This is a genomic window from Brevibacterium sp. HMSC22B09, from assembly GCF_001806795.1.
GTDB classification, from domain to species: Bacteria; Actinomycetota; Actinomycetes; order Actinomycetales; family Brevibacteriaceae; genus Brevibacterium; species Brevibacterium ravenspurgense.
The window spans coordinates 101245-158163 of record NZ_KV786021.1; the positions used below are offsets into that span (position 1 = coordinate 101245).

General features: G+C 62.7%; 52 protein-coding genes and 1 tRNA gene (2 of these 53 cut by a window edge). 24 read left to right on the forward strand and 29 right to left on the reverse strand.

The annotated features are described in order from the left end of the window. Both HMPREF3087_RS06645 and HMPREF3087_RS10820 read left to right on the forward strand, forming a co-directional pair. Positions 1 to 131, forward strand: the end of a protein-coding gene (locus HMPREF3087_RS06645) for a GDSL-type esterase/lipase family protein (RefSeq protein ID WP_070428533.1). Its footprint begins 478 nt before the window's first position; the window shows 131 of its 609 coding nt (coding positions 479–609); the start codon falls outside the window, past its left edge; it ends in the stop codon at positions 129 to 131. Positions 132 to 209: 78 nt separating this feature from the next. After that, entirely contained in the window at positions 210 to 290 is an 81-nt protein-coding gene (locus tag HMPREF3087_RS10820; protein ID WP_370919328.1) for a 50S ribosomal protein bL37, read from the forward strand. A 147-nt stretch (positions 291 to 437) separates the two neighbouring features. Here the strand turns inward: HMPREF3087_RS10820 and rsrA are convergent, their stop codons facing one another. Together rsrA and HMPREF3087_RS06655 are read right to left on the reverse strand one after the other, a co-directional pair. Further along, the gene (rsrA, locus tag HMPREF3087_RS06650; protein ID WP_062021772.1) at positions 438 to 710 is read right to left on the reverse strand and encodes a mycothiol system anti-sigma-R factor; all 273 of its coding nucleotides are present in this window, start codon (positions 708 to 710) and stop codon (positions 438 to 440) included. Further along, a complete protein-coding gene (locus HMPREF3087_RS06655) occupies positions 707 to 1435 on the reverse strand; it encodes a sigma-70 family RNA polymerase sigma factor (protein ID WP_141738893.1) in 729 nt (242 codons plus the stop codon). Before HMPREF3087_RS06655 ends, rsrA begins: the two co-directional genes overlap by 4 nt. Positions 1436 to 1577: 142 nt before the next feature. Here HMPREF3087_RS06655 and HMPREF3087_RS06660 point away from each other — a divergent pair, with 142 nt between their 5' ends. Genes HMPREF3087_RS06660 through HMPREF3087_RS06680 form a run of 5 tightly spaced genes read left to right on the forward strand, consistent with a single transcriptional unit; the run spans position 1578 to position 6367 of the window. After that, positions 1578 to 2048, forward strand: coding sequence for a DoxX family protein (locus HMPREF3087_RS06660; RefSeq protein ID WP_082784735.1), 471 nt, complete (start codon positions 1578 to 1580; stop codon positions 2046 to 2048). Further along, positions 2048 to 3343, forward strand: coding sequence for a 3-phosphoshikimate 1-carboxyvinyltransferase (aroA, locus tag HMPREF3087_RS06665; protein ID WP_070428534.1), 1296 nt, complete (start codon positions 2048 to 2050; stop codon positions 3341 to 3343). Before HMPREF3087_RS06660 ends, aroA begins: the two co-directional genes overlap by 1 nt. Continuing rightward, positions 3343 to 4353 (forward strand): ribosome small subunit-dependent GTPase A, encoded by a 1011-nt coding sequence (gene rsgA, locus HMPREF3087_RS06670; protein WP_070428535.1) that lies wholly within the window; start codon positions 3343 to 3345, stop codon positions 4351 to 4353. Before aroA ends, rsgA begins: the two co-directional genes overlap by 1 nt. A gap of 23 nt (positions 4354 to 4376) precedes the next feature. Then, positions 4377 to 5141 carry a histidinol-phosphatase gene (gene hisN, locus HMPREF3087_RS06675; protein WP_070428611.1) on the forward strand — a complete coding sequence of 255 codons (765 nt, stop codon included), beginning with the start codon at positions 4377 to 4379 and terminating at the stop codon, positions 5139 to 5141. Further along, complete coding sequence (locus HMPREF3087_RS06680; protein WP_070428536.1) at positions 5138 to 6367, forward strand: aminotransferase class I/II-fold pyridoxal phosphate-dependent enzyme; 1230 nt, start codon at positions 5138 to 5140, stop codon at positions 6365 to 6367. The genes hisN and HMPREF3087_RS06680 overlap by 4 nt, the downstream gene beginning before the upstream one ends. 488 nt (positions 6368 to 6855) lie before the next feature. Here the strand turns inward: HMPREF3087_RS06680 and HMPREF3087_RS06685 are convergent. The 3 genes from HMPREF3087_RS06685 to HMPREF3087_RS06695 form a co-directional block, all read right to left on the reverse strand. After that, positions 6856 to 6932: transfer RNA gene (locus HMPREF3087_RS06685), tRNA-Met, on the reverse strand. A 231-nt stretch (positions 6933 to 7163) separates the two neighbouring features. After that, complete coding sequence (locus HMPREF3087_RS06690; protein ID WP_070428612.1) at positions 7164 to 10151, reverse strand: UPF0182 family membrane protein; 2988 nt, start codon at positions 10149 to 10151, stop codon at positions 7164 to 7166. A 20-nt stretch (positions 10152 to 10171) separates the two neighbouring features. Beyond that, positions 10172 to 11251: a YlbL family protein gene (locus HMPREF3087_RS06695; protein ID WP_070428537.1), complete on the reverse strand. Its 1080-nt coding sequence runs from the start codon at positions 11249 to 11251 to the stop codon at positions 10172 to 10174. Positions 11252 to 11418: 167 nt separating this feature from the next. Here HMPREF3087_RS06695 and HMPREF3087_RS06700 point away from each other — a divergent pair, with 167 nt between their 5' ends. Further along, positions 11419 to 12711: a zinc-dependent metalloprotease gene (locus HMPREF3087_RS06700; protein WP_070428538.1), complete on the forward strand. Its 1293-nt coding sequence runs from the start codon at positions 11419 to 11421 to the stop codon at positions 12709 to 12711. Positions 12712 to 12827: 116 nt separating this feature from the next. Here HMPREF3087_RS06700 and HMPREF3087_RS06705 read toward each other — a convergent pair whose 3' ends face one another. Next, positions 12828 to 13355, reverse strand: a complete 528-nt coding sequence (locus HMPREF3087_RS06705; RefSeq protein ID WP_070428613.1) for a M48 metallopeptidase family protein — start codon at positions 13353 to 13355, stop codon at positions 12828 to 12830. A gap of 511 nt (positions 13356 to 13866) precedes the next feature. On the opposite strand from HMPREF3087_RS06705, the gene HMPREF3087_RS06710 reads away from it, so the two are divergent. After that, positions 13867 to 14799 carry a hypothetical protein gene (locus HMPREF3087_RS06710; protein WP_141738894.1) on the forward strand — a complete coding sequence of 311 codons (933 nt, stop codon included), beginning with the start codon at positions 13867 to 13869 and terminating at the stop codon, positions 14797 to 14799. Here the strand turns inward: HMPREF3087_RS06710 and HMPREF3087_RS06715 are convergent. Next, the gene (locus tag HMPREF3087_RS06715) at positions 14736 to 16799 is read right to left on the reverse strand and encodes an ATP-dependent DNA helicase UvrD2 (RefSeq protein WP_070428540.1); all 2064 of its coding nucleotides are present in this window, start codon (positions 16797 to 16799) and stop codon (positions 14736 to 14738) included. The genes HMPREF3087_RS06710 and HMPREF3087_RS06715 overlap by 64 nt on opposite strands. Continuing rightward, positions 16796 to 17794 (reverse strand): NAD(+) diphosphatase, encoded by a 999-nt coding sequence (nudC, locus tag HMPREF3087_RS06720; RefSeq protein ID WP_070428614.1) that lies wholly within the window; start codon positions 17792 to 17794, stop codon positions 16796 to 16798. Before nudC ends, HMPREF3087_RS06715 begins: the two co-directional genes overlap by 4 nt. Positions 17795 to 17884: 90 nt before the next feature. On the opposite strand from nudC, the gene HMPREF3087_RS06725 reads away from it, so the two are divergent. Then, positions 17885 to 18931 carry a phosphotransferase gene (locus tag HMPREF3087_RS06725; RefSeq protein WP_070423730.1) on the forward strand — a complete coding sequence of 349 codons (1047 nt, stop codon included), beginning with the start codon at positions 17885 to 17887 and terminating at the stop codon, positions 18929 to 18931. Here the strand turns inward: HMPREF3087_RS06725 and HMPREF3087_RS06730 are convergent. Both HMPREF3087_RS06730 and HMPREF3087_RS06735 read right to left on the reverse strand, forming a co-directional pair. After that, positions 18921 to 22292 carry an ATP-dependent DNA helicase gene (locus tag HMPREF3087_RS06730; RefSeq protein ID WP_070428541.1) on the reverse strand — a complete coding sequence of 1124 codons (3372 nt, stop codon included), beginning with the start codon at positions 22290 to 22292 and terminating at the stop codon, positions 18921 to 18923. The genes HMPREF3087_RS06725 and HMPREF3087_RS06730 overlap by 11 nt on opposite strands. Further along, positions 22289 to 25585 (reverse strand): PD-(D/E)XK nuclease family protein, encoded by a 3297-nt coding sequence (locus HMPREF3087_RS06735; RefSeq protein ID WP_083272081.1) that lies wholly within the window; start codon positions 25583 to 25585, stop codon positions 22289 to 22291. The genes HMPREF3087_RS06730 and HMPREF3087_RS06735 overlap by 4 nt, the downstream gene beginning before the upstream one ends. Positions 25586 to 25710: 125 nt before the next feature. Between HMPREF3087_RS06735 and HMPREF3087_RS06740 the strand changes: the two genes are divergently transcribed. Further along, complete coding sequence (locus HMPREF3087_RS06740; protein WP_081499754.1) at positions 25711 to 26325, forward strand: TetR/AcrR family transcriptional regulator; 615 nt, start codon at positions 25711 to 25713, stop codon at positions 26323 to 26325. Between the two features lie 55 nt (positions 26326 to 26380). Then, positions 26381 to 26602 carry a DUF3107 domain-containing protein gene (locus HMPREF3087_RS06745; RefSeq protein ID WP_019175483.1) on the forward strand — a complete coding sequence of 74 codons (222 nt, stop codon included), beginning with the start codon at positions 26381 to 26383 and terminating at the stop codon, positions 26600 to 26602. 134 nt (positions 26603 to 26736) lie between these two features. On the opposite strand, the gene HMPREF3087_RS06750 is transcribed toward HMPREF3087_RS06745, so the two are convergent. Then, positions 26737 to 27366 carry a ferritin-like fold-containing protein gene (locus HMPREF3087_RS06750; protein ID WP_019175484.1) on the reverse strand — a complete coding sequence of 210 codons (630 nt, stop codon included), beginning with the start codon at positions 27364 to 27366 and terminating at the stop codon, positions 26737 to 26739. Between the two features lie 58 nt (positions 27367 to 27424). Between HMPREF3087_RS06750 and HMPREF3087_RS06755 the strand changes: the two genes are divergently transcribed. Beyond that, positions 27425 to 28921: a DEAD/DEAH box helicase gene (locus HMPREF3087_RS06755; protein ID WP_070428543.1), complete on the forward strand. Its 1497-nt coding sequence runs from the start codon at positions 27425 to 27427 to the stop codon at positions 28919 to 28921. Positions 28922 to 28946: 25 nt separating this feature from the next. On the opposite strand, the gene HMPREF3087_RS06760 is transcribed toward HMPREF3087_RS06755, so the two are convergent. Next, the gene (locus tag HMPREF3087_RS06760; RefSeq protein ID WP_070428544.1) at positions 28947 to 29792 is read right to left on the reverse strand and encodes a PHP domain-containing protein; all 846 of its coding nucleotides are present in this window, start codon (positions 29790 to 29792) and stop codon (positions 28947 to 28949) included. 56 nt (positions 29793 to 29848) lie between these two features. On the opposite strand from HMPREF3087_RS06760, the gene HMPREF3087_RS06765 reads away from it, so the two are divergent. From HMPREF3087_RS06765 to HMPREF3087_RS06775, 3 genes are read left to right on the forward strand one after another with little or no spacing between them, the layout of a single operon-like run. Next, entirely contained in the window at positions 29849 to 31342 is a 1494-nt protein-coding gene (locus HMPREF3087_RS06765; RefSeq protein WP_070428545.1) for an aminopeptidase P family protein, read from the forward strand. Continuing rightward, a complete protein-coding gene (locus HMPREF3087_RS06770) occupies positions 31343 to 32506 on the forward strand; it encodes a P1 family peptidase (RefSeq protein ID WP_070428546.1) in 1164 nt (387 codons plus the stop codon). Positions 32507 to 32546: 40 nt separating this feature from the next. After that, complete coding sequence (locus tag HMPREF3087_RS06775; RefSeq protein ID WP_070428547.1) at positions 32547 to 33674, forward strand: Mrp/NBP35 family ATP-binding protein; 1128 nt, start codon at positions 32547 to 32549, stop codon at positions 33672 to 33674. 85 nt (positions 33675 to 33759) lie between these two features. Here HMPREF3087_RS06775 and HMPREF3087_RS06780 read toward each other — a convergent pair whose 3' ends face one another. After that, entirely contained in the window at positions 33760 to 34140 is a 381-nt protein-coding gene (locus tag HMPREF3087_RS06780) for a twin-arginine translocase TatA/TatE family subunit (protein ID WP_019175490.1), read from the reverse strand. A gap of 128 nt (positions 34141 to 34268) precedes the next feature. Between HMPREF3087_RS06780 and HMPREF3087_RS06785 the strand changes: the two genes are divergently transcribed. Further along, a complete protein-coding gene (locus HMPREF3087_RS06785; RefSeq protein ID WP_061942449.1) occupies positions 34269 to 34892 on the forward strand; it encodes an O-methyltransferase in 624 nt (207 codons plus the stop codon). A gap of 57 nt (positions 34893 to 34949) precedes the next feature. On the opposite strand, the gene HMPREF3087_RS06790 is transcribed toward HMPREF3087_RS06785, so the two are convergent. From HMPREF3087_RS06790 to fdxA, 8 genes are all read right to left on the reverse strand, one after another. Continuing rightward, entirely contained in the window at positions 34950 to 35120 is a 171-nt protein-coding gene (locus HMPREF3087_RS06790) for a DUF3117 domain-containing protein (RefSeq protein WP_019175492.1), read from the reverse strand. Between the two features lie 85 nt (positions 35121 to 35205). Next, positions 35206 to 36399 (reverse strand): hypothetical protein, encoded by a 1194-nt coding sequence (locus tag HMPREF3087_RS06795; protein WP_256173061.1) that lies wholly within the window; start codon positions 36397 to 36399, stop codon positions 35206 to 35208. Between the two features lie 4 nt (positions 36400 to 36403). Beyond that, positions 36404 to 36670: a DivIVA domain-containing protein gene (locus HMPREF3087_RS06800; protein ID WP_061942445.1), complete on the reverse strand. Its 267-nt coding sequence runs from the start codon at positions 36668 to 36670 to the stop codon at positions 36404 to 36406. 22 nt (positions 36671 to 36692) lie between these two features. Beyond that, a complete protein-coding gene (gene folP, locus HMPREF3087_RS06805) occupies positions 36693 to 37565 on the reverse strand; it encodes a dihydropteroate synthase (RefSeq protein ID WP_070428549.1) in 873 nt (290 codons plus the stop codon). Next, positions 37562 to 38338 (reverse strand): LOG family protein, encoded by a 777-nt coding sequence (locus HMPREF3087_RS06810; RefSeq protein ID WP_061942441.1) that lies wholly within the window; start codon positions 38336 to 38338, stop codon positions 37562 to 37564. The genes folP and HMPREF3087_RS06810 overlap by 4 nt, the downstream gene beginning before the upstream one ends. A gap of 61 nt (positions 38339 to 38399) precedes the next feature. Beyond that, complete coding sequence (locus HMPREF3087_RS06815; RefSeq protein ID WP_070428550.1) at positions 38400 to 39680, reverse strand: citrate synthase; 1281 nt, start codon at positions 39678 to 39680, stop codon at positions 38400 to 38402. 105 nt (positions 39681 to 39785) lie between these two features. Further along, positions 39786 to 40925 (reverse strand): succinyldiaminopimelate transaminase, encoded by a 1140-nt coding sequence (dapC, locus tag HMPREF3087_RS06820; RefSeq protein ID WP_070428551.1) that lies wholly within the window; start codon positions 40923 to 40925, stop codon positions 39786 to 39788. Further along, positions 40922 to 41248, reverse strand: coding sequence for a ferredoxin (fdxA, locus tag HMPREF3087_RS06825; protein ID WP_061942434.1), 327 nt, complete (start codon positions 41246 to 41248; stop codon positions 40922 to 40924). Before fdxA ends, dapC begins: the two co-directional genes overlap by 4 nt. A gap of 120 nt (positions 41249 to 41368) precedes the next feature. On the opposite strand from fdxA, the gene HMPREF3087_RS06830 reads away from it, so the two are divergent. Continuing rightward, positions 41369 to 42442: a GNAT family N-acetyltransferase gene (locus tag HMPREF3087_RS06830; RefSeq protein ID WP_070428552.1), complete on the forward strand. Its 1074-nt coding sequence runs from the start codon at positions 41369 to 41371 to the stop codon at positions 42440 to 42442. Here the strand turns inward: HMPREF3087_RS06830 and HMPREF3087_RS06835 are convergent. The 4 genes from HMPREF3087_RS06835 to HMPREF3087_RS06850 all read right to left on the reverse strand — a co-directional run bounded on the left by HMPREF3087_RS06835 (position 42439) and on the right by HMPREF3087_RS06850 (position 48010). Next, positions 42439 to 44109 carry a VanW family protein gene (locus HMPREF3087_RS06835; protein WP_070428553.1) on the reverse strand — a complete coding sequence of 557 codons (1671 nt, stop codon included), beginning with the start codon at positions 44107 to 44109 and terminating at the stop codon, positions 42439 to 42441. The genes HMPREF3087_RS06830 and HMPREF3087_RS06835 overlap by 4 nt on opposite strands. 1 nt (position 44110) lies before the next feature. Continuing rightward, positions 44111 to 45376: a PIG-L family deacetylase gene (locus tag HMPREF3087_RS06840; protein ID WP_070428554.1), complete on the reverse strand. Its 1266-nt coding sequence runs from the start codon at positions 45374 to 45376 to the stop codon at positions 44111 to 44113. Then, complete coding sequence (typA, locus tag HMPREF3087_RS06845; RefSeq protein WP_062021848.1) at positions 45376 to 47289, reverse strand: translational GTPase TypA; 1914 nt, start codon at positions 47287 to 47289, stop codon at positions 45376 to 45378. Before typA ends, HMPREF3087_RS06840 begins: the two co-directional genes overlap by 1 nt. Positions 47290 to 47377: 88 nt before the next feature. Beyond that, a complete protein-coding gene (locus HMPREF3087_RS06850; RefSeq protein ID WP_070428555.1) occupies positions 47378 to 48010 on the reverse strand; it encodes an MBL fold metallo-hydrolase in 633 nt (210 codons plus the stop codon). Between the two features lie 76 nt (positions 48011 to 48086). On the opposite strand from HMPREF3087_RS06850, the gene HMPREF3087_RS06855 reads away from it, so the two are divergent. Together HMPREF3087_RS06855 and HMPREF3087_RS06860 are read left to right on the forward strand one after the other, a co-directional pair. Next, positions 48087 to 48416, forward strand: a complete 330-nt coding sequence (locus HMPREF3087_RS06855) for a DMT family transporter (protein WP_019175505.1) — start codon at positions 48087 to 48089, stop codon at positions 48414 to 48416. Next, positions 48413 to 48790, forward strand: a complete 378-nt coding sequence (locus HMPREF3087_RS06860) for a DMT family transporter (protein ID WP_070428556.1) — start codon at positions 48413 to 48415, stop codon at positions 48788 to 48790. The genes HMPREF3087_RS06855 and HMPREF3087_RS06860 overlap by 4 nt, the downstream gene beginning before the upstream one ends. On the opposite strand, the gene HMPREF3087_RS06865 is transcribed toward HMPREF3087_RS06860, so the two are convergent. Genes HMPREF3087_RS06865 through HMPREF3087_RS06875 form a run of 3 tightly spaced genes read right to left on the reverse strand, consistent with a single transcriptional unit; the run spans position 48738 to position 51285 of the window. Continuing rightward, positions 48738 to 49811 (reverse strand): NADH:flavin oxidoreductase/NADH oxidase, encoded by a 1074-nt coding sequence (locus HMPREF3087_RS06865; protein ID WP_070428557.1) that lies wholly within the window; start codon positions 49809 to 49811, stop codon positions 48738 to 48740. The genes HMPREF3087_RS06860 and HMPREF3087_RS06865 overlap by 53 nt on opposite strands. 7 nt (positions 49812 to 49818) lie before the next feature. Next, positions 49819 to 50604 (reverse strand): alpha/beta fold hydrolase, encoded by a 786-nt coding sequence (locus HMPREF3087_RS06870; protein ID WP_070423750.1) that lies wholly within the window; start codon positions 50602 to 50604, stop codon positions 49819 to 49821. 51 nt (positions 50605 to 50655) lie between these two features. Next, positions 50656 to 51285, reverse strand: a complete 630-nt coding sequence (locus HMPREF3087_RS06875) for a thymidine kinase (RefSeq protein WP_019175509.1) — start codon at positions 51283 to 51285, stop codon at positions 50656 to 50658. A gap of 146 nt (positions 51286 to 51431) precedes the next feature. On the opposite strand from HMPREF3087_RS06875, the gene HMPREF3087_RS06880 reads away from it, so the two are divergent. The 3 genes from HMPREF3087_RS06880 to HMPREF3087_RS06890 all read left to right on the forward strand — a co-directional run bounded on the left by HMPREF3087_RS06880 (position 51432) and on the right by HMPREF3087_RS06890 (position 54580). Beyond that, positions 51432 to 53651, forward strand: a complete 2220-nt coding sequence (locus tag HMPREF3087_RS06880) for an NADP-dependent isocitrate dehydrogenase (RefSeq protein ID WP_070428558.1) — start codon at positions 51432 to 51434, stop codon at positions 53649 to 53651. 149 nt (positions 53652 to 53800) lie between these two features. Further along, the gene (locus HMPREF3087_RS06885) at positions 53801 to 54211 is read left to right on the forward strand and encodes a LapA family protein (protein ID WP_070428559.1); all 411 of its coding nucleotides are present in this window, start codon (positions 53801 to 53803) and stop codon (positions 54209 to 54211) included. 45 nt (positions 54212 to 54256) lie between these two features. Then, entirely contained in the window at positions 54257 to 54580 is a 324-nt protein-coding gene (locus tag HMPREF3087_RS06890) for a putative quinol monooxygenase (protein WP_070428560.1), read from the forward strand. 78 nt (positions 54581 to 54658) lie between these two features. On the opposite strand, the gene HMPREF3087_RS06895 is transcribed toward HMPREF3087_RS06890, so the two are convergent. Then, on the reverse strand, positions 54659 to 55102 hold the full coding sequence (locus HMPREF3087_RS06895; RefSeq protein WP_070428561.1) for an OsmC family protein: 444 nt from the start codon (positions 55100 to 55102) through the stop codon (positions 54659 to 54661). Positions 55103 to 55301: 199 nt separating this feature from the next. Here HMPREF3087_RS06895 and HMPREF3087_RS06900 point away from each other — a divergent pair, with 199 nt between their 5' ends. Further along, positions 55302 to 56919 carry the 5' portion of an N-acetylmuramoyl-L-alanine amidase gene (locus HMPREF3087_RS06900; RefSeq protein ID WP_070428562.1) on the forward strand. Its footprint extends 149 nt past the window's final position, so the window shows 1618 of its 1767 coding nt (coding positions 1–1618); its start codon is at positions 55302 to 55304; the stop codon falls past the right edge of the window.

Here is a 56919-nt window from a genome sequence, read left to right on the forward strand (position 1 = left end):
CTGTCTGGCAGCGAGAACTTGCCACATCGAGCGAAGGTCTGCCCGGTCAGGAAGGCTACGGGCTGTTGTCATGGCTGGTGCTCAACCGCGGCTGGTTTGAGTGGCTGGGCGTAGACGACGTCACCGCCTGACACGAGGTGCAGCTCACATTATTTGGCGTGAGCGCAACAGTGTGAAAGAATACCGTAGTTGACCAGGAGGAGATCATTATGAGCAAGCGCGGACGTAAGCGCAAGGACCGCAGGAACAAGCCCGCTAACCACGGCAAGCGCCCCAACGCAGGTCGCTGATCCTCGGTCTCATATAGACGCAAAGGGCGTGATGGTGTTAATCACCATCACGCCCTTCTTGTTTGTCTGCTGACTTCAGCCAGCCGTGCAGTCTGTCATTCGGTACTGCCTGTCATTCGACGGTGACGACGGCTCAGCCCTGACAGCTCAGCCCTGCCAGTGGATCTGGGTGCGCTCGACCGTGATCCTGGCGCGGATGCGATCAGCGAGCCCTTCCGGTGCGACGTCGCAGTTGCACGAGCGGCGCACGAGCTCCTTGAGCATCGACTCGATCTGGTATTCGTCAGAGCATTCTTCGCAGTCGCGCAGATGCGCTTCGATCGCCTGACAGGCTTCGGGTCCGAGCTCACCGTCGAGGTAGCCGTAGATGCGCTCCAGGCTTTCCATGCGACACGAACTCCAGCGATTTGTCTCTGTCATTTCTTCGCCTCCGTCTTCGCTGTGCCGATGCCCCGCTCCGCCGCGTAGTCAGCGAGCTTGTCTCGCAGCTGACGGCGTCCACGGTGCAGACGGGACATCACCGTGCCGATTGGTGTGTCCATGATTTCGGCGATTTCCTTGTACGGGAGACCTTCGACGTCCGCGTAGTACACCACCATCCGGAAGTCATCCTTCAGGCTGGCCAGTGCCTCTTTGACGTCGGAGTCGGGCATTTGGTCGAGAGCTTCGAGCTCGGCTGAACGCCCCTGGTCCGAGGTGTGGCTGGCTGCCCGGTGCAGCTGCCAGTCCTGAATGTCGTCATCACTGGATTCCAGCGGCTGGCGCTGTTTCTTCCGATAGTTGTTGATGAACGTGTTCGTCAGAATCCGGTAGAGCCACGCTTTGAGGTTGGTTCCGGGCTTGTACTGGTGGAAGGCCGCGTATGCCTTCAAATACGCCTCTTGGACGAGGTCTTCAGCGTCTGCGGGGTTGCGGGTCATGCGCATGGCGGCCGCGTACAGCTGGTTGACGTACTGCAGGGCGTCGGCTTCGAAGCGCGCTGAGCGCTCTTCGTCCGTTTCGCGTTCAAGATCAATCGGTTCACTCATCACGGTCAATGCTACGTCGCCGTGATGTGGGGCCTCTGGGAAGTCAGCTGTCCGGGTGCCTGACGCACCGGTCGCCGCGGCCTCGGCCGATGTCTGTCGCTCTTTGCACAGAACCATGCGGTCTCCTCTCGATCTGTTCACTGAACACAACGGCTTGTCATGGGCAACTATTCCGAGGTGGCGCCGCGGAGCGACCGACTCTGCCGATTGCGCTCGTGGGCGATATGCTGGGAGTGCTCTCGAAAGAAAGGACGCAGCTTTGTCTCTTGTACGGCTTATTGCCCGCCCCATGCTTGCCTCGTCGTTCATCGCCAACGGCGTCAGCCGGGCACGCCGCCCCCAGTCCGCTTCTATCGCCCCTCTGACCCGCCTCCTGGATGAAAAGTTTGATGTCCAGGTCAGCCCCGACCTCGTTGCCCGCGGTGCCGGTGTTGCGCAGATCGCCGCCGGCAGCCTGCTTGCAATCGGCAAGATGCCGCGCCTGTCGGCCGGCCTGCTGGTGAGCACCTACCTCATCGATGTTGTTGCAGAACAGCTGGACGGTGAGGCAGAGAAGAAGAACTCGCTGGTCACCAAGACTTCGCTGCTGGGCGGTGCTCTGCTGGCAGCTGTCGACACGGCCGGCCGTCCCAGCCTGGCATGGCGTGCCCGCCACGCTGCCGAGAGCGCGTGGGACAGCATCGAAAAGCAGTCCGCTAAGGCAATGGACGCCATTACGCCGAACTCCTGATGACTGACGTTTTCACCACGTGGCCCGCACCCGCTGTTTCTCAGCCGGTGCGGGCTCGTGTTTCTGTTCCCGGTTCGAAATCGCTGACCAACCGTCTGCTTGTGCTGGCGGCGCTGGCCGAGGCGCCATCAACTCTTCGGGCACCGCTCATCTCTCGTGATACTCAGCTGATGCTCGATGCAGTTATTGCTCTTGGCGGTGCTGTTGAGCACGACGGTGACGCTGTGCGCATCACGCCTATTGAAGGCGTTCCAGATGCCCCCGCCGAGGTCGAGTGCGGTCTGGCCGGCACTGTTATGCGCTTTGTGCCATTCGCAAGTGCCGCAGCCGGGGTTTCAGCACGCTTTGACGGCGATGCGCAGGCCCGCGTTCGCCCTATGGGCACTGTTCTGTCTGCACTCCGAGAGCTCGGGGTGGATGTCAGCTCTGAAAGCGAATCCCTGCCGTTCACCATGACGGTTGACGCAGTCCCCCGCGGTGGGTCCATCGACATCGATGCCAGTCAGTCCAGCCAGTTCGTGTCTGGACTTCTGCTGGCGGCACCGCGCTTTGCCGAGGGCCTCACGGTGCGCCACACGGGCGCTTCCCTGCCCTCTGTCCCGCACATCGACATGACGGTCGAAACGCTGCGCGCTGCCGGTGTCACGGTCGATACCCCTGAACCGAATGTCTGGCGTGTGCACCCAGGCCCGATCGCACCGCTGGACATCACGGTTGAACCTGATCTGTCGAACGCTGCCACCTTCCTCGCGGCCGCACTCGTCACCGGGGGCGAAGTCGCCGTCCCGAACTGGCCTGACCACACAACGCAGGCAGGTGATGAATTCCGGTTCATCGCAGAAGCCTTCGGCGGTGAATGCGAACTCATCGACGGCGAACTCACGGTCCGCGGACCCAAGCAGCTGCAGCCGGTAGACCTCGACCTGTCATCCGTCGGCGAACTGACCCCCGTGACCGCCGCAGTGGCAGCGGCAGCCGGTGGCACCTCGCGAATCACCGGGATCGGCCACCTGCGCGGGCACGAAACCGACAGGCTCAGCGCATTGGCAGAAGAACTGTCAGCCTTCGGCGTCACGGTCGATGAAGGCGAGGACTCCCTCACCATCACCGGCCCACCGGCTCCCGATGCCGATTCCATCGCCGACCGCGGCTGGAACACATACGCGGACCACCGCATGGTCATGGCCGGAGCGATACTGGGCCTGGTCACACCGGGGCTTGTCATCAACGACCCCGACACCGTCAGCAAAACACTGCCCGCATTCACCCGAATGTGGGACGAGGCTTTCGGCTGATGGCAGGCCGCTACGCGAACTTCACAGAAGAGGATTACCGCCCCCGCCCCAACAGAAAAGGCAAGAGGCGGAGGACAAAAGAGCTGCCCAGCTATGACGACGCGATCGGCGGGATGATCACATCGGTCGACCGGGGCCGCTACCGCACCCGACTCGACACGGGTGTCAGCGTCACGGGTGTCCGCGCCTCACACCTGAGGCGCATTCCCCTGGTCCCCGGTGACCGAGTGAGGTTGGTGGGCGACACCTCGGGAACCGAGGGAACCTTGGCCCGCATAGTCGTGCTGGATGACCGCAAGACGATTCTGCGGCGCAGCGCCGACGACAGCGACAACACCGAACGTGTGATCGTCGCCAACGCCGATCAGATGGTCATCGTCACCGCCGCTGCCGACCCCGCACCCTCAGAGGGGCTGATCGACAGGGCGATTGCCGCTGCATTCAATGCCGAGATCGAACCGATCCTCGCTGTCACCAAGCTTGACCTCGCACCGATCGACGCTCTGCGTCAGCGCTTCGCAGACACTGGAGTGCCGATCGTCGCGTGCGGATTTGATGACTCCGGGCAGCCGAAGACCGAGGAGCTCGCGGAACGTCTGCACGACAGGATCAGTGTGCTGCTTGGACATTCCGGGGTGGGCAAATCAACGCTCATGAACGCGCTTGTCCCCGAAGCTGACCGGGCCACCGGCCACGTCAACCAGGTCACCGGGCGCGGCCGGCACACCAGCTCATCTGCACTGGCGCTGCCGCTGCCTGATGGCGGATGGATCATCGACACCCCGGGTGTGCGCTCCTTCGGCCTCGCGCACATTGACGTGGACACCGTCATCGCGGCGTTTGCCGACCTCGCACCCGCCACCGCACACTGCCCGCGCGGCTGCGAACACCAGGCAGACTCCCCCGGGTGTGCTCTCGACACGTGGGTCGCCGACGGCCGCGCAGGCCAGGGCGGGGCCGCTCGGCTGGACTCGCTGCGCCGCCTTCTGGACAGCCTCAGCACTGACTGAGCTGTTCGACTAGCCTGGTGGGCATGGACGACCTCGAACTTGCCCACTATTTGGCTGACAAAGCCGACGCTCTGTCGCTTCCTGCATTCCGCGCGCAGGACTTCAGCGTTTCGCAGAAGCCGGACATGACCCCCGTAACGGACATTGACCGCGCAGTTGAACACGCCCTGCGCGAAATCATCGTCGACAACCGTCCCGATGATTCGCTGTACGGGGAAGAATTCGGTGCTTCCGGTGAAAGCGCCCGCCGCTGGATCATCGATCCCATCGACGGGACGAAGAACTTTGTCCGCGGTGTTCCGGTCTACGCCACCCTCATCGGACTGTACGAGGGTGCCACTCCCCTTTTGGGCATGGTGAGCGCACCGGCACTCGGCCGCCGCTGGTGGGGAACCCCGGACGGCGGCGCCTTCTTGAGGTTTGACGGTGACGATCGACAGATCTCCGTTTCTGAAGTCAGCGAACTGGCCGATGCATCACTGGCTTTCTCATCTCTGTCCGGTTGGCGTGATCTTGGCCGCCGCGACGCTTTTATTTCATTGACAGACCAGGTGTGGCGCCTGCGCGGCTATGGTGACTTCTGGTCATACATGCTCGTAGCGGAAGGTGCTGTCGACATCGCGGCAGAACCTGAGCTCGAACTGTATGACATGGCCGCCCTTGTACCCATCGTGCAGGCAGCCGGCGGCGTCTTCACCGACGTTGACGGCCGCCCGGGACCGTTTGGACCCAATGCGGTCGCATCGAACGGACACCTGCACCAAGCCGCCCTGGAGAAACTCGCATGACATTAGAGCTCAGCCCTCTGCCAGAAGAGGTCAACCGGGCCGCCGGACTGCTGGACGCTGACGGCAAGCCCACCGAAACGATCTTCGGGGTTATGACGAAGTTCGCCGCTGAGCAGGGAGCGGTCAACCTCGGCCAGGGTGCCCCCGGCATTCCTGCTCCCACACCGCTGCTCGACGCTGTCGATCGCGCTATGAAGGACGGCGAGAACCAGTACCCGCCGGGACAGGGTCGTCCCGATCTCATCGAGGCCGTGTGCACTCAGCGGGAACGCGAATACGGGCACAAGGTTGAGCCCGAGCAGGTGCTCATCACAGTGGGCGCGACCCAGGGGCTGACGAGCGCCATCATGGCGCTGCTGCCGCGCGGCGGGAAGCTTGTGACCTTTGAGCCGTTCTTCGATTCCTACCCTGCGGCTGTCGCAATGGCCGGGGGCGAGTTCGCCACAGTACCGCTCCTGCCCGCTGAGGACAGCTGGCAGCCGGATTGGGCGGCCTTCGAACGTGAAGTCGAGGGCGCATCAATGATTCTGGTCAATTCGCCCCACAACCCCACCGGGACCGTGTTCTCCGTCGAGGCTCTCGACCGGATCTATGAAGCAGCCGAGCGCGTGAACGCATGGATCCTCACTGACGAGGTCTACGAACACCTGGTATTCGACAACACCGACTACCAGCCGATTGCCGCCCGCTACCCGGATTCTGAGCGCATCGTCTCGGTTTCTTCCGCCGGCAAGGCGTTCAACATCACCGGGTGGAAAATCGGCTGGCTCATTGCTTCTCCCCGTGTGCGCGCCGCATGTCAGGCAATCCAGCAGTACATGACGTTCTCCGTGGGCAATCCGCTCCAAGCGGCACTCGCACAGGCGATCGGCGAAGGATGGTCGTTCCCCAAGGAGAACCGCGATGTCCTGCAGCACAACCGCGAAATCATCGTGGGCGCGCTGGAAGACGTGCAGGGCATGCAGATCCATGTACCCCAGGCCGGGTACTTCCTGCTGGCCGATTTCTCGCAGCTGACAGACAAGGACGCGACGGCGGTCAATGACGTGCTCACCCGAAAAGTCGGCGTGACGGGAATTCCGGCTACAGCACTGTGCCGCGAGGGTTCAGAAACCGCGAAGCGCTTCCGCAGCTTCATTCGCTTCAGCTTCTGCAAATCGACTGAGGAAGTCGAAGACGCTGCCCAGCGCATTCGCAACAACCTCGATGTTTTCCAGAGCCTCTGAGGGTTAAGGCGGAGCCTGTGCCTGGGGGTGGATGACCCGCCTCACCCCAGATGTACGCCTGAGCTGCGTACGCCCCGCCTCACCCCAGATTCACACGTAAATGCAGATTTGCGCTTTAATGCAGCGCATTAACGCGTGAATCTGCATTAAAGCGTGAGAACGGCCCGCAGCGGCGCTGAGCAACCACGACGAGGGCCCCGGCATGAAAGTGCCGGGGCCTGCCCGTTCACCCCTGCCGAGGTGCCGCTCTCCCCTGCCTTCCACCTCGGGAGTTTTCGGGTGGCGGGGACCAGTGCAAGCCAGCGTGAGTCTGCGTTGACTCCCCTTCACCCCAGGCTCACGCGCAAATGCAGATTTGCGCTTTAATGCGGCACATTAACGCGTGAATCTGCATTAAAGCGTGAGAACAGCCCAGCGCCGCAGTCGGCGCGCAACGGCACAGCATAAAAAATCCCGGGACATCTTTGCGATGTCCCGGGATTTCTACGTGGTGGCGGGGGAGGGATTCGAACCCTCGACCTCCGGGTTATGAGCCCGGCGAGCTACCGAACTGCTCCACCCCGCGGTGCGTGTACCACTATACGGAACCTTGCGGTGAACACCAAATTAAGTGGGTGTGATGTGTATCGCACCGCGATTCAGCAGGTGTCCCGGCAACGATTCCACTCAGCAACCACAGTGCTCAACAAACGGTCACCGCTCCCGCCAAACCCGCTGGGCAAAACAGCTGGCCAAGCCTGCTTGACGCAGCGTTCGCCCCGGCCGTGTCAAGCGGCCGGGGCGAACGCTGCGGGCATCAGTCCTGGTCGCCATCCTGGTCTGCACCGGTGTCGCCACCCTGGCCTGCACCGGCGTCAGCACCGTCGGCCTTCATGGCCTTCTCCAGTGCCTTGCGCAGACGATCCTGAGCCTTGCCGTACTCGTCCCAGTTGCCTTCCTTCATGGCCTTGTCAGAGTCCTTCATTGCCTGATCGGCTTCCTTCAAAGCCTCATCAAGTCCTGCTCCCCCGGCGGCCTTGCCCTTGTCGCCGTCCTTTGAGCCGTCAGCTGTGACCGAGCCCTTTTCGTCGTCAGAGGCCTGGCCGGACTGTCCGTGGTCACCCGCGGACACACCGGAGTCACCGCCGAACACCTGGTCAAGTGCTTCGTCAAGGGTCGGAGCGAAGCCGATCTGCTCACCGAATGCCACAAGCACTCGCTGCAGAACCGGGTACGAAGTCTCACCCTGCGAACGGACGTAGACCGGCTGAACGTACAGCAGTCCCCCGCCGATCGGCAGCGTAAGAAGGTTGCCGTTCTCCACCTTCGATTCACCCTGACGCAGCAGGTTGAGGTTCTGCTGGATGGCGGGTTCGGTGTTGAAGTTGTTCTGGGCCTGGCCGGGGCCGGGAACCGTCGTGTTGCGCGGCAGCTGGAGCAGACGCAGGCGACCGTATTCGTCGGCAACCTTGCCCTTTTCATTGCCCGCGTCGCCGCTGGCTGCGAAATAGCCGGTGAGGTTGTTGCGGGTCTGTCCCTCAATGGGGCGCGGAATGAAGCTCGAGGTCAGCGAGAACGTGGGCTTTTCCTGACCTGGCATCTGCAGCGTCATGTAGTAGGGAGGCTGCATGAGCTGCTTGTCACGTGCGACCGTCGGGTCAAGCGGCGTCGTCCAGAAGTCCTGTTTCGTGTAGAACGAGTTCGCATCCGGAACGTGGTACTGCGTCAGCAGCTGGCGCTGCACCTTGAAAAGGTCCTCCGGGTAGCGCACGTGGCTCATCAGATCGCCGCTGATTTCCGAGATCGGCTTGAGCGCGTTCGGGAAGATCTTCGACCATGACTGCAGGACCGGGTCTTCTTCATCCCACGCGTACATGTCAATCGAACCGTCATAGGCATCGACGGCGACCTTCACCGAGTTGCGGATGTAGTTGACCTTCTGCGGCGGAAGCGCAGCCACAGCACCCTGGCGCTGGGTGTTGGAGTCTTCCGTGACGGCCTGCAGGACCTGCGGCGTCGAATACGGGTAGTTCGAGCTTGTGGTGTAGGCGTCGACAATCCACTTAATGCGGCCGTCCACAACCGTGGGGTACGGATCGCCGTCCACTTCGAGGAAGGGAGCGACCTTCTTGACCCTCTCCCGCGGCTTGCGGTTGAACAGAATCTGCGATTCCGGGTTGACCGCATCCGACAGGACGATCTGCTCGTCCTGGAACTTCACGGCGAAGGCCAAGCGATTGAACAGCTTGCCGACATTCGGTCCGCCATCCCCCTGGAATGTGGTGTAGACCTGAGCACCGCCGTCTTTGTCGTCGTCCGTCGGGTAGTCGATCTCGCGCTTCTCGCCGTCCTCCGGGCCGCCGACAATCGAGTAGGTGGGCGACTGTTCGCCGAAGTAGACACGCGGTTCGTATTCGCCGAGTTCACCCGTCGGCGGGATGTTGTGTTCGAGGAACGCCGGGCGGCCATCCGCACCCTGCTTGTTGCCGTAGGCTGCGACAACACCGAAACCGTGCGTGTAGACAACCGACTGGTTAAGCCACGAAGCCGTCGCCTGCGATTCCGGGTTGAGTTCACGAACCGAGATCACGGTGTCCTGTTGTTTGCCGTCGATCTCGTAGCGGTCAACGTCGAGCTGTTCGGGGAACGAATAGAAGGAACGCTGCTGCTGCAGCTGACGGAACGTGTCCGACACCAGGTTCGGGTCCAGAAGTCGAATAGAAGCCGCGGTGTCAGCGTCAGCCCTCAGGGCACCTCGTTCGCCTTCAGTGGAAGGCTTGTACTGTTGCACTTCGACATCGGCAATGCCGTAGGCATCGCGAGTCGCGTCGATGTTCCGCTGCAGGTAGTCCTTTTCCAGACTCTGTTCACTCGGCTGGACCATGAACTGCTGCACGGCTGCCGGCAGACCGATGATGGAAACCGCACCGAGAACCAGCAGCATGACAACCGAGACCACTGAGAGCTTCCACATGTCGCGAAAAGCGTTCGCGGCCAACAGAACTGCCACGACCACGGCGGCAATCGCGATGATGAGCAGAGCCGGGATCGTGATGTTCACGGCCGTGTAGCTGGCACCGGCCATAAGACCGGATTCGTCCATCAGCCTCGTGTAGCGCTGCAGGAAAATACGCCCTGCCTGCAGCAGAACCAGAATTGCTGCCGTCACGGCCAGCTGCACGCGTGCGGCTTTTGTCAGCTGAATGCCCTTTTCTTCGCCCGGACGGATACCGCCGAACAGGTAGTGGGCCACGGCTGCTGCCACGAGGGACAACAGTGCTGCCATTGCGAGGAAGTCACCGATGACCCTGAGCATCGGCAGAGAGAAGACGTAGAAAGAAATGTCGAGCCCGAATTCCGGGTCGGCTTTGCCGAACGAGGTGGGGTTGAGGAACAGAAGCACCTCTTTCCACGCGCCACTGAGCGACACACCGCCGATGCCGCCGATCACCAGCGGCATGACAATCGTCATGAGTCGACGCAGCGGTTCAATCGCCTCGCGGTAGCGGTCGAGGTTTTCCTGCTGCGGGGTCTGCGGCACATAGACCGGTCGTTTCCGGTAGGCCAGTGACAGCGGCAGGAAGACCGCGAACCCCATAACAATCAGGCCGGCGGCGAACAGTGCAATCCGAGTGATCCACTCCGTGGTGAACACCGCGAGGTAGTCAACCTGGGAGAACCACAGGACGTCCGTGTAGATCTGCGCAAACACCACGTAGAGCGCCAGCAGTGCGATGACCGCGGCAATCGTCAAAACGAGGGGCGATGGCCCCTTGCGCTTCGCTGTTTCCTGACTGTTGGACACGGGGTTCCTTTCGAAGGCTCTCACCTGTCGGCGCTGCACGAAGGCAGGTCGGATGTTCGGTCTTCTGCAATGTCCTCCAGCGCGGTTTTCGCTGCGTGGAGATTGTCGATTCTCACAACTGTGATGTCGCGCCCCTTGGCGGCGTCGAGCGCTTCAGCGCAGTTGTCACGCGGGGACAGGAAGTATTCGCTGCCGGCATCGTCTGCGGCGACGACCTTCTGTCGCGCTCCCCCAATGGGCTGCACGGTGCCGTCGGCTGTGATCGCTCCGGTTCCGGCGACGTTCTTGTCACCTGCCAGAGGCCCTTCGGTCAGCTTGTCGATGATCGTCAGCGCAAACACCGTGCCGGCTGATGGGCCGCCGATGTTGTCGAGGTTGAACTTCACGTCGACGGGGAAGTCGAAGTCCTGGTTCAGCAGAACTCCCATCCGGTGTTTGCCGTCGATCATGGTCGGCTGGACCGTTTCGGTCCGCTCCTTTCCCCCGCTTTCGAGGCGGAGCTCCACCGGGCTGTCTTTCTCGACTTCCGCGTGGATTGTCTGCAGGGCGTCCGGGCCTTCGACTTCTTTGCCGTTGATGGCCAGCACGGTGTCGCCCTGGGCGACTTTGCCGCGTGCCGGTCCGTCGGCGGGGTCTTCTGCCACTCGCATGCGAACCGTGTAGTCCAAGCCGAGTTCGCTGAGCGCCGCGGCCGTGGCGATGTCCTGGGAGCTTGTCATCTGCGCCGTGTTGGTCTGGCTGACCTGTTCGCCGGTTGTGTCCAGCGGGTACATGGATTCGGTCGGCACGACGGTTTCCGCCCCCTTGAGAACCCCCATGAATGCGCGCAGTGCGCTCATGTGGCGGTCGGGACCTCCCACCACGCCGACGGTGAGCATGTTGAGCTGCCCGTCAGTGGGATAGGTTTTCGCTCCCGTGATTTCAACGACGTCTTTGTCGGTGTCTTTGACTTTCCCCAGCGTGTTGAACACCGGGCCGGGGGTTTCGACCATGTACGGGACGGGCAGAACAACTGTGACCAGCACGAGAACGAACGCGAGAAAGCTCGAAACGGCGAATGCGGAGATCCGCCTGCGAGGCTGGTCAGAGTGCCTGGCCACAGTGTCCTTTCGGTTGGTCGGCTTGAAGCATTCTAGTCGGTGCCGTGACGACACCACCATTCGGCGTTACGTCGAGAGCGAAATGTGCAGTCGACGGCGCTGAGTGGAAATCTTTTGGCCCTTCGCTTCGTTACCCTGAAAAGAACGATCAACCCGTGGGGGCCAACATGAGTGATGACAAAGACCGTCCAGATGACGACCCGAGGAACAACATGTTCGGCATGTTCTTCGGCGGCGGGCAGGGGCCGTTCAACATGGATCCAAGCCAGCTGGGATCGATGATGAGCAGCTTCCAGTCGATGATGTCCCCTCCCGACCCAGAAGAAGCCGCCCTGCGGACAGCCGAAAGCGCTGTCCCCCAGCCGGACCCGACCGTGACCAACGAGACCAGCCAAGCCACGGCAGATGCGTTCCGCCTTGCCGAACTGTGGCTCTCAAAGGTGACAGACGCCTCGTCAGGGGCTGCCGGCGTTCAGGCACTCAGCCGCCGAGGCTGGGTCAAGGAGACGATCGGCGGTTGGCTGTCGCTTGCCTCCCCCATCCAGGAACGGACCGCTTCCGGACTCACCGAGAGCATCACGGAGCAGATTCCCGAGGAGATGCGCGGCTTCCTCAGCAGCGCACAGCCGATGCTTGCCTCCATGACAACGTCGATGTTCGCCTCCCAGCTGGGACAGGCCGCCGCTGCACTGTCCGGCTCTGTGCTCACCGGCACGGAGTACGGTCTGCCGCTGGCATCAAGCCAGCGTCCCTCCATGGTGAGCGCAAACATCACGGGCTTCGCCGCTGAAATCGATGTCGACGTGACCGAGCTGCGCATCTACCTGGCCGCTCTGGAACTGGCACACTACGCGCTGTTTGCTCGCGCTCCGTGGCTGCGCAAGCACATTGAAGAGGCCGTGCGCGCATACGCTGCGACGGTCGAAGTCAACGGGGGCGCCCTCGGTGGCATCACACCGGACATGGATCCGCAGAAAATGCAGGAAGCGGCCGAACAGATGCAGAAAGACCTGTTCAAACCCGCCGATACGGCAGAACGCCGCGCCGCAGAACAGAACCTCCAGCGGCTGCTGTCAACGGTTGCAGGCTGGACCGATGTTGTTGCCTACGCCGCTGTCGAACCGCTTGAAAAGCGCGACCAGATTCGCGAAGCGCTGCGCGAACGCTACAGCACCCAGTCGGAAGCCGAAGCTGAATTCGCTTCGCTCATCGGGCTGAACATCCACCCGACCCGCATGAACGATGCGGTGCAGCTGTTCACGTTCCTCGAACAGACAGAAGGCGCTGAAGCCCGCGATGCCGTGTTCAGCCAGGTGGAGTCCCTGCCGTCGGCCGTCGACCTCGACGACCCTCTGGGCTACCTGGAGCGCCGCAGCCCCGAAGCGGCCGACGCCGATATCGAAAACATGGACGAAGCTCTCCAGCGACTGCTGGATGAGGAATCCGGCAAGGACGACTGACGCCGGCTGAAGCAGGCAGCTTCACCGAAGCTCAAAAGCGCCGCGGGGAGATCACCCGCGGCGCTTTTGTGTGCTGACGCAGCGCAGCGTTCGGCAGCGCCGCGGCTTATGCCTGTTCAGCTTTGTCTTCCTGCGGCTTCGGCGGCATCTTCGCCGTGCGCAAAGCCTTCGAGGAAGACTTCCGCTGCCTCTGCTTTCGGATGCCGGTTCGCCAAAGCGCGAAAAGCAGGTGAATGGTCGAGGTGCCGCAAATGGGCCAGCTCGTGAACCAGGACTGCCTCGAGGACCCACCGGGGAACGTTCCGCAGACGGTCGGACACTCTGATATCCCCCGTCAGACCGCTTGCAGAGGCGAACCTGCGTCGCTGGTTCGCAACCCAGCGCACAGAGCCCGGCTCAATGCCGTCGTCGAAATAGCGGCTGTTGAGCTCCTCGGCGAGGGCTCGGAGTTCGTCGTCGCTGCGGGGAGCCAGCGCCCGGCGGCGCTGGGCACGTTCCAAAAGCCGAGCGATGCCGTCGAGGTTTGCTGCAACATTGAAACGCTGCGGAACAGCGAGCTTCCAGCCGTCGGCGGTCGGCTGCAGCGAGTATGTTTTCTTTCTGCGCGCAGAGCGCACCACAGTCATTTCTCCGCTGCGAAGCATTCGCTCAACATCTGCCGCCGTCATGGTGCCAATCCAAGCAGAGCGCCCCACCGAGAACAAAGTGAAGCGAACATGTCCAAGATGTGACGAACACCACCTACTTAAATCCAACAGATTTCAAAAATTTATGCATTAACAGCCGAATTTCGCGGATTCTCGGGCCTGAACAGCCATCGGCCACATCATCATCCACAGCTGTTTCCACAGGCACGGGAGAAGTCTCCACAGAGAATCCACACGCGTCCACACTGCCAACCGGACTCCGCTTTGACGACGTCCCGTCCGTCCTTTAACTTTGAGGGACGGACCTGCGGAAAACGCAGTGATCACGGGCAAGGGGAAGGCTCGTGAACACTGACGGCCCTGCGGGTCCGACTACTGAGCAGGGCCTGCACAGTGGCGTCGGTTCTCACCAGCCGACACCCGCGCAGCAGGCCCTGCTCGTGTTCTATCCACAGGTTTTCCACAGATGTAGAAATCGTCTTCCATCCGGCCAGCCCAGCAACGTAGATTGACTGCACTACCGGAGGTGAAGATGCTCATAATTGATCCGGCCGCTGCCGTCATCAGCCGAACGCACGCCTGTGTGCAGTTCGGAATAGACGACCCGGTCATCCTTTCCGGACTCAGCGACAGCGAAGCCGCCCTCATTGACGCTCTGCGGCTGGGCATTGAAGAAGACGACTTCGAACCCGAAGCACAGACACTCGGAGTCACAGCAAGCAGGGCGCACGAACTCCGCACACTCCTGACGGAAGCCGGAATACTCGTGACCACCCGGGTTCCCGGCACCTCGGCCCCGTGGCGTCTGCGCACCTGGGCGACCCAAAACTCGGCTGATCCCCTCGAGCTCGCGGCAAAAGTGCGCCGCTCCCCCGTGTATGCCATCGGGCCCTTCAATGATGAATTCGCAACGGCAGCTGCTGCCGCAGGACTGCGAGCCGCGCCGGCGGACAGCAGCATTGACCCCCGCATCCACCCGGGCAGCCTCGTGATCATCACGGCAGTGTGGATGCCTGATCTGCTGAGCTCGGATGCACTGTTTGCCCACGATATCGACCACGTCCACGCTGTCATCGGAGACCACTTCGGAACTGTCGGCGGAGTCATTGTGCCCGGTGCTTCGCCGTGTTCCCGCTGCAGCGTGCTCTGGGCCAAACAGCATGACCCCGGATGGTTGGAAGCGTGGAAAGCCGTCCACCTGAGCGGACCTCGGGCTTCACTGGCCGACCCCGCACTCGTGGCCATTACGGCTGCCCACACAGCCTCCCGGCTGCGCGCCAATCGGGCGGGAATGCCCGGCGCGCACAGCAAGCTGACCGTGTCAGATTGGGGGTTCGAAGAAGATGCGGTGTCTTTCCACCCCGACTGCCAGTGTCGTCAGGGCTCCGATGCCGCTGCCGAATCTGCTGCAGTGATGTCGAGCAGTTCAGCCCCGAACTGAGCGAGTTTGACCGAGCCGAGACCAGGAATGAGAGCCAGCTGGTCCCGGCTGCGCGGAGAAGCTTCGGCAAGCGCGCTCAGCGTGGCCTGTGTCAGCACCATGTATTCGGGCACGCGCAGCTCTTCGGCTTTTGCCGCCCGCCACTGGCTGAGCTGCTGCAGCAGTCCGCTGTCAGCCGGAGCCGCACATGCGGCGCACCTGCCCATGCGCCGTTCAGCGGGCTGAGTGAGTGCCCTGCCGCACTGCCTGCAGGACTTCCCAGCCGAAGTGGCACGCGGTTCTTCTTCACGGTGAACAGGCTGCGAACCGCGCATCTCACCAATAAACCGCGACACTTTGCGCTGGGTGCGGGCACCTGACTGGCGCATGCGCGCCCACGACATATCGAGTGAATCCCGGGCGCGGGTGACGGCAACATAGAACAGCCGGCGCTCTTCGGCGATATCGCGCGGAGTCTGCGCATAGGAAATGGGCATGAGCCCCTCGGTGAGGCCGATAAGGTGCACGCGGCTCCACTCCAAGCCCTTCGCTGCGTGCACACTGGCCAGCGTCACTCCGTCAACCGTGGGTGCGAACTGGTGTTCTCGCCGATCTTCGAGTTCCGCGCTGAACTGCGGCAGGGTGATGGGCAGCTCTGAGCTGCGCTGCATATCTGCGGCCAGCTGCACGAGGGAATTGAGCGATTCCCATTTTTCCCGCAGCGCTCCGGTAGCCGACGGCGGCTGAGCCTGCCAGCCGATGCTGGACAGCACCTCGGCAACAGCGGTGTCGAGTCTTTCCGTGCGCCGTGCCGCGGCAGAAGAGCGCAGTAGAACCATGGCCTCTTTGACTTCGCGGCGAGCAAAGAAGCGCTCTCCCCCGCGCAGCACATAGCTGATGCCGCGGGCTTCGAGGGCCTCTTCTATCGCCCGGCTCTGCCCGTTGGTGCGAAAGAGCACCGCAATGTCAGATGCGCGCGTGCCCTGTGCAATCTGCGCGGCTATCCGCTGGGCGACAGCGGCGGCTTCTGAAGCATCGTCTGCGTACTCCGAGGCGGACGGTGCCTGACCTCCTTCGCGCACCGCCTGCAGCTGCAGAGCTCCACTGCCGGTGTGGGCGAGGATCCGGTTGGCGGCTTCGACAATGGGCTGCCGCGAACGGTAGTTGCGCACAAGTTCGATGGTTGTCGTGTCCGCAAAGCGCTGCGCTGTGTTCAGCAGATAGTTCGATGTGGCGCCCGCGAAGGTGTAGATGGTCTGCGCGGGATCACCGACAACGCACAGGGAGTCCCTGTCGCCCAGCCAGCGCATCAGGAGGTCGTACTGCAGTGGCGAAACGTCCTGGAATTCGTCAACCACGAAGTGGCGATACTGACTGTGCACGGTGGCTGCGAGGTCGGCACGCGAACCCAGCACTCCCGACAGCGTCAGCAGGACGTCTTCAAAGTCCAGCAGCCGGCGTTCTGTTTTGAGGTCGCTGTAGCCGCGCATGATGTCGACAACCGCGGAAACGGTGAGCCCGCCCGGCAGTTCACGATTACGCGCCTGCTGCGCGTAGTCCTCAATGCCCAGGAGGCTCACGGCCGCGTATTCGATTTCTGATGCGACGTCGCGGACGAGTTCGCGTTCGACCGTCATGCCGAGATTTCCCATGACGCGGGCAACAGCCCCGGCTTTGTTGGGCATGAGCTCTGGGAACGGACCTTCGGCGAACATGGACCAGAAATAGCGCATCTGGCGCAGGGCCGCAGCGTGGAATGTGCGGGCCTGCGCGCCGTCGACACCGAGTGAGCGCAGCCTGGAGCGCATTTCTCCCGCAGCCTTTGCGGTGAATGTCAGGGCCAGGGTCTGTTTGGGATCGCGCTTGCCGGTGAGCGCCCCATAGGCGATGCGGTGCGTCATGGCCCTGGTCTTGCCGGTGCCCGCACCGGCAAGGACGACGAGCGGGCCGCCGCTGTGTTCGGCAACTGCCCGCTGCTGGGCGTCCAGCGCTTCCAGCAGATGTTCCGCTTTGGATGTCACAGCAGCTGTTCTCCGTCGAGCCAGGCACTGATGATCTGCCCGGCAATCGAGACTTCGCCGGGCAGAGACAGCGAGCCGTCCGCTGTTCCGGCTTGTATGTCTTCGCGACTGAACCACTTGACGTCGGCGATTTCATGGCCGTCTGCCGCAATCGCAGCAGACCGCGCTCGCGCAGCGAAGCCGAGCATGAGTGAGCACGGAAACGGCCACGGTTGGGAACCGAGATAGCGAATGGTGTCGCAGTCGATGTCGGATTCTTCGTGGACTTCGCGCCTGACCGCCTGTTCCAGGGTTTCACCAGGTTCAACGAAACCGGCCAGAAGCGAGTACCGGCCTTCGGGCCACAGCGCGTTGTTGCCCAGCAGAATGCGCTCCGCGCCGGCGTCGTCAGTGTGCAGCACCGCGGTGATCACAGCCGGGTCGGTGCGGGGGAAGTGTTCCGTGCCGGCTTCCGGGTCAACCCGCACCCATCCCCCGGCTGAGGGCACCGTGGGGTCGCCCGTACGCGGTGAATGGGTGTGGGTTCTGTGCCAGTTATCGAGTGCCACAGCGGTCGTTGCCGCATCGATGTCGGTGTCGCTGAGCTGTGTTGCCAGTGCGCGCAGATCAACCCACGTGGGATCGTCCATTGTCGTGCCGACCGCCGGGGCCAACAGGAAGTCGTCAGCAGAAGCTGCGGAGTCATCGAGAACAGCGCTGTCGGCGGTTGAGCGTCCGGCGTCGTCAAGCAGCAGTGCGACGAGGTCCGCGGTGTCGCTGCGGCCGATGTAGACCCTGGTGCCGGTCAGGCCGTCCCAGTGCTCCTTGAGCTGCGCCACCCTGAACAGGTGCAGACCTCCACGAGAGACGAGCAGGCTGCCGCGGTGGCAGAAGAAGACGCGCGTGCTGCTGCGGGCGAGAACGTCTGCAACACTGCCGTCAGCACCGCGATCAGTGTGATTGCGGTCAGTTCCAACACGAGCCAGCGAGCGTACTGGCAGCTGGTAGCGGTTCATGCCCACCACGATAGCCGCCGGCACTGACACAGATCTGACACGCGCCGTTGCGAAACTGAAGAGCAAGTCCAGCCCGGGTAGATTGGAGGCGTGGACACTTTCGATCTTCGTGCAGTAGCAATCAGCACCGTCATGCTGGACGGGTTCAAGGCCAAGCGCTGGAAACGGCTCGATGACGAACGCGGCCCGCGCCTGCTCGTCAGCGACGGTGAGCGCACCGTTGTCGTCGCGGCCTTTGACCAGGCCGCAGCAATTGATGCCGAGGCCGAAAAGCTCGCATCTGCTGTTCTGCGCTCCATTCTGCCCACCGAGCGCAGCTTTGCCGTGCCCCGCGTCATTGAATCGCGGACCTTCCGCCCGGGACAGATCAGCGAAGAAGAATGCTGCATCGCGATTTCCCAGCCGCTCGAGGGTGCGCCAATGTCGACGGAGGATTTCCGCACCGCCCCGAGCCACGTTGATTCTCTGGCCGAGATTCTGGCGGTTCTGCACGGTGCCGAAACAGGGCCGATTGCCGATGCGGGGCTCGTGGTCCACGAACCTCAGGAGGCCCGGAGCCTCCTGTGGGACCTGCTGGACCGAGGTGCCGCCACCGGCCGCGTACCGTCGCAGCTGCTGGAGAGGTGGGAAACGGTTCTTGAAACTCCCTCCCTGTGGCATTTCCTGCCGGTTCCTCTGCACGGTGATCTCACAATTGATGCGCTGCGCACCAACGGCGAGTCGATTGTGACGGTTGCCGATTTCAGTTCGCTGCGCGTGGGCGATCCCGCTGTCGACCTCGAAGCTGTTTCGCACCTGCTGGAACCTGAGGACTTCAACAGGTTTTTCGAGCTCTACACGGAGCATGTCCGACACGATGATGCCGGTCTGCGCAGCCGCATCGACCTGCGCAGCGAAATGGCTGTTCTCGAGCTCCTTTTGGCCGCTGTTGATTCTGGCGACAACGCGCAGATCAAGGAAGTCGAAGAAATGCTGGCGGACCTTGCCGAACTCATTGTTCCGCAGGGTGACAGTGACGCGGCGGGTGGGGAGCCGAAGGAGGGAACAAAGACGACGGATGACTCCGACGGTCTGCGCCCGCTGTCCTTCGACTCCCCCGATGACGACGGTGAAGCCACCGACATCATCAGCCGCTGACAGCGGCCTCCAGCTCTTCCCAGCTGAGCAGGGTCCGCTCGCTGCTGTCTGCGCCGGCAGCCGCGAAGCGCACAACGGTGTCGCTGCCCAAAAAGTAGAAGGCCGCTGACACTTCCCGTCCCGCAAACTGCGGCATGCGGGCGACGGCGTGGGCATACATCGAAAGCTGAATCGCTCGGTCTGCCATTTCGCGTTCGCTGTAGGGCGCAGAGCCGGTCTTCCAATCGACAACCTCGAGTGCTGTGCCGGTGTCGAATACCGCATCGATTTTTCCAGAGATGACCTTCGGACCGACTTTGAGTTCAAAGGGAAGTTCGACTCCGGCAGGTGTCCGGCTGGCGAACTCTGACGCTTCGAACCGCTTCTTAAGCTGTTCCAAGCGTGCCCTGTCCCTATCTCCCAAACGCCTGGGCGTGTAGTCGTCCAGTTCAAGCAGGCTCGACTGACCGAACCTGTTCTCGACCCACGCGTGGAATTCTGTACCGAGAGCCGCAGCCGAAGAGGGCTTCTGCGGCATGGGACGGCTGCGTTGCCGGTCGAATTCTTCGCGGTCGCCCACGAAGTCAACGAGAGCTGTTGTCGACAAGCGGCTGAGTTCGGCAGGCGCACTGTGCGGTTCTGGCTCAAGGAAAGCCTGTGCGCTCCTGGCCAGCCCTCCGATATCCGGCATGCTTTCGAGGTCGCGAAGGTTAGTGCCCGAAGCTGACCTGTATTCAGCAATGAGCTCTACGCGCTGCCTGAACGTCTGCTCAGCAACCACCGGCGGCCACACCAAGCTGGTCATAGGCCTGGCACTAGGGTCAGCGGCTTCGGGCAGTGCGACTTCCCGGCCAAGTGCTTCGGTGATCTCCTCCAAGAAGGGCGACAGGGTATTCGGTTTGGTGCGGCTGGTCATTGCCGAAGCGCCCAGCCACAGGTGCGTTTCCGCACGGGTGACGGCAACGTAGGCCAGACGCCGTTCTTCGGCTTCGTGGTCCGCTTTGATCTGCTCGCCGAGCGAACCTGCGAACAGCTCTTTCATGTCTTTTGCGGTGCTGAGATTCTGCCGTGTTGTGTCGAGGTCGGCCAAGTGCTGCCTGTCTCCGCGCAGGGGGTAGGGCAGTTCGGCTCCCGCCAGCCATGCTTTTGTGCTCCTGGGCAGAGTAGGGAGATCGCCGACGGTGTTGTCGGGGACCGCCACGGCACTGAACTCAAGACCCTTGGACGCGTGAATCGTCATAATCTGGACGGAGTCGGGGTCGGCTTCTTCTGCGGCAGCTTCGAGGGCTTCGCTTTCTTCAGCCACCATGAGCCAGGCAAGGAAGTCCGCCGCCGCAGCAGACGGGTGCTGAGCACCGTAGTTCAGCGCCATGGCCTTAAGCGAATCGATGGCCCTGCGATGGGGTTCGGAATTGGGCAAAGCCTCGATGTCGAGGTCGAGGTTGAAAACGCGGATCGCAGCACGCAGCGCGTCAACGGGCGATGACGCACTTCGGCGAACTGTTCTGAGCCGCCGCGCCAAGGACTGCAGTCTGCTGATCGCGACAGCCGACAGTCCTGCTCGATCAACAAGATCATCCAATGTGGCGTCGTCGGCGAATTCGTCGATACATTCAATGAGAGTAGGCACCGCGTCTTCTTCAAGACCTTCTGAGCGCAGTCGGCAGAAGCGGTTGAGAGCTCGGATGTCTTTTGCACCCAGTGCTGCCTGCGGTCCGCTCAGCAGCCGCATCACCTCGCTCGATGCCGTGATGTCCACTGCGGCAGCAAGAGCGGCGACAGCATCGGCCGTGTAGGGGTTGTCGAGCGAACCGCGTGAGCCGACAATCGCATATGGAACGTCCGCCGCCCGCAGAGCGTCAGCGATCGGTCCGATGGATTTGCGAGCCCGCACAAGGACCGCCCGGGTGCCCGTCCGCTCCTTCATCCACAGCGCAAGGTCACGGTACTGGTCGAGGCCGTATTGGATATCTGTGCTGCCCGATGTCGTGCAGATTGTCACAGTGCCGTGGGTCGCCTCGTCTGGTTCGGGCGCAGCCTGGGTGCCCTTTGCGGCGCGCGATTTGTGCTCCAGCTGCTTCGCTGAGGCTGCCGAGATCGCTGTGAGCTTAGCTGAGACAGCGTTTGCCGCGTCCAGAATGAGCTGCGCATTGCGGAAAGAAATGCTGAGCGAGTATTCCTGCGCGGGCTGGCCGTTGAACCTGAACTTTTCCGGGAAGTCGCGAAGGCTGCCAGCCGAGGCTCCACGCCAACCGTAGATGGACTGGCGGTAGTCGCCGACCGCGGTGACGGCTTTGTCAGAGAACAGCTTCTCAAGAAGTTTGAACTGGCTGTCCGAGGTGTCCTGGTATTCATCAAGCAGAATGATGTCCCAGCGGCCGCACTCCTCACGTCGGGCTTGTTCGTCAGCGGTCATGATTGTGTAAGCGGAAGCGACCTGGTCAGAGAACTGCATGCGCCCGGTTTCGCTCTTGTGCTCTTTCCATCGACCGGCCAGCACCGCGTACTGTTTTTTGCGCAGCAGCGATTCGATGAGCTCAGATGTCCCTGCTTCCACCACCGCGGCGACAGCTCGGTCAATGAATTCTGGTGACAGTGTGCGAACTCCGGCAGCTTCACCGGCCAGTGTTTCTAAACGTGCGGCGAGGGCTTCTTTTTCCTCTTTGGGAATGCGCTTGCGGCGAACCGCGGCTGCGTGTTCTGTCAGGTTGTCCGAACTGACCGCATCTGCCAAAGACGCATCGAGGTACGTGATCACGTCGTCTGACGTTTTGAGGTGTTCGTCAATCTGCGAGGCCAGGTGCAGAGTGTCCTTGATGACCGTGGCTCGTGATTTTCCAGCCGGAATATCGGCATCGGCCGCTTGGTCGACGAGCGAACCGAATTCCTGGATGGCTTCCGCATCGTCGAGGATGGTGGTTCCGTCTTCGATCCCAATGCTCAGGCCGTACTCGCTGACGAGTGCCGAAGCATAGGAATTGTAGGTCTGCACGGTTGGTCCGAACAGCGCGTCCAGTAGGTCTCGCTCGCTGTCCTCTCCCCTTTCGCATGGCCTGCCTTTGGCTGCCTCGTAGGCCTCGAATGCGCTGATGAAACCGTTGATGCGCTTGGCGAGTTCGCCGACGGCTTTGCGGGTGAAGGTGAGCGCGAGGATCCGATCCTTGGCAACGTAGCGGTTAGCCACCAGCCACAGCACACGCTGCGCAATGACAGCGGTCTTGCCGGAACCAGCACCTGCGACCACGACAGCCGGTTCATCGACCGGGCTTTCGATGATCTTCTTCTGTTCGTCAGTCGGCATGGGCTTGGTGCCGTCTTTGAGCGGTGTGCCGACGATCTGGGCGAGGTCGTCCGCTGAATAGAACGGAGGCTTGCAGTTCACGATTCGTCCTCTCCTGTCTGAACAGCGGGGCAAGAGCGCTTCACGGGGCAGAAGCGACACGCTTCGGCACTTGGTGTGGCAGGGAATTCTGCGGAGCGAATGCCGGCAGCTGTTGGCCGCACTTTCTGAGCCAAGAATTCCTCGCGCGTTTCCCCCGTCATGGGGTCCTGCATACGCCGATTCGATGTTCCGCCAGTCCCGGCGGCTTTGCGCGGGTACATGAGCATGCCGCCTCCGGACTCAGCGCCGTACTCTGACAGCGGCATCGGCTGGCCGTCCTCCCCTACAATGCGGACTTTCGGCAGACCCATGGCCGCTTGGTACGCCCCCAGCTGAGGGTCATTCTGCGCGTCCTTCAGGGATTTCGGCGTTTTCGCGGTTTTGAAGTCGACGATGTGCAGGCGGCCGTCGCTGTCACGTTCCAGCCGGTCAATGCGCCCGCGGATCCGCCAGCCCTCACCGCTGTCGGCAGCCAAAGTCATTTCGGAGCCGATGAATTCATAGCCCTCACTGCGCCGACCCACAAGGAAGGCGTTGAGGTTGGCCACCATGTCGAGGCCTTCGGCATACTGCCTGTCGCGTTCCCACTGGGAGGGGAATTCCAAGAGAGCAAAGCCTTCTTCAAACGCTTCTTTCAGCTCCGCATAACCGCCCTGCGGGTATTCTTCGGCCAAAGAGTGCACGAGAGTGCCGATCTTTTGGGCGTTGGTGGACGGCATCGTGCCTGCGTGGCGTGACAGCAGCCATTTGAGCGAGCACTCCAGAAATGTTTCCAGGGTCGACGGCGAAATCGTCACGGGAACATCCGGAGCGGCCGAAGGTTCAGCCGTTGACCGTTCACGCCAGGCGCTCCAGGTTTCCGGCGACGCTGATTCGATGCCGGCATTGGCAAGGCTGGCCAGCAGCTGTGCCCACGGCTTGGGGTCGGTGCTGTTTTCAAACTGGCCGCGCGCATAGCCCACAAGTTGGCGCATGGATGCTGGCCCCACGCTCGCGTCGTCGCTTTTTGGACCAAGAATTCGCGGCTCGGCCGCGGAGTGCGTGCCCTCGCGGCCGAACTGCGCGGCGGCTTTCTGAACGTGTTCGAAAAACACCGACGGCAGAATTTCACCGTCGTTGACGGCGAGAACCACCGCGTTTAAGCGAGCCCGAGACAGTGCCGCTAGGAACATGCGGCCTTCGTCACGGACGGTGTCCCTCTGCAGTTTGCGGTAGCTGTCCCCCGTATCAGAATCGACGGGGCGAGCGCTGTCTTCGGCTGATGTCCCGTCGGCGTCGCGCCAAGCCCCAGCAGCCAGATCTTCGTCGAGCTGCTGTTGAAGGAAAACCGAGCCGCGCACCCGGGTGTTGGGCCACGTGCCGTCCTGCACATCGGCGATGATGACGTGCTCAAAGTCGCGGTGTGCAACTGCCGCCGGTGTGGTCACCGGGACTTCGCGACTCTGTCCGGAGTGTGCCAGGGAGTCCTGTGCAATTGCCTGGCTCAGCACCGTCTGGGCAAAGCTTTCGGCTTGGGCAGTTGCTCTGTCGGTGAATTTCTGTGCCAGCGTCTGCAGGCGGATGACGGCGTCGAGGTCGGTGTTGCGTTCGTCTTCGGGATCGGATTCTGCGCGGCGCTGCCATTCGTCGGCAACGTCGAAAGCTTCCCAGACTTCCCACACTGCGCTTTCCGGATCGAGCTTGCGCGTACCTTCCGCCGCCGTCAGAACGCGCTGCAGCATGCGCACAATCCGGTGTCCCGCCGCGGTGTTCTCTGCTTGCGGTCCCCCGTCCGCGCCTACAGCACCATCCGCTGCATCAGCGCTATCAGCGGTTTCGGCACGCCGGTCGATAGCGCTGAGCAGAAGCGCCCCCAGGCTGGTATCGCTGGTGTCTTCCCGACTGTCAGTGCGCAGCAGTGCTCGCCGCAGGCTTCCCGCGCCGACCGCGTCGAGTTCACCGTAGGGGCCTGCCGCGATGTCTTCGCACAGGCGTTCGCGCTCACCGGGTTCTGGGTTTTCGCCAAGGGCGAGCAGGCGCAGGATGTGCGCGGTTGCCGGTTGGGAGCTGAGCGGCTGCACCTGTTTCTGCACCGGAATCCCGTGTGCTGCGAGTTCTGCCGCGAGCGCAGATGCGGTCCCGGATGAGCGCGACAACACCGCGATGTCGTCCCATTGCGTGCCTTCGTCGTGCCAGGTGCGAATGAGCGAGGCAGCCAAGCGCGCTTGCTGGGAATGAGTGCCCACGGCGGCGGTGGACACGGTCGAGGTCCCGGCTGCGAAGTCTTCCGGCGAAGCTGGGACGTGCCGACGGTGAAGATCGCGGGAAATGATGCGGGCCAGGGAATCATAGACGCGGCGAATGCCGCCGGCCCCGCGGTGCACGTGTGCGGCACCGTCGATGGTGAAGGTCTGCGTGCCCGCTGCCAGGTGCCTGAACAGCCGACCGCCGGCGCCGCGGAATCCCTGCACTGTCGTGTCCGGGGATGTCCACAGGCCGATGGTCGTGCCTTTGGCTTCGAGTGCCAGCAGGAAATCAAGCGCGGTGTCGGGGAAGTCCTGTGCAGAGTCCAGCAGAATGTGGGTCGGCACCGTTTCCGAAGAGAACGACCAGCTGTTCCCGGCTTCCGCGCTGTCGCCGGCGACTACCGAAGCTGCGTGGGCGAAGACCGCGGCTGTGTCGACGCCGCCGAAAACGGGGATCGCAAGGAGGTCTTCGTAATCCTGCAGGACGCGAGCCAGAGCCTGCCATTCCTGCAGGCCTCGCCATTTGCCCAGCCGTTTCAGTTCATCCGATTTCATGCCGTAGCCCATAACGGCGTTCAGTGCATCGCGCATCTGTCGACGAAAGCCCGAGGTGTCACGGAGTTCTCTGCTGAAGCCCGGCGGCCATTCGGGACCGGAAACCCGTCCGGATTCAAAGCCTTCGAGAATAGAGGCCAGCAGGTATTCCTGGTCTGCACCGGAAATGAAGTCAAGCGGCCGACCGTCTACAGCCGTCGAATGCGCTGATACGAGCGAAAAAGCGTAGGAGTGGACCGACCGGGCTGCCGGTGCGGAGCGAATGGTGTCGGCACTCGGCAGGCGATCGCGCAGGGTGTCTGCGTGTTCGCGGCTGGGAGTGAGCGCAAGAACGGATTCGTGTCCCCCGCGCCCAGCCAAAACGGAGTAGGTGTTGATCAGCTGTTCGGTCTTTCCTGTACCGGGACCGCCGAACACCGCCGTCCGCTGCCCGGCAAGCAGGGATTCAACCGCCGCGTCGTCCGCACCAGCGCGCTCTGCGTCCCTGCTTTTTGCACCCGAGTTCGTCATCATGCTCCTATGAGACCACGAACCACTGACATAAGGGCCGCACGCACAGAAAAAAGATCTAGAATGGTCAGTCGTTCACCGCGGAACAGCTCCTGTCTCCGCGTCCGTCGTCAGATAAGAGTCACACAATGCCGCCGACACCTCGTATGAGACGCGCGCAGCGCCGCGCGCAGATCATCAGCATCGCTACCCGCCAGTTTGCCCAGGAGGGCTACCACGCGACGTCGATGGATGCGATTGCTGCGAGCATCGGAGTGTCCAAGCCCGTCCTGTACCAGCACTTCGAATCGAAGCTTGACCTGTTCCTCACGGTCCTTGACGAGGCGATTGACAACCTCAACCGAATGCTCGCCACTCTGCTGGACTCGGTTCATGACCGCCGCGAGCGCGTGTACTCGACCATCAAGAGCTTCTTCATGTTCGCAGTTGAGGACCGCAACGCCTTTGATGTCCTTATGCGCGCCGACAACGAAAACGACGAAAGCCGTCAGCACTGGCGGGATGCTCTGGACAGCTTCGCCGACACGGTGAGCCGTTCCATCCGCCGCGACACCGAGGTCACGGAGGCCGAAGCGAACATCCTCGGCCACGCTCTTGTCGGCATGGCGAAGCAGGCGGCGTTCGAATGGTCCCGCAACCGCGACTACGATCCTTACGAAAGTGCTCGTCTTGTCGGCATCCTCGCTTTTGACGGGCTGTCGGCGATTGAAGATCCCCAGGTTGACCTGCACCTGGGGGAATAAGCGCAGCCTCGTGTGAGGTTGCCTCTGCGAACCGCGAACCCGCCAAGGAGGCGCTATGGAAATCAAAATCGGCATCACACAGTCCACTCGTGAGATCGCCATCGAATCTGATCTTGATGCTCAGCAGCTGAAGGACCTTGTCGATTCCGCGTTGAAGGACGGCACTCCTCTCGTGCTGGAGGACGGTCAGCGTCGCGTTGTCGTGCCGGCTGATTCCATTGCCTATGTTGACTCCGGCCCGTCCACGCAGGGTCGGGTCGGCTTCGGCATCAGCTGATCGGCTAAGTCAAAAGGGGAGGCTGTGGGCCTCCCCTTTTTCCTGTTCGCACGGGTTTTTCTGTTGTCACCGCTCCTGACTCACGAGGCGCCGCTGATCTCCCGCTGCCCCGCTCAGTCAGGTGCGCGCTCGGGTCAGGCGGTGAGCCCGAGGTCCGACATGCGCTTGGAGTGCCCGGCGAGCAGCCTCTGGAGAAGAGCTTCGTCGGGCTTTTCGAATACTGTGTTCGGGATTGCGGCGAATTCGCGGATGCGGGTGAGAGATTCGGCGACGAGCTTGCGTCCCCACAGTGCCAGGCGGCTGCCGATCACCTCGTCGTCGGCCACGACTGAACGCAGGCATTCCCGGAGATAGTCGGCAGAGCGTGTATCATCGAACACGGAATCGACGACCTCTCGACTCTTGGAGTCAAGAGCTGTGAGGGTGCTTCGACAGTATTCGGTCATGATCCCGTCGTAGACGTAGACCTTCATGACGGATTCGTACCAGTCTTTGGGTCGAGTGCGTTCCCGGAAAGCGCGGAACGAACCCGCCTGGCTTTCCATGAGGCTCGTCAGATCCCCGCCCAAGTCCGCCACCCGCGACGCCAGCCGCTCGAAGTGTTCGAGCGAGTGCCCCGCAAGACGCGCAAGGCCGATGGATTCGCGGATGCTCGGCGCGTGCTGTGAGTCCGTTGATGTGAGTTCAAACGTCGAAAGTGCGTGGAAGGCCAAAACGGACAGCGTTGCCGCGTGGACTTCTTCAGGCGTGTTGGAGTGGGGCATGGCCCTAGCCTAACCGCCGTGAGTGCGTTCGCCGCACCGGATAGACAATAGGAAAAATGTGACTGAACAGAAGACTTTTGCTGACTTCGGGGTTTCCGGCCCCATCGTCGCGGCTCTTGCCGATCACGGCATCACCGAGCCCTTCCCCATTCAATCGATGACTCTGCCGATCGCGCTCGGCGGCGCCGACATCATCGGTCAGGCGCAGACGGGCACCGGCAAGACCCTCGGCTTCGGCCTACCGCTGCTGCAGCGCCTCGACGCTCCCGTCCGCCCAGAGTTCGCTCCGGCCGAGGGCTCAACCCCCGAAATCCCCGAAGCCGGACGCGCCCCGCGTGGGCTCGTCGTCGCACCAACGCGCGAACTCGCCCAGCAGGTTGCCGGCGAACTTGCGACCGCGGCAGAAAAGCTGCAGGTCAAGGTCGTCACGATCTACGGCGGTCGGGATTACGAACCGCAGATTGAATCGCTCAAGGCCGGCGCCGATGTCGTCGTCGGAACTCCGGGCCGTCTGCTCGACCTGTACGGCCGTCGGATTCTCAAGCTCAGCGAAATCACGACCGTCGTCCTCGACGAGGCCGACGAAATGCTCGACCTGGGCTTCCTGCCGGATGTTGAGCGGATCATCGCCGCTCTGCCTGCTGGGCGCCAGACGATGCTATTCTCGGCAACCATGCCGGGTGCGGTTGTGACAATGGCTCGCCGCTACATGCACCAGCCCACTCACATTCGGGCAGCGAACGAACAGTCGGCGCACGAAAAGACTGCGAACATCAAGCAGTTCGCCTACCGTGCCCACGCTATGGACAAGGCCGAGCTCGTCGGTCGTGTACTGCAGTCAGAGGGTCGCGGCCGCACCATCATCTTCGCCAAGACGAAGCGCACTGCCGACCGTCTGGCCGAAGAGCTCACGGACCGTGGTTTTAATGCCCGCCCGCTGCACGGTGACCTCAACCAGCAGGCGCGCGAGCGTGCTCTGAAAAACTTCCGCACTGGCAAGACCGATGTTCTGGTTGCCACCGATGTCGCTGCCCGCGGCATCGACGTTGAGGACGTCACCCACGTCATCAACTACCAGTGCCCGGATGACGAAAGCACCTACATTCACCGCGTGGGACGCACCGGTCGTGCCGGCAGCACCGGCATTGCGATCACGCTCATCGACTGGGATGACATTCCGCGCTGGAACATGATCGCCCGCACCCTTGAGCAGGACCTCGAGGCGAAGGAAACCTACTCCACGTCTCCCCACCTGTTTGAAGAGCAGAACATCCCCAAGGGCACCAAGGGCCGGCTGCCGCGAGCACAGTCCGCAAAGTCGGAAGGCTCAGGTTCTGGCCGCGGCGAGAACCGCCGTTCCGGCCGCGGCGGGCGTCGTCGTGATGACAGCAAGCCGCGTCGCCCGCGCCGCCGCACTCGCGGAGGCAAGAGCGTTGAGAAGGGCTCGGATGCGCAGAAGTCCGATTCCGCACAGCAGGCGAAGACCTCTGATGGGGATGCTCCCAAGCGTCGTCGCCGTCGCCGCCGCACTCGAGGCGGAGCGCAAGAAGACTGACGGGTTCCGGCGGGTGCCGGGCGGGTCAGGCGTGGAGGACTTCGACGCCGCGGGCTCGTTCGGCTATTCGCTCCAGCTGTTCCGGCTCGGTGATGTTTTCACCGAGCCGGTTTGGCTTTCCGGCGCCGTGATAGTCGGATGATCCGGTCACAATGAGGTCGTGTTCTGCCGCCATGCGGCGCAGTCGGCGTCGCCCCTCCGGAGGATTGTCCCGGTGGTCGATCTCCAAGCCGTCGAGTCCCGCTTCGATGAGTTCGCCGATGGCGGCGTCACCGAGCACGCGGCCGCGTGCTGATGCAAGAGGGTGGGCGAACACGGCTACTCCCCCGGCATCGTGAACCATGCGCACGGCATCGATTGCGGATATTGCCGGAATCGGCACGTAGTAGGGCCCGCGCGGGGAGAGCAGGTGCGCAAAAGCCGCACTGCGGTCGGCGGCGAATCCGCCGGCTACGAGGGCGTCGGCAATGTGCGGCCGTCCGATTGTCGCTTCAGGGCCGACAACGGCCAGAAGGTCGTCCCAGTTCAGCGGGTAGTCGCGGCTGAGCAGTTCGACCATGCGCTGGCCGCGTTCAAGGCGGGCTTTGCGCATATCGGCAACCGCGGCGGAAAGTTCAGCCCCTTCGGGGTTGTGCAGGTAGCTCAGCAGGTGCACTGTCACACCGTCGTGTTTGCACGACACTTCCATACCGCGCACCAGGCTGATGCCTTCGCGTTTGGCTGCCACGGCCGCATCGGCCCATCCGCGAACCGTGTCGTGATCTGTCAGCCCGACAGTCTCAAGCCCCACCTGCGCGGCTTCTTTCAGCAGTTCTTCGGGCGTTTGAGTGCCGTCGGAAAAGCTCGAGTGGGTGTGCAGATCGATCGACATGCCACACAGTCTACTGAGCCGGATGACACGGCGGCACTGGCGACTATGCTGGAGTCATGACTACCGATCAGGCTCTTGATGACCGTGTCAACAACCGCTCCCGCAGGCCGAACTCGAAGGCCTTCCGGGATTTCGTAGCTCAGGGCTGGGAGCGCACTCCCGTTCCCGCCGAAGCACTCGAAGCTTCCCGCTTCACTCCCGCACGCCGTGAGGCTGTGTCCCAGGCGTTTCCCGGCGAACGGGTTGTCGTTCCCGCCGGCAGCCTCAAAGTCCGCTCGAACGACACCGACTACCCCTTCCGCCCGCACTCCGCGTTCATTCACCTGACCGGGCTGCACGCTGACCTTGAGCCCGACTCAGTGCTCGTGTTCGAACCCACCGAGGACGGCCACAACGTCACGTTCTACTTCAGCCCGCGCGCTGGAGCGGACACCGAGGAGTTCTTCTCGGACGCCCGCTACGGCGAATACTGGGTCGGCAAGCGCCCGGAACTGGAAACCATGGAGACCATGACCGGCATGGCGTGCCGGCCCATTTCCGAAGCCGGCGAATCCATTACGAAGGACCTCGGCAGCACCTCGGTGCGTCTGCTGCGCGGTGCCGACAGCAGCATCGAAGCGCAGGTCGACAGGGCACGCCAGGCCGTTCAGGCCGACCTCGAGGCCAGCCAGGCCGGCGATGACGAACTTGCCCAGTTCCTGTCCGAACTGCGCCTGATCAAGGACAACTACGAAATCGGCGAAGTCCGCCGCGCTATCGCAATCACTCGTGAAGGCTTCGACCACATCGTCGACAGCCTCGACGAAGCCGTCGGCCACCACCGCGGTGAGCGGGTCATCGAAACGGCGTTCTGGAAGGCTGCCCGCACCGAGGGCAACAACGTGGGCTACGAAACGATTGCCGCTTCCGGCAACAACGCCTGCACCCTCCACTGGACGAAGAACACCGGCAAGGTCAACCCGGGTGATCTGCTGCTGGTCGATGCCGGTGCTGAGGCCGACAGCCTGTACACGGCTGACATCACCCGCACGATTCCGATCAGCGGCACGTTCTCGGATGTGCAGGCCCGCATCTACGACGCGGTTCTGGAAGCCGCGGACGCTGCTTTTGCGGTTGCCGGTGAGCACGTCAACCGTCCCGTGAAGTTCGCCGAGGTCCACGATGCCGCTATGGGAGTCATTGCGCACCGCCTGGAAGAGTGGGGTCTTCTGCCGGTTTCTGCCGAAGAGGCGCTCAGCCCTGAGGGCCAGCAGCACCGCCGGTGGATGGTCCACGGAACCAGCCACCACCTCGGCCTCGATGTTCACGACTGCGCCCAGGCGCGTGCCGACATGTACCTGGGTGCTGACCTCAAGCCGGGCATGATCTTCACGATTGAGCCGGGACTGTACTTCAAGGAAGAGGATCTTCTGCTTCCCGAGGAGTACCGCGGCATCGGCGTGCGGATCGAAGACGACATTCTCGTCACCGAGGACGGTGTCGAGAACCTGTCAGCCGGCTTCCCGCGGACTCGCGAAGAAATCGAAGCGTGGGTTCAGGGGCGCAGCTGAATGGAACTCGGTTGTCTGCTTCCCGGTGTGAGCCCCGAACATCTGGGGGTTCGCATCGGGGTTGATTCAGTTGATGAACGCAGCGGCGTCACCGTACTCATTCCTCCGCCGGGTACGACTGTCGGTGTTGATTCCCGAGGCGGTGGTCCCGCCACGCACGAAACCGACATCGCCCGCCCTGGCACCCTGCCCTTTGGGGCTGACGCTGTTGTCCTCACCGGTGGCAGCGCACTGGGTTTGGCTGCCGCACGCGGTGTGCAGAACCGTCTGGCTGAAGCCGGCATCGGCACACCCGTTGCCGGTGTTCGAGTACCCATTGTTCCTGCGGCCGCGATTTTCGACATCGGCCGCAGGCCGCATCACGGCAGTCGCGAGGATCATCGCAGCGGCATCCCAGATGCCGGCGACGGGTACTGGGCCGCTGTTCATGCGCTTGGGTACCACCTCACCGAAGAACCCAGCATCAGTTCTTTCCGAGGGTCGGAAGGTGCCGGTACAGCAGCGTGGACTGGTCGCGGATTCTCCCGAGGCGGAATGGGCTACGCTTCGATCCGCACCTCGTCGGGGGCTTGGGTCAGTGCCGTCGTGATTGCCAACCCCATGGGCACCATCCTCTCACTTTGCGGCGAACTCTACGCGGCACAGGCGCTGTCGGCCTATGGGCTCACACTGCCCGGTGTCGACCCAGCTGAGGTTGCCAGGCTGGTCGCGACAGCTGCCGAACGCGGAACCGCGCAGGAAGACGCCCGCACCAACACGACGATCGCCGTCATCTGCACGGATGCAGGTCTCACTGATTCTGAGACCACTCGGCTAGCGGCGTCGGCCCACGCGGGAATCGCCAGGGCCGTGTGGCCGTCCCACACGATGTTCGACGGCGACACGGTGTTTGCCTTAAGCACGGGCGAGCGCACTGAGAACTCCGCAGCACTGCTGACCGAACTCAATATTGCCGCCGCCGATGCTTTGTCTGCCGCCATCATCGACGGTGTGCTCAGTGCAGAAGAGGCCCTGCCGTGGGAACGAGATCCCGACCCCTTCCCCGATGCATTCAGCACTGTCTTTCCCGAACTCTCACAGAAGTGGGAAGAGGAAGCCGAGCGGCGCCTCGGCAATTTAGAAAACTCGCCACACCCCGAACCGGAACACACCGACGAACAGTAGAATAGCCAGTCGAATATCGTCGTCAGAGGAAGGTCGGTCAGTGACACCTCCCAACAGGGACGCGGTATATGAAGCCCTCAAAGGCGTCATAGACCCCGAAATCCGCCGCAGCATCGTCGAACTGGGAATGCTCGACGAATTCACCATCGCAGACGACGGCACCGTCGACGTGCGCGTTCTGCTGACAGTCGCGGGCTGTCCGCTCAAGGACACCATCATCAGCGACACCACGAAGGCCGTACAGGCTGTTGAGGGCGTCACCGCCGTCAACGTGGAACTGGGCACCATGACACCCGAGCAGCGCCAAGAGATGCGCGAAAAGCTCCAGGGGCCCGGCACCTCGCGCCCCATTCCCTTCAACGAACCGAACTCGCTCACCCGCGTCTACGCGGTGGCCTCCGGCAAGGGCGGTGTCGGCAAGTCGTCCGTGACCGCCAACCTCGCTGTCGCACTCGCCGAACAGGGCCTGTCGGTCGGCGTTGTCGACGCCGACATCTACGGCTTCTCGATTCCCGGCATGCTGGGCTTGTCCGGCAACCCCACCCGCGTGGACGACATGATCATCCCGCAGGTGGCTCACAACGTGAAGGTCATGTCGATCGGCATGTTCGTCCCGCCGTCACAGCCTGTCGTGTGGCGCGGACCTATGCTGCACCGTGCACTCCAGCAGTTCCTCACGGACGTGTTCTGGGGCGACCTCGACATCCTGCTGCTCGACCTGCCGCCGGGTACGGGTGACATCGCCATTTCGGTTGGACAGCTGCTGCCCACCTCGGAGCTTCTGGTTGTCACAACACCGCAGCAGGCTGCAGCCCAGGTAGCCGCACGCGCCGGCACGGTCGCAACCCAGACCCGCCAGCGCATCGCGGGTGTTGTCGAGAACATGTCGTGGCTCGAGCTGCCCTCCGGTGAGCGCATGGAAATCTTCGGTTCCGGAGGAGGCACCGAGGTCGCCGAACAGCTGACCCGCACAACCGGTGCGAAGGTCCCGCTCCTGGGTCAGATTCCGCTGGACGAGCCCGTCCGCTCCGGCGCTGACGCCGGTGTGCCGGCCGTCCTGTCCCACCCGGATTCCCCCGCTTCGGTGACGCTGCGCTCTGTTGCCCAGCAGCTCAGCCGCCGTTCGCGCGGACTTGCCGGCCGTTCGCTGGGACTGTCACCGGCCTGAGTAAGGCACACAGCTGAAGACGAGGGGCGTGCGAGTTTCAACCTCGCACGCCCCTCTTTTCGATTTCACAGCATTGGGTCGGCGCTTACGTGGCTTCGTCGTCAAACGGCGCCGGTTTCGATGTGTCGCGCTGGCCAGCCTGTTCTGAGTACCTCTGCAGGGGTGACAGGCGCATGGGCTCCAGCGGGCGATCATCAGCCGGTTCGGGTTCGTCGTCTTCCATGAGGGCCTCACGCACAATCCTGCGCGGGTCGTACTGGCGTGGATCGAATTTCTGCCAATCGACGTCTTTGAAGTCGTCACCCATTTCGTCCTGCACGCTGTCGCGCAGACTGACGATCTGCTTGCGCATGGTTTTGACGAAATCACGCAGCTGCGCGGCATATTCCGGCATGCGCTGCGGGCCTACGACAATGAGAACAACAAGCATGATGATGATGAACTCAGTGCCGTTGATCCCGAACATGCACACCATTCTAAGCCGTGGCGCCCTCCGGCTTCAGCCGAGGTCGGCACACGCCGGGGCCTGTGACTATGCTTATCCCACCGGGGTCATCAGGCCCGGCGGGAGCACACGCAGAACAGGAGGAGCGCTTGTCCAGAAACTGGGCGGCTGACAGCCACTACGCTTCTCGGTTCAACACCGCGACAGCCGCAGAAGAAGCGGCGCGCACAATTGCGGCGGACTATCAGAGCGCCCCGTTGGGCGCGACATCCGCCAGGCTTCTGACCATGCTCGTACAGCTGACCGGTGCAAAGAACGTCGTTGAGCTGGGCACCGGCACGGGAGCGTCAACACTGGCGATACTCGCAGGATTGGGCCCCGGCGGCATGCTCACGAGTGTTGACATTGATCGCGAACGCCAGTCAGTGGCTGCTGAACTCGCTGAGGTCGCAGGTTTCCGCGCCCACCGAACACGGTTCATCCAGGGTTTTGCCGAATCGGTCCTCAGCCGGCTCTCACCGGAAGGCTACGACTTCGTGTTCGTCGACACTGACCCGGCTGGTTTCCCCGACATCGTGCCGCAGGCCCTGACGAAGGTGCGCAACGGCGGACTGCTGGTGGTCAATGACGCCCTGGGTTCGGGGACCGTCGCAGACCCCGCTGCTCGGGATGCGAGTTCCACCGCCCTGCGTCGGGTTCTTGCCGACCTCCAGGACTCCCCCAACCGTGTGCTCCTGCCGATCGATGCGGGACTGCTGGCAGTGCGCCGCTGACCGGCCAAAGAAAAATCCCGTTCTCCCATCGGGAGAACGGGATCTGCGAAACGCCGGTCAGCCTTCGAGCGCTCCGGCCAGGACATCCTTGAGGTCCTGAGCTTCGTCCTGGCTGATTTCGATAACCAGACGGCCGCCGCCTTCAACGGGCAGGCGAAGGACATAGCCGCGTCCCTCTTTCGTCACTTCGAGAGGGCCATCACCGGTGCGAGGCTTCTGAGCTGCCATTCTTAATCCTTTCGCCGAACACAGTTATCAGCTATTATCCAACACTTTCTCGGGTTTCGCACATAACGAGACCTTCTTCGTCATATCACGGCGGGAAGCCCGTGGGCGGCACCAGACGCCACAGCAGTGATATCCACAGAAGCTGCAGGACCGTAAACCCGATAAGCGCCGTAGCCAGAGCCGTGCGGGAGCGACTGCGCGCCTGCACCATTGCCAGACCGAACATCGGCAGCAGAAGCCGCAGGGTTGAAGTCTGCGGTGTGAAGAACAAGAGCAGGTACACGGCGTAGCCGAAAAGGAACTGCTTCTGCGTCCTGCCGATCAGCTCACCCGTCGGACCGAGCGTTCCCCACACGAACAGCAGTATGAGAACAGCGAGGGCAATCGGCCCCCACCAGCCCAGATAGCGTGTCGAGGCGGTCAGCCACTGGGTGAAGACCTCCGTGTGGCCCGTCCACGCAGCTTCGGTCTTCCGGTAAGCGTCGAATTGTCCCGTGAGCATCCATGCTCCCAGCGGCTGCAGTACGGCGAAGAAGCACGACAGCACACCCAAAGCCCACGATGTCAGGACTTCCAACAGCGGATACGGCTCTGTCTGCCTGCGCCGGATCCGATCAAGCAGGTGAATGAGCATGAAGAACGAAAACGCCACCCCAATGGGCCTGGCGAGGTCCATGAGGAGAACTGCTGGAATGGCAAGAAGATAGCGGCGAGAATCCACGCACAGCAGGGAAAGCGCGAGGAAGAAGATGCCGGCGGCTTCCGAATAGCCGGTCGAAAAGACGGCTGCTGCGGGAAAGAAGAACACGAGCGCTGTACCGGCAAGGGCTCGTGCAGGATCTGCGTGCCGCCGGAACAGGTACAGGATCGCAATCGCTGCGGCCAAGGCGAAGATGTGCGACACGATGGGTGAGAGCACCTTGTAGTCAATGCCCGTCATATCGCGCAGCCAGCCGACGATCGTGGGGTGCAGCGGATAGAACGCCCACTGGTTCTGGGCGACATCCCCACTGTCGGTCAGCGGAAGAACGCGGGGGTAGCCCTCGTCGGCGATTCGCCGGTACCAGTCAGCGTCCCAGAAGCCCAGGAACTCAAAGAAGGTCGGAGGTTTGTTGTCCGACCAGAACGTGGGCGCCTGGAAGCGCAGAACAATGCTGAACAGCAGCAGAGTCACCACGCGGCTGACGGCATAGACCGCAGTGGCCTGCACCCATACCGGCAGGCGCAGTAGAGACGCGGTCAGACTCCGGGCAGAGAAGGCTTCGGTGCGTAACTGCACGGCTTCACTTTTCGGTTCTGACACCGGCTTCTTCTTCAAGCTCTTCTATGCGGGCAGTGAGGATGTCAATGGCCTGATCAACTTGGTCCCTGCGGTACCCGCCGAAAGCTGGTGAGAACCGCATCCGGGCAATATCAGCAGCGGATGCGTCCTTCGGTGGCAGAACGGGTTCGGGTTCGCTCATGCCGGAATCGAAGATGCCGAAAGCACCGGCGGCAACGGCTGCGAACACGATGAGCGCCGCGCACACTCCAAGGATCATCCAGGCCATGCGTCTATGCTCTCACACGCTTTCAACGCAGTCCTCGCTGTGCGCTGACAGGCGGTTTGAGGCCGCGTATGCCGACAACCACGTCAATCGCCTGACGTGTTTCAGCCGTGTCATGCGTGCGGATAATGGCAGCACCCGCATCAACTGCAAGCGCCGTGGCCGCAATAGTGGCGGCAAGCCGGTCATCCGGTCCTTGTGAACCGACGAGCTCTCCCACAAAGTCCTTACGCGAAATCGCGAGCATCACGGCGCTCTCACCGGCTGTGAGCATGCCAAGGTCCCGCATAACAGCGGCCGACTGGTACGTGTTCTTCCCAAAATCGGGTGTGGGGTCAAGAATGATGGCTCGTTCGTCAACACCCGCCTCGAGGGCGCGTGCACGCAGCCGCTCAAGCCCCTCCATGACGGCCGGCATGACATCAGCAGACGATAGACCCAACCGGTTGCGATGAGCGTCAGTCCGGGGAGCCAGGCCCCCGGTATGGGAGCAGACCAGGCCGACCTCCGCCTCGGCGGCGGCGTGTGCGACATCAGGATCCACACCCGCCCACGTGTCGTTGATGAGCCCGGCACCGGCCTCGGCCGCGGCTCTGGCCACCGGTGCGCGGTAGGTGTCGCAGGAGATGAGCACATCCGGGTACTCCTTGGCCAAAGCCGAGATGACCGGCGCGACCAAAGCGATTTCTTCGCCTACCGACACAGCCGGTCCGCGCCCGGCCCTCACTCCCCCGATGTCGAGGATCCGCGCACCTTCCCGGACCGCCTCCTCGGCAGAGCAGAGTGCATCATCCACGGTTGCCGCAGACGTGTAGAAAGAGTCCGTCGACCGGTTGATGACAGCCATGATGACCGGCTGCAGGGGTCCGGCCTCAACCCCGCGAACTCTGAACGTCACGGACGGAAACGACCGGTGGGAATCGGCTGGTCGGCAGACTCCTGAATGAAGGCAATTGCCTCATCCACCGAATCCGTCAGGTGGAACAGATCGACATCGCCGGGAGAAATCGTTCCCTTGTCGACGAGTGTGGTGGTGATCCAGTCAACGAGCCCCGACCAGAAGTCCGTTCCCATGAGAACCACCGGATAGCGGTTCTTCTTGCGTGTCTGCACCAGTGTGAGAGCCTCAAACAGCTCGTCAAGCGTGCCGAAGCCGCCGGGCAGCACAATCGCGGCCGAGGAATACTTCATAAACATCGTCTTGCGCACGAAGAAGTAGCGGAAGTTGATGCCGATGCCCACATAGGGGTTGAGCCCCGATTCAAACGGCAGTTCGATGCCCAGGCCCACCGAGGTTCCTTCGGCTTCCGCTGCACCCTTGCTGCCGCCCTCCATGACACCGGGCCCACCGCCGGTGACAACCGCGTATCCCTCGTCCACGAGCCTGCGACCGAGCTCTTCAGCCAGGGCGTACTCTTCCGTGCCTTCGTTCAGGCGGGCCGAACCGAAGATCGACACTGCCGTCGGCAGACCCGCCAGCGAACTGAAGCCCTCAATGAACTCCGCGTGGATCCGCATGGTCCGCCACGGGTCTTCGTGCACCCAGCCAGAGTCAGGGCGATTGTCCAACAGCCGCTGGTCGGCGGTGGTTTCGGGCACGTGCTGGCTTCGCAGGTGCAGTGAGCCCTTCGTGTAGAAGAGTTCGTCGTTCGGGATGTCAGAGCTGGTCATTGTGTCCTTTCACGAAAAAGACGGGGCGGGCACAGTGCCTCACCCCGCCTTCACCCAGCCGTCAGTTCGACGGGTAGGTGCGAAGCTTTTCGCCGGTGTAGATCTGGCGCGGACGGCCGATGCGGGTGGTGTCGTCACCGCGCATTTCAATCCACTGGGCAATCCAGCCGGGCAGACGGCCCATGGCGAAGATCACCGTGAACATGTCGGTGGGGAATCCAAGCGCCTTGTAGATCAGACCCGTGTAGAAGTCGACGTTCGGGTACAGCTTGCGGCTGACGAAGTAGTCGTCGTCAAGCGCAACCTTTTCCAGAGCTGTAGCAAGGTCCAGGAGGTCGTCGTTGCCGCCCTGCTCTTCGATGATGTCGTGGGCGGTCTGCTTGATGATGGCAGCGCGCGGGTCGTAGTTCTTGTAGACGCGGTGGCCGAAGCCCATGAGGCGTACGCCGCGTTCCTTGTTCTTGACCCGCTCCATGTAGCTTTCGGCGCCGTCGTCGGACTGCGAAATCTCTTCGAGCATTTCCAGCACCGCGGAGTTCGCGCCGCCGTGCAGAGGGCCTGCCAGAGCGTTGATGCCGGCTACAACCGACTGGTAGAGGTTTGCTTCGGACGAGCCGACCAGGCGAACCGACGATGTCGAGCAGTTCTGTTCGTGGTCTGCATGCAGGATGAACAGAAGGTCGAGCGCCTTGCGAACGTTCTCGCTGGATGCGTATTCTTCACCGCTTACACCGAAGTTGCTGCGGAAGAAGTTGCCGACCAGACCGTACTGCGGTTCGGGGCGCAGGACCGAGTCGACGCCGAAGCGGCGGCGGTGGGCCAGGGCCGTCAAGACGGGCATGGCGCCGAGCAGGCGAACGGCGGCTTCTTCCATCTGTGCGTCGTCGTAGACGTCGATGGTGTCCTGGTTGAAGGTGCCCAGCGCCGAAACGGCGGTCGAGAGGATCGACATGGGGTGAGCGTCTTCCGGCATTGCGGCGACGAGGTCGTAGATGCCCTGCGGGACTTCGGCGTGCTGGGCGATGCGCTCTTCAAACGACTTCAGCTGTTCGGCGGTGGGCAGTTCGCCCTTGATGAGGAGGTAGGCGACTTCGACGAAGGATGCGTTCTCGGCGAGGTCTTCGATGGCGTATCCGCGGTAGCGCAGGATGCCTTCGTCACCGTCGATGAAAGTGATGGCGGAGGTCGACGAGGCGGTGTTGCCAAAGCCGGGGTCGAAGGTGACGCGGTCGGTTTCAGCCAGGAGCTTGCTGATGTTCAGCCCCTCAGTACCGGCTGTTGATTCGACGCCTTCGAGTTCGAGTTCATGGTCATCTACCCGCAGGAAGCCGTCTGCCGCCATTGATTCTCCTCTGTTCGAACTTCGCACGCTCTGTTCCGCTGTGGTTCAGAGACATGAAGAAGATTACCTAATTGTAGAAAAAACAGTAAATCACTGAGAGTTCACTCAACGTGTGGTAGCTGAGCTTCCGCGCAGCCTCTCAGCCGCCGCACGAATCCTTTCGTCCGGTGCTGTCAGTGCCAGCCGGACGTATTGTTGTCCTTCCGGTCCGTAGATGAAGCCTGGGCCTGCCATGATGCCCAGCCCTGCCAGCCATTCGAGTGTTGCCATGCAGTCTTCGCCCCGGGTTGCCCACAGGTACAGGCCCGCTTCCGAATGGTCGATGCGCAGGCCCGCCTGTTCGACTGCCGGCCGCAGAAGCTCGCGACGACGCAGGTAAATGTCGCGCTGCCGCTGCCAGTGCGCGTCGTCATTCAGAGCGGCGATCATCGCCGCCTGCACGGGTGCGGGAACGATCATTCCCTGGTGTTTGCGGGTGGTGGTCAGTTCCCGGATGAGCACGCGGTCACCCGTGACGAATGATGCACGGTAGCCGGCGAGGTTTGACTGCTTGGACAGAGAATAGACGCTCAGCACGCCGGAATAGTCAGCGCCGACGACCTCGGGGTCGAGCACCGACGGGGTCGGACGGTCGCCGACCCAGTTGAGAGCCGCATAGCATTCGTCGCCGGCCACCACGGTGCCGCAGCGACGCGCTTCTGCGATGACAGCCCGAAGCTCTTCAGCCGTATCTACGCGGCCGGTGGGATTGCCCGGCGAATTGAGCCACAGGAGGCCCACACCTTCCAGCGATGCTCCCGCGGCAATGTCTGCTGCATTGATGCGCACACATTCGACACCGGCAAGGCGCGCACCGATTTCATATGTGGGGTATGCCTGCGACGGGCATGCCACGCGCAGTCCCAGCTGAGCGAGCCCCAGCAGGCTCGGCAGGGCTGCGACGAACTCTTTGGACCCGACCGTCGGCAGGATTTCGCTGCCGGGATCAAGTTCGATGCCGCGGACCCGCTTTGACCAGCCGGCAATCGCTTCGCGCAGCTGAACAGTGCCGTCAGTTGTGGGATAGCCCGGAGCGTCAGCTGCCGCCCGCAGGGCTTCCTGTATGAGCTCCGGTGTTGGGTCGATGGGCGTGCCGATTGAGATGTCGACGATCCCATCGGGATGAGCTTCGGCGGTCTGCCGTACGGCGGCCAGCCGATCCCACGGGTAGGCCTCCAGGTGAAGGCCGTAGCGTTCGTAGGTCACTCGTCGTGTTCCTGCTTGGGCAGCGCTGCAACGATCGGGTGGTCGTAGCCGACATTGCCGACACCGGCGGCTCCGCCGGGTGAACCGAGGTCGTTGAAGAAGTCGACGTTGGCCGTGTAGTACTCGGCCCACTCTTCTGGGACGTCGTCTTCGTAGTAGATGGCCTCAACAGGGCAGACCGGTTCGCAGGCGCCGCAGTCCACGCACTCGTCGGGGTGGATGTAGAGCATCCGCTCGCCTTCGTAGATGCAGTCGACGGGACATTCGTCAACACAGGCGAGGTCTTTGAGGTCGACGCAGGGCTGGGCAATGATGTAGGTCACTGGGACTCCTTCTGCTGAGCGTGGAGTGACACGCTCCCGGCGGCATTCATCTGATCCAAGGGTACTCCCCCGCTAAGGTGGTGACGTTCATGGTCTGGATACACCTTGGAGGTCACAGGAGTGTTTGAGCCGCAGCCGGGAATGCGGGTCGTCGTCCGCTACAGCGACGGCGGGCAGCTGACAGACGCTCTCGGCCACGTTCTCGCGGCCGATGCCGACTCCGTGACAGTTGACTCCAAGCGCGGTCCCGTGCGGATTGAGCGGGCCTCCATTGAGCTCGCCCACGAAATCCCGCCGGCACCTAAGCGACCGGGTCCCGTCCATTCGACCGTGTCGGCGGCAGACCTGCGCCGCATTTCAGCCCAAGTGTGGCTGCCGGGCGAAAGCGTGTGGCTCAACCGGGACGCGGTTGCCGAAGAACTCACCTCGGACGAGGGTGGGGTCTCTGCGGTCGAGTCCGGCTGGCTCTTGCGCGCCGCCGCCGGGGCCGATGCTCGCGCGAACTCCGCTCTTGTGCTCACAGACCCGCAGGTCCCCGCGGAAGAGGCACTCGGAGCAGTCGAGAAGTGGTACATAGATCGGGGCCTTCCCCCTGCCCTGCAGATCTTTTCAGGTGAGGCCGGAGGAGAACTCGACTCCGCCTCGGCGCAGGTTTCGCAGCTGCTGCGACCGGCGGGGTTTTCCCCCAGCGACACGTGGCTCACGATGACTGCCCCGGCCCGGGAAGTTGCGGGTGCCGCACAGCCGCCTCAGGGTTTGGAGATTGTGCAGTCCGATCAGGCCCACGCGGTGCACTTGGCCGCGTGGGGTCATGACGACACTGAGGACATGCGCGCGCTCCTGCACAGTGCGCCGCAGGTGATTTTTCTCTCAGCCGTTGCACTGCACCCGGACGGGTCGAAATCACTCGTGGGCGCTGTCCGGCTGGCTATCGCCAGCAAGTGGGGCTGGGTGGACAATCTGGTTGTCAATCCCCAGCTGCGCCGCCGAGGTGCCGGGAAGGCTCTCGTGCAAGCCGCCGCCCGCTTGGCTGCGGTTCAGGGCATCCGCTCGATCGGCTGCGATGTTCTCGCAGCAAACGAAGAGGCAACAGCACTCCTGGCCGGATTGGGCTTTAAGGAGCACCACCGCTTCTGGTTCGCCGTCCAGGAGGCCGCTGCGGGCGGCAACGCTGAGCAGCCCGCGGGGGCTTAGTCGCAGACGATCCTGTTGACCGGGCGGTAGACGGTCGTGAACTGGTCCTTGGTCACCTTGCCGGTCTCAATGTTCTTCATAGTGCGGTAGATGGTGATCGACCATCCGCCCCGCGGGGACTGCGGTTTGCAGCTGGGGCCGGACTTCTTCACGGTTGCCGGACTCGTGTGGGCAAAACGGCCCGATGCGCCGGCTTCGACTTCGAGAGTCTTCTCGCCCTTGATTTCCGCGTTGACCTGGCCGCCGGAGACCGACATGTGCAGAACCACCGGCTTGTCCGAGGTGTTGGTGAAGGCCATGTCGATCGAATGCCAGTCAAGGGTGGATTCGCGGCCCTCCGGGTAGCGCGAAATGTAGCGCGAATGAGCTTTGTGCTTATCCAACTGCATACCGGAGAAGAACGCGGCGTTGAACAGCGTTGTCGACACCTGTGAAACACCGCCGCCGTAGTCTTGTTTCATCTCTCCGCCGGAAATAACGCCCGCTTTGCGGTAGCCGTTGGCCGCGGTGCGCTGTCCGAGTGCTTTGTTGAGGCTGAACTGTTCGCCCGGCTGAACAACGGTGCCGTCAACCTTGGCGGATGCGACCTTGAGGTTGGTGTCGCGGCCCGGCTGCGACGAATACGGGGTGGAGAACTTACCCATCGTCTCCATCTTCATATTCTTCGCATCATCCGTGGTAAAGGATGCTTTCTCCGCTGTCAGCGGCAGTTCTGCTGTGCGGTTCTCTGCCTTCAGCGCGGCGTCGACGGCTTTCGCCACGTCAGCGTCTTTCGCCGAGATCCCGTCCTTGGATGGAACGACCGTCAGCTTTCCGCCGGAGAACTCAAAACTGGCGTTCTGTGCTTTTTCGCCCACTCCCTTGTTCTCTTTGAAAAGCGAACCCTTCAGGGCTTTGCCGTCGAGCTCAAGGGCAAGTTTTGATTCGCGCGGTGTGAAAGAAGCTGCCTTCGCAATCGCCTTGGGTGAGAGTTTGAGGCTTTCGCCGGACTTTTCGCCCGTCGACTTCAGGGTCACAGGCGATGCGACAGCCGGCTCTGCAATCTCTGTTTTCGCCTTCTGCGCTTCGGCGTCCGTAATGTCCGGTTCGACGGTCTCAGCCGTCGTGTTCAGCGGCTTGCCGTCCTGTGCGGGCCACTGAGTTTCGATGGCCTCGACAATGCTGTCGGCAGTGACTTCACGGCCGTCTGCGTCTTCCGTGACTTCCGGCTTTTCACCAGAGAAAGCCAGTTCGGCGTTCTTCGGCTCCACGCTCAGGTCCTCGGCCAGCGACTTCGCCGCGGTATCGAGAGCCTTCTGGTCGTATTCGAGTGCCAGCGGTTTGTCGTGCTCACTGCCGGACAGCGCGCGGAAAATATCGACCGGGTTGAACCGCGGGCCGATGAGCTCATCCACGGTGTCTTCAGCCGAAAAGCCCAGCGACACATCGTCAGGAGAAAATTCAGCTTCCGAATCCTCACCCGCACTCAGCGCAACCGGCTCCTGGGCCCTGTCCGCAAGCCCCTCATCGAGAGCCTTCACGGCTTCGTCCCGGCTCATCGAGCCGATGTCGATGCCGGCAACATGAGTTCCGGCCGGAACAGACCGCCCCGTCCAAAAGGCCAGGGCCGCATAGCCGATGAGAACAACGGCAACTGCCGTCAGGGTTCCCCACAGAGCTTTTGACATATCAGTGCTTTCGGTTTGCGCGCAGACACGGCAGCGTGAACGACAGGACAGCGGCAATGATCATGGGCCCAAACAGCCAGGCCACGGACCGCAGGGTTCCGGTGACCAGAACACCGCCACCGGGCAACAGGCCGGGCTGAGAGCCGATGAACGACACCAAGCTCATTGTGACGGCACAAAGCACAACTGCCGCCGTCGAACGGTTGGCCTCGGCGACGTACCACAGCACACAGCCGGCAAGGGCCAGCGCCAAAAGCAGTCCCCACGGCACGATGACAGCCTGCCCTGCGAGGTTGAAAAGCGATGCTCCCAGGTGCTGGAAGGTGCCGAGCACACCCGCGAGCAGCCCGAGGAAAACACTCGAGAACACCATCGCCACCGCCGAGGGCGGCTCTGGACGATCAGGTTCTTCGAGGAACTCGAGGATGTCCGCACCCTTGTGGCCATCGGGTGATGTGAAGTATTCGGTGTCCAGCAGTACGGTGCCGATGTTGTTCGACAGCGCGTAGAAGTCACCGGCAACCTGCAGCTGAGTGGCGTGAGCCGCCATAGCCCGAGCTTTGTGCCCGCGGTGGGCGCTGATGTCCTGGCTGAGAACAACCGGGTCTTCAGCCGGGATCGTGGGAACTTTCTGGGCGGGCTCAAAGCCGGTGAGGGCAAAGCCGGGACGGTCCACGTTGAACATCTGCTCCACCGCAGCCTGTGGTGTATCGACGTAGATGACGCGCGGCCGGTGTTTGCGCTTGAGCCTCGACACTGCACGCAGTGTTGCCTCGTGCACCCGAACGTGGTCGGGGTGCCCGTATCCCCCGCCTGCCGGGTAGGTCACCACGAGGCGGGGTCGGCGATCCTCAATGACGGCGGCAATATAGGCGGCAACGTCATCGAGTTTCGCGGCACACAGTGATTCGGCCGGAGTGTCGGCGGGAACCTGCGCGTGACCGTCAGGTCCCCATTCCATGCCGGAGTCCTCAAAGCGGCGCTCCGGCAGCGTGCCGGCACCGCCGGCAGGAGTGCCGAGGAACGCCCAGTCGTCCACACCGAGGGCTTTCATGGCCTCGGCGAGTTCGCCCTCCCGGTGGGCAGCCAGCGCGTCGCGGTGGACTTCCAGGGTGTCGTTCAGCGGACCGATCACCTCACCGCCCTCACCGCGGGTTGCGGTGACGATCGTGACGGGCACTTGGGCTTCGCGCAGTCTGGCGATGGTGCCGCCGGTGAGGATCGATTCGTCGTCCGGGTGGGCGTGGACGAACAGGACTCCGGACATCAGGAGTTCCTGCGTTTGCGGGCGTTGGCGGCCTTGCGGCGCTCAGCCTGGTCAAGGATGACCTTGCGCAGGCGAATAGCGCCAGGGGTCACTTCGACGCATTCGTCTTCAGCGGCGAACTCGAGGGACTCTTCGAGTGTGAGTTTGCGCGAGGGCGCCAGGTGTTCGAAGCTGTCGGCGCTGGCTGCGCGCATGTTCGTCAGCTTCTTTTCCTTGGTGATGTTGACGTCCATGTCTTCGTTGCGGCTGTTTTCGCCGACGATCTGGCCCTCGTAGACCTCCGAGGTGGGCTCGACGATGAACGAACCGCGCTCCTGCAGGGCAATCATGGCGTACGGGGTGGCAGCACCGGCACGGTCTGCAACAAGCGAACCGGTGTTGCGGAACTCGATTTCGCCGGCCCACGGCGCGTAGCCGGCACTGATGGAGTTTGCGATACCGGCCCCGTGGGTTTCCGTGAGGAATCGCGTGCGGAAGCCGATGAGGCCGCGCGCCGGTACACGGAACTCGATGCGGACCCAGCCGGTTCCGTGGTTCGACATGGATTCCATCTGGCCCTTGCGGCTGGCCATCAGCTGGGTCACTCCACCCAGATACTCTTCCGGCACATCGACCGTGAGCATTTCAAAGGGCTCGTGCAGGGTGCCGTCGATCGTCTTAGTGACAACCTGCGGTTTGCCGACGGTCAGTTCGAAGCCTTCGCGGCGCATCTGCTCAACGAGCACGGCCAGGGCGAGTTCACCTCGGCCCTGAACCTCCCACGCGTCGGGACGTTCCGTGGGCAGCACCTTGAGGCTGACGTTGCCGACCAGTTCCTGGTCGAGGCGGTCCTTGACCATGCGCGCGGTGACTTTGGTGTTCTTTTCGCGGCCGGCCATGGGCGAGGTGTTGGTGCCGACGGTCATGGAGATCGCCGGGTCGTCGATGTGGATGGGCGGCAGGGGGCGCGGGTCGTCGAGGTCGGTGATGGTGTCGCCGATCATGACGTCCGGGATGCCCGCGATTGCGAAAATGTCACCGGCCCCACCCTCTTCGACCGGCACGCGCTCCAGGCCGCGGGTTTCGAGCAGTTCAGTGATTTTGACCTGCTTGAGGTCGCCTTCCTTGTTGATCCAGCCGACCTGTGCGCCCTTGCGCAGTACGCCGCCATAGATCTTCACGAGTGCCAGACGACCCAGGAAGGGCGAGGCGTCGAGATTCGTGACGTGTGCCTGCAGCACGCCGTCGTCCGTGACGGTCGGGGCAGGAATGTTCTCCATGATGGCCGCGAACAGCGGTTCGAGGTCGGTGCCGTCGGGAACTTCGCCGTCAGCGGGCTGTTCTGCCGAAGCGATGCCCGCGCGTGCCGACGCGAAGATGGTGGGCACGTCGAGAACTGCGTCAACGTCGATGTCGGGGTCTTCTTCCGAAAGGTCGCTTGCCAGTCCCAGCAGGAGGTCCTGAGCTTCTTCGACAACACCGTCGATGCGGGCATCCGCGCGGTCGGTCTTGTTGATCAGCAGGATCACGGGGAGTTTCGCGGCCAGTGCCTTGCGGAGCACGAAGCGGGTCTGCGGCAGCGGACCTTCGGAGGCGTCAACGAGGAGCACAACTCCGTCGACCATCGACAGGCCGCGTTCGACCTCGCCGCCGAAGTCGGCGTGGCCGGGGGTGTCGATGACGTTGATGGTGACGGGCTCACCGGGTGCCGACGGGCCGTTGTAGATGATCGAGGTGTTCTTCGCCAGGATCGTGATGCCCTTTTCACGTTCCAGGTCACCGGAGTCCATCACGCGGTCCTGGACCTCGCCGTGATCGCCGAACGCGCCGCCCTGTTTGAGCATCGCGTTGACCAGCGTGGTCTTTCCGTGGTCGACGTGCGCCACGATCGCTACGTTGCGGAGGTTGTTTTTGCGTGATGTCTCAGCTGCCATCAATCCACTTTCTTCTTGGAAGATCCGGGCACACTGCGTGGGCCCAACCGACAATTATAAGTCCGCGCCCGGTGTTTCCGGGCAGTGTTCACCAGCCGCGCTCCTGCCATTCGTCCAGGTGCGGCCTTTCGGTGCCGATCGTGGTGTGCGCGCCGTGGCCCGGCAGCACGACGGTGCTGTCGGGAAGAACGTCGAAGATCCGCGTGCGCAGGTCGGCCATGAGGCTTGTGAAGTCTTCAGGGGACCAGGTTTTGCCGGGGCCTCCGGGGAACAGCGAGTCTCCGGAGATCAGCACGGTGTCATCCCCGTCGCGGATGATGAGCGCAATCGATCCGGGCGTGTGCCCGCGCAGGTGAACGATCTCGATGGCAACGTCGCCGACGGTGATGGTTTCTCCGTGCTTCAGACGCTCAGTGATGACAGCACCGGACTCTTCTTCGATGGCATCGGCGTCGTACTCCCCCGCCGCAGACACAGCGCCGGTGTCGGCGAGCGCATCCGCCAGAGCCCGAACGTGGTCCCAGTGGCGGTGGGTTGTCAGAACGCGTTCAACGGGAGCATCGCCGATGAACTGTTTGATGGCCGACCAGTCGTCTGCCGCGTCGACGAGCAGTCGCGCCCCGCTGTCGCGGTGGGTGACAAGGTAGACGTTATTTTCCATGTCCGAGACCGCGATCCAGCGGATCTCGAGGGCCGAGGTGTTGATCGTGTTCTCAGTCATGTCAGCCTCCCTGACGCATCGGCGCGCGGGCCGATAGTGTTGTTGTCTGCTCCCAGTCCATCACAGAGAGGGTGCCGTGTTCGAGTCTTCTGCTGTCGCGTGGACGGTGCTGTTGATTTCCGGCGCGTTTGAGGCCATGTGGGCTGCCGCTCTGGGTGAGTCTTCCTGGTCGATGCGCAAGCGGATCATTGTGTTCACGGTCGGCACGATTGTGTCGATGGGCGGACTGTACTTAGGCCTGACCGTGATCCCAGTCGGTGCGGGCTATGCCGCGTGGGTTGGTGTCGGTGCGGTCGCAGCTCTTGCCTATTCGGCGCTGCGGGGCCGTGAGCGGCTCACCCTGTTGCGGCTGTTCTTTGTTTTCGTCCTCATTGCCGGAATCGTGGGCCTGGGGGTGTTCTCGTGAATCGCTTAGCGCCGACCACCCGCACGGGTGCGTGGATTGTTCTGCTGATTTCGGGGGCCTGTGAGTCCCTCTGGGCGCACGCTCTGAGCAGCGGGCTGGGCAGCATCGGCTGGATTCTGCTGTTCTACGTGGGTCTGTTCGTGTCGCTTACGGGTCTGCGCATGGCGATGCGGATCATCCCGATGGGCACTGCCTACGCTATGTGGACGGGGATCGGCGCGGCAACGACCGCTGTGTGGGCGGCCGCTGCCGGTGAGCCTTTCCCCCTGCTCAAAATCGCGAGTCTGGTTCTTGTGGTGATCGGTGTGGCGGGCTTGGAGCTCACCAGCGGCCACGGGCGTACTGGGGAGGGTACGGAATCTCGCGAGGATTGAGGCCGAGTTCGTGAGCGGCTCGCAGCGGCCACGACGGTTCGCGCAGGGCTGCCCGTCCGATGAGGACCGCGTCTGCCTGCCCCGTAGTGAGGATGGTCTGTGCCTGCACGGGGTCGGTGATGAGGCCGACTGCTGCCGTCGGCACGCCTGCCTCGCGGATCCTCTGTGCGAAACCGGTCTGATAGCCCGGTCCCACCGGAATGTCAGCAGGGGTGTTTCCTCCCCCGGACACGTCGACGAGGTCGCAGCCCTCTTCATGCAGAACTCGGGACAGTTCGACTGCTTCGTCAATGCCGAAGCCGCCCTCTGCCCATTCGTCGGCGGAGATGCGCACGAGCACTGGGAAGTCGTCCGGCACCCTCGAGCGCACTGCGGCAAGGATGTCGCGCAGCAGTTTCCACCTGCCGGTGCCTGAGCCGTATTCGTCGTCGCGGTTATTCGACAGCGGGCTGAGGAAGGAGTGGATGAGGTAGCCGTGTGCGCCGTGGATTTCGACGGTGTCGAATCCTGCCGTAACAGCCCTTTCTGCGGCCGCGCCGAATGCTTCGACGACGTCCCTGATCTGCTCGGCGCTCATAGCCGTCGGTTCGGCAAGCCCCGGGTAAGCGAGGTCACTGGGTCCGAGTGTCGGCCAACCTCCGGCGTCCTTGGACACCGTCCCCTTTCCTTCGCCGGGGAACGGCCGATGCGTACTCGCCTTCCGGCCGGCGTGTGCAAGCTGAATGCCGATGGCGGCTCCCTGGGAGTGCACGAAGTCGACAATCGGCTTCCATGCCTGGGCTTGTTCGTCGTTCCAGATGCCGGCGTCCTGCGGTGAGATCCGCCCCTCGGGAACAACGGCGGAAGCTTCCGTGATGATCAGCCCGAAGCCGCCGGCAGCGCGAGCCCCGAGGTGCGTCAGGTGCCACTGGCCGGGCACGCCGTCGCGGTTTTCGCAGGAGTACTGGCACATGGGAGGCAGCCACACGCGGTTGCGCACGGTCAGTCCCCGCAGGGTCATGGGGCTGAAGAGCTGAGTCATGGATTCCTCACAGGTGGTTTCGGAAGAACTCGCCCAGGTGATCGGCTGCGAGTTCGGGGTGTTCGATCATGAAGACGTGAGCGGCATCCGGGATGGTGACGTGCGTGCCGTTCTGTGCTGTTTCGGCAAGCTGCTCCATGGACTCCGGTGTGTTGACGACGTCCTGGGCGGCAGACATCCACAGGGTGGGCACCGCAATGTCGGCGGTGCGCTCGGAAAGGTCGTAGTCGGCGAGCGCTTCACAGCAGGCGATGTAGGCCTCTTCAGATGTTGTCAGCAGCTGGTGGGCGGCAATGTGGCCTGCGGCAAGGTCCTCACTGAGGAAACCGGCGGCAAACCACAGGTCGAGCGTGTCCGGCACTGCCGGAGCAATGCCGTCCTCGCGCACCCTGGCGATCCTGTCGTGCCAATCCTGGGGTTCGCCGAACTTGGCCGCTGTTGCCACCGGCGCTGCTGCCCGCACCCGGTCGGAGTGGTTGAGGGCGAGCTCCTGTGCCACCCCACCGGAGATAGAACAGCCGGCGTAGCCGAAGGTCTCCGCACCGAGCTCATCGGCAATCTGGACGACACCTCGGGCCATGGAGGCAACCGTGACAGGCTCTTCAGCCGAGAAGTCCCGTCCGGCATCGGCGCCGTGGCCGGGAAGCTCAGTCAAAACCACCCGGAAGTCATCTGCCAGGCGGGCGGCGACGGAAGCCCACACGGATGCGTGCGTACCCAGGGGCGGACCGAAGATAAGCGTGGGAAGGTCAGTCGATTCCGGGTTGAGAACGGAATAGGCGAGTTTCGTCATATCAACTCCAACGGTGAGTGGCCGGCTTTTCTTCCTGCCGGGCGGGTGTGCTCAGCCGAACGACCCGCCCGACTTTTCGAGATAGCACTGCGGACACAAGGACTCATAGGTGACGTCTGCCCCTTCGATTGCCACCTGTGAACCGGCGAACACGAAGTCACCGTCGGCTTTGCGGCCGTTGAACATGGCCTTCTTACCGCAGCGACAGATGGTTTTGAGCTCTTCGAGGGTATGGGCGATCTCCAGCAGTCTGCGGGAACCGGGGAATGCCTGCGTTCGGAAGTCGGTGCGCAGGCCGTAGCACATCACCGGCACGTTCTGACCCACCGCGATCCGCATGAGTCCCTCAATCTGGGTGGGTGTGAGGAACTGGGCTTCGTCCACCAAAAGGCAGGCGACCGGCTGCACCGGCTGATCGACGTGGGTGATGAGCGCGGACGGGTCGGCGTATTCGGCGGCTTCGCGGAAAACGGTTTCAACATCGTCGTCTTCGCGCACGAGGATGTCGACGGTGCGCGAAACTCCCAGACGCGAAATGATCTTGTCCGCACCCTTCGTGTCGACGTACGGCTTGGCAAGCAGGATCCGCTGTCCGCGCTCTTCATAGTTGAACGCAGCCTGCAGCAGAGCTGTCGACTTGCCGGAGTTCATCGCTCCGTGCCGGAAATACAGTTTGGCCACCCTGTCCGTCCTTCCTACGCGACCGGAAACAGGATACCGGCACCGACGCCTGCACCCGGCTGTCGCGAGGGCGGCCGGTGCTTGGCACTCCGAGTCGATAGAATGACTTCGACAATCCCGAAGCGAGTTGGAGTGATCCTCTACTAATGGCAAAGATCATCTACACCCGCACCGACGAAGCGCCTCTGCTTGCAACGTATTCGCTCAAGCCGATCGTTGAAGCCTTCGCGCACACCGCCGGTGTCGAGGTCGAAACGCGCGACATCTCACTTGCCGGTCGAATCCTGGCGCAGTTTAACGATGTCCTCCCCGAAGACCAGCAGCACCCTGACTCCCTGGCTGAGCTCGGCGAACTGGCCAAGAAGCCCGAAGCCAACATCATCAAGCTGCCCAACATTTCGGCATCCGTTCCGCAGCTGAAGGCGGCCATTGCCGAACTGCAGGGGCAGGGCTACGACCTTCCGGAATTCCCGGAAGAGCCGAAGACCGACGAAGAGCGCGACATCCGCGAACGCTACGGCCGCGCCCTCGGTTCGGCTGTCAACCCGGTTCTGCGCGAAGGCAACTCCGACCGTCGCGCCCCGCAGGCAGTCAAGAACTTCGCGAAGGCCCACCCGCACCGGATGGGCGAATGGACGAAGGACTCCGGCACCCGCGTGGCCACCATGTCCGCTGACGACTTCCGTTCGAACGAACAGTCCGTCGTCATGGAATCCGACGACACCCTGCAGATTCGCCTGCGCGGTGAAGACGGCGAAACCACCGTCCTCAAGGACGGCCTCAAGGTGCTCAAGGACGAAGTCATCGACTCGACGTTCATGAACGTCCGTGCCCTTGAGAAGTTCCTCAAGGAGCAGATCGCCCAGGCCAAGAAGGACGGCGTTCTGTTCTCCGTCCACCTCAAGGCCACCATGATGAAGGTGTCGGACCCCGAACTGTTCGGTCACGTCGTTCGCGCTTTCTTCCCGTCGGTCTACGAAAAGTACGGCGAAGAACTCACCGCCGCTGGCCTCACCCCGGACTACGGTCTTGCAGCCCTGCTCAACGGTCTTGACAACCTCGACCCCGAGGTCGCAAAGGGCGTGAAGGCAGAAATCGACGCCGGCTTCGAAAACGGCCCGGCACTTGCCATGGTCGATTCTTCGCGCGGCATCACCAACCTGCACGTGCCCTCGGATGTCATCGTGGACGCCTCCATGCCCGCGATGATCCGCGACGGCGGCAAGATGTGGGGTGCTGACGACGGCCAGCACGACACCCTGGCAGTCATCCCCGACTCCAGCTACGCCGGTGTATTCCAGGCCACCATTGAGGACTGCAAGGAAAACGGCACCCTCGACCCCGCCACGATGGGCACCGTGCCCAACGTGGGCCTCATGGCGCAGAAGGCCGAAGAGTACGGCAGCCACGACAAGACGTTCATCCTTGATCGTCCCGGCACGGTTGAGGTCGTCAACTCCGCAGGCGACGTCCTCATGTCCCACGAAGTGCAGACCGGTGACATCTGGCGCGCATGCCAGACCAAGGACATTCCGATCCGTGACTGGGTCAAGCTCGCAGTGACCCGCGCTCGCCTGTCGGACACCCCGGCTGTGTTCTGGCTGGACGAGGAGCGCGCACACGACCGCAACCTCATCGAGAAGGTCAACACCTACCTCAAGGACCATGACACCTCGGGTCTGGACATCCAGATCATGAGCCCGGTCGAGGCTGCCAAGCACTCGCTGGCCCGCATCCGCAAGGGGCAAGACACCATTTCGGTGACCGGCAACGTGCTGCGTGACTACAACACCGACCTCTTCCCGATTCTCGAACTCGGTACATCGGCGAAGATGCTCTCAGTTGTTCCGCTGCTCGCCGGCGGTGGCCTGTTCGAAACCGGTGCTGGTGGTTCGGCACCCAAGCACGTGCAGCAGGTTCAGCAGGAAAACCACCTGCGCTGGGACTCGCTCGGCGAATTCTTCGCGATTGCCGAATCCTTCCGCCACTTCCTGCACTCGCAGGACAACCAGCGTGCCGGCGTTCTCGCTGACACCCTGGACCGTGCGACGGAGACCTTCCTGAATGAGAACCGTTCGCCTTCGCGCAAGGTCGGCGAAATCGACAACCGCGGCAGCCACTTCTACCTGACCCTGTACTGGGCAGAAGAACTGGCCAAGCAGTCTGACGATGCCGAACTCGCCAAGGCGCTGGCACCCATTGCCGAAGCGCTGCGCGAAAACGAAGCTGTGATCGCCGAAGAGCTGCTGGCTGTCCAGGGCCAGCCGGTCGACCTCAACGGCTACTACAACCCTGCTGACGAAACGCTGACCAAGCTCATGCGTCCGTCGCAGACATTCAACACAATCATCGACAAGCTCGGCTGAGAACTGAGCTGATCGATACCAGCTGAGGGCCGGGAGCACGCTGCTCCCGGCCCTCGGTGTTTCACACACAGTGACATATCCGATGCCCCGAAAGGCTGACCTCAGCGTCCGCGAATGAAAGAATGGCGGCAGAGAGAAAGGACGTCCCCATGACGCAGCCCAACGGCGACCACCCCACCGTTCCCAGCGAAAACCCGGTTCCCGAGTACACCTCGCCCGACACCGTCGAACAGGTAGGCGAAACCGCACCGCAGACCGAAGCGGCACACACACCGGAAAAAGCCCAGACCCCACCGCCGGAACCTAAGTCTTCCGGCGGTCTTTCGGCGGGCATTTGGGCGTCGCTGATCATCGGCGCCCTCATTCTGGTTCTGCTGCTGATCTTCATCATCCAGAACAACGAACCGACCCAGTTCTACTACTTCGGCTGGCAGTTCACCCTGCCGCTTGGCGTGTCGATCCTGCTTGCCGCAATTGCAGGCATTGTGATCGCCGGGATCTTCGGCACGGTCCGCATGTTCATTTTGGGCCGTCAGATCAAACGCGCGCGCAAGCGCTGAGCAGCCGCGATACAGACCTCACTGCTGTCAGAGAAAGGACAGGATATGTACTTCATCGTCGTCAAGTTCCGCGTCAAGGATGAGTTCGTGGCCGACTGGCCGAACATTGCCCGCGAATTCACGGAAGCCACGCGCGCAGAACCCGGCAACCTGTGGTTTGACTGGTCGAAGAGCCTGGAGCGCGATGACGAATACGTGCTCGTTGAGGGCTTCGCCGATGACGAAGCCGCAGGCGCACACGTCAATTCGGACCACTTCAAGAAGATGCAGCAGGACTTCCCGCCGCACCTGAAGGAAACCCCGCTCATCGTGTCCCACAAGGTCGAAGGCAACGACTGGGACCGCATGGGCGAAATCTCGGTCGACTGACCTCGACTGACTTCGACTGATCTCACTGCACGCAGACGGGGCCGCGGAATCTTCCGCGGCCCCGTTTCTGCTTCTGCCCTAGTCTTCCGCGCTTTCCGCGCCCGAGGTGAAGCTCACCTCGGACTGTGCCCGCACCTCGGTCCTGCGCTCGAGTGTGCGGGCTACGGTGCACGTCTTCCCATGAGCGTGAGCAAGCGCGCGGTCGACCGTGCGGGCGGCACGCCGTGTGTCAGGAGAGTCGTCGAGTTCAACGGCCAGCTGGATGAGCACATCCTGGAGGTAATTTTCGTCTTCGCGCACATAGTCGGCGGAAACCTCAGCGGCAAATGACCGGGGTTCTGTGCGCCGGCTGATGACGGCGTCGGGATCAACCGAAGAGCACGCTCCGAGTGCGGCCAGAAGAAGCTCGACGGGTGTGAAGACATCCTCGCCCGTGCCGATTTCAATCTGGGCGCCCGCTGCGTTTGTCGCTCGGAAACGTCCCTGCGCTGTCCGCTGGACACTGACGTGAACTCGTTCCACTGCCTCGCCTTCCTGAAGAATAAAACCAGCCTAGTTCCCCGAAACCGTGAGACACAGCTCACCCGTGCGGGCGCCTCGTGAGCCAGACTTGAGCAGAACCGCCGGCTCTTTTGCAAAACACCCGAAACAATACGCGGGCAACGACCCTGCAGACCGTACAGTGAGAAAAACCTTTGTCTTCCCCATGTAAAGGACTCACATGCGACACCTACCGGCAACACTCGGCGCCCTCGGGGTGGCCGTTGCGGTAGCCGTGCCCGCTGCCGCGGCACCCAATGCCGACAGCAGCGCAGAACCGGCGCCGCAGGAGACCGCCAAGAACGCTCCGCAGGAAACCGACAACGACGGTCAGGAACCCAAGGTCGACACCGTCAAGCAGAAGGTTGACGCTGACAGCACGGCCCTCATCGACGCCACCGGCACAAACGATGAGAACACCGTAGTCATCTTCGGAGCGACATGGGCAGGCGACGCCCAGCCGAAGGTCGAGTACCGCTCAAAGGTGACCAACAGCCTCAAATGGTCGATGTGGCAGGAACTCGAGGCCGACCCTGACGAAGGCCCCGACGACGGCTCGAACGAGGCCAACACCCCCGGCACGGGAGCCGTCAGCGCTGCCTACAACGAAAAGATCGAAGTGCGCACCAAGGGCGCACCCGTCACCGTGACCGTCACGACCACCCCGATCACGGACGCCGACCGCACCATGTTCGGCGGCGTCAACGACGAAGGCACATTCTCCTCCCCCGACCTCAACGAACCCGCATCGTCCGCGCCGGAAGCCGACTCCACCTCGGCAGCCGGCAGCGGCCCCATCGCCGGCGGCAAACTCAACGCCAAGAAAGCCGCATCCATCGGCGGCTTCAAGTACTTCTCGCGCAAGCAGTGGGGTGCGCGGAAGGCTCGCTGCTCGACTTCGACGACCAACCGCAACACCGCGACGATCATCCACCACACGGAAGGCTCGAACAGCTACTCCAAGGAGCAGGTTCCGGGCATCCTCCGCGGTATCCAGTCCTACCACCAGGGCAGCCGTCACTGGTGCGACATCGGCTACAACATGCTCGTTGACAAGTACGGCAACATCTACGAGGGTCGCCCCAAGCTCGACAAAGCCGCCATCGGTGCCCACGCATCGAGCGTCAACCGCGGCACGTTCGGCATTTCGGTGATCGGCTCCTACAAGAAGAAGGCGCCTGAGGCAGCAATCAACTCGGTTGCCCGCATCGTCGCCTGGCAGTCCTCGAAGTGGAACTGGAAGATCGACTCCAAGGTCACCCTGACCTCGGCAGGCGGCGCCACCCGCAAGTACCCCAAGGGTGCGAAGATGACCGTGCAGCGCGTATCCAGCCACAGGGACATCGGCAACACCGACTGCCCCGGCGACGGTCTGTACAGCCAGCTGGGTGACATCCGCAAGAAGGCCATCGGCTTCCAGAAGGGCAAGCCTCCGGCACCGGCTGAAAAGCCCAAGAGCCCCATCCAGAAGTTCCACGAGGCCAACAAGTCCAAGACCGGCAAGCCCACGGGCAAGGAGCACGGCGGTCTGCCCGGCGGCGGCGCGTACCGAGCCTTTGAAAAGGGCGCGGTGCACCACTCACCGAAGACCGGCACCCACTTCACCCGGTTCGGCTCCGGCATCCAGAAGGCATGGGCTGCGCAGGCCTTTGAACGCGGCGCGCTGGGCTACCCGACCGGCGAAGAATCCTGCACCATCAAGGACGGCGGCTGCTACCAGGCGTTCCAGAACGGCTCAATCCACTGGTCGCCCAAGATCGGCGCCCGCAAGCTCATGTACAACTCCGCCATCCGCAAAG

Coding starts and splice junctions, on each gene's coding strand:
- rsrA (WP_062021772.1), bottom strand. CDS start 710: ATGACAGAGACAAATCGCTGGAGTTCGTGTCGCATGGAAAGCCTGGAG.
- HMPREF3087_RS06760 (WP_070428544.1), bottom strand. CDS start 29,792: ATGTCGATCGATCTGCACACCCACTCGAGCTTTTCCGACGGCACTCAA.
- HMPREF3087_RS06740 (WP_081499754.1), top strand. CDS start 25,711: ATGCCGCCGACACCTCGTATGAGACGCGCGCAGCGCCGCGCGCAGATC.
- HMPREF3087_RS06745 (WP_019175483.1), top strand. CDS start 26,381: ATGGAAATCAAAATCGGCATCACACAGTCCACTCGTGAGATCGCCATC.
- HMPREF3087_RS06700 (WP_070428538.1), top strand. CDS start 11,419: ATGAGTGATGACAAAGACCGTCCAGATGACGACCCGAGGAACAACATG.
- hisN (WP_070428611.1), top strand. CDS start 4,377: ATGGACGACCTCGAACTTGCCCACTATTTGGCTGACAAAGCCGACGCT.
- typA (WP_062021848.1), bottom strand. CDS start 47,289: ATGGCAGCTGAGACATCACGCAAAAACAACCTCCGCAACGTAGCGATC.
- HMPREF3087_RS06815 (WP_070428550.1), bottom strand. CDS start 39,680: ATGGCGGCAGACGGCTTCCTGCGGGTAGATGACCATGAACTCGAACTC.
- HMPREF3087_RS06780 (WP_019175490.1), bottom strand. CDS start 34,140: ATGTTCGGGATCAACGGCACTGAGTTCATCATCATCATGCTTGTTGTT.
- HMPREF3087_RS06865 (WP_070428557.1), bottom strand. CDS start 49,811: ATGACTCAGCTCTTCAGCCCCATGACCCTGCGGGGACTGACCGTGCGC.
- HMPREF3087_RS06885 (WP_070428559.1), top strand. CDS start 53,801: ATGACGCAGCCCAACGGCGACCACCCCACCGTTCCCAGCGAAAACCCG.
- HMPREF3087_RS10820 (WP_370919328.1), top strand. CDS start 210: ATGAGCAAGCGCGGACGTAAGCGCAAGGACCGCAGGAACAAGCCCGCT.
- HMPREF3087_RS06705 (WP_070428613.1), bottom strand. CDS start 13,355: ATGCTTCGCAGCGGAGAAATGACTGTGGTGCGCTCTGCGCGCAGAAAG.
- HMPREF3087_RS06750 (WP_019175484.1), bottom strand. CDS start 27,366: ATGCCCCACTCCAACACGCCTGAAGAAGTCCACGCGGCAACGCTGTCC.
- HMPREF3087_RS06800 (WP_061942445.1), bottom strand. CDS start 36,670: ATGGCCTGGATGATCCTTGGAGTGTGCGCGGCGCTCATCGTGTTCGCA.
- rsgA (WP_070428535.1), top strand. CDS start 3,343: ATGGCAGGCCGCTACGCGAACTTCACAGAAGAGGATTACCGCCCCCGC.
- nudC (WP_070428614.1), bottom strand. CDS start 17,794: ATGAACCGCTACCAGCTGCCAGTACGCTCGCTGGCTCGTGTTGGAACT.
- HMPREF3087_RS06890 (WP_070428560.1), top strand. CDS start 54,257: ATGTACTTCATCGTCGTCAAGTTCCGCGTCAAGGATGAGTTCGTGGCC.
- HMPREF3087_RS06840 (WP_070428554.1), bottom strand. CDS start 45,376: ATGTCCGGAGTCCTGTTCGTCCACGCCCACCCGGACGACGAATCGATC.
- HMPREF3087_RS06850 (WP_070428555.1), bottom strand. CDS start 48,010: ATGACTGAGAACACGATCAACACCTCGGCCCTCGAGATCCGCTGGATC.
- HMPREF3087_RS06880 (WP_070428558.1), top strand. CDS start 51,432: ATGGCAAAGATCATCTACACCCGCACCGACGAAGCGCCTCTGCTTGCA.
- HMPREF3087_RS06765 (WP_070428545.1), top strand. CDS start 29,849: ATGACTACCGATCAGGCTCTTGATGACCGTGTCAACAACCGCTCCCGC.
- HMPREF3087_RS06770 (WP_070428546.1), top strand. CDS start 31,343: ATGGAACTCGGTTGTCTGCTTCCCGGTGTGAGCCCCGAACATCTGGGG.
- aroA (WP_070428534.1), top strand. CDS start 2,048: ATGACTGACGTTTTCACCACGTGGCCCGCACCCGCTGTTTCTCAGCCG.
- HMPREF3087_RS06655 (WP_141738893.1), bottom strand. CDS start 1,435: ATGGTTCTGTGCAAAGAGCGACAGACATCGGCCGAGGCCGCGGCGACC.
- HMPREF3087_RS06680 (WP_070428536.1), top strand. CDS start 5,138: ATGACATTAGAGCTCAGCCCTCTGCCAGAAGAGGTCAACCGGGCCGCC.
- HMPREF3087_RS06835 (WP_070428553.1), bottom strand. CDS start 44,109: ATGTCAAAAGCTCTGTGGGGAACCCTGACGGCAGTTGCCGTTGTTCTC.
- HMPREF3087_RS06790 (WP_019175492.1), bottom strand. CDS start 35,120: ATGGCAGCTCAGAAGCCTCGCACCGGTGATGGCCCTCTCGAAGTGACG.
- HMPREF3087_RS06870 (WP_070423750.1), bottom strand. CDS start 50,604: ATGACGAAACTCGCCTATTCCGTTCTCAACCCGGAATCGACTGACCTT.
- HMPREF3087_RS06735 (WP_083272081.1), bottom strand. CDS start 25,585: ATGATGACGAACTCGGGTGCAAAAAGCAGGGACGCAGAGCGCGCTGGT.
- HMPREF3087_RS06810 (WP_061942441.1), bottom strand. CDS start 38,338: ATGACCAGCTCTGACATCCCGAACGACGAACTCTTCTACACGAAGGGC.